This is a genomic window from Stenotrophomonas sp. CS3K5, assembly GCF_059515225.1.
Genome location: NZ_JCAKRX010000019.1, coordinates 1 through 51891 on the forward strand (window position 1 = coordinate 1; position 51891 = coordinate 51891).

Below are 51891 nucleotides of genomic sequence, written 5' to 3' on the forward strand. Positions count from 1 at the left end.
CTCGCGGTATTGGGTGGTGATCGCGCGTACTGGCAGTGCGGCCTGCACGTCGAAGCGGAACACCGCCTGCGGGTAGTCGGCGAAGATCTGCTCGCAGATCGTGCGGGTATCCAGGTCCTGGAAGATCACCGCGTTGCGGCGCAGGCGCAGCAGCGCGGTCCACGGTTCGAGGATCAGCCGGTAGCGGGCCAGGCCGCCATCACTGCCCAGCTGCGCCGCTTCGGTGCACAGCCCGTGCCACTGCCGCAGCGCGCCGTCGGCCTGGCGCAGCTGCAGGGTCAGTGGCTGTTCCAGCCACGGGTCCAGTGCAAGAAAAGCGTCGGTGGCCAGGCAGTCGATCTGCAGGCGGTTGTCGCCGCAGACCGTTTCGGTGCCTTCAAAGCGTTCGACCACCCACGCCTCATGCAGCCCCAGCAGGCGCAGCTGGCGTGGCTGTCGGGCGTCGAGCGTGATCGCCCGCAGCAGTGCGGCAACAGCGGCTTCCGTGCCCATGCAGAATCTCCCTCGGGTAGTGGGAGAACTGTTGGGCAGGGCGCCACCGGTGACGACGTGTCAGGGCAATCCTGTGGAGCAGATCACGCTTGCCGACATCAGATCAGGCCGTTCGCGACAAGCTCCTAGGAAACGGGCGGTGCATTCACGACGCGGCAATCAACCGCGCTTCCCTGCAAACCTCGCTTCGATCTCCTCCAGCGACTTGCCCTTGGTTTCCGGCAGCCACAACGCGGCCACCAGGAAGAACACGAAGGTACACGCTGCCCAGAACACGAACATGCTGGCGTAGCCGTAGTGGCCCACCGTGGGCAGGAAGATCGCGGCGATGGTGGTGGACACGAACTGGTTGATCAGCAGCGCGATGCTCATGCCGTTGGAACGGATGCGGTTGGGCATCAGCTCGGACAGCGCCAGCCACACGCAGACGCCGGGACCGACGGCGAAGAACGCGACGAACACCAGGATGCAGGTGGCCACCGCCCAGCCGTGTGCGGGCGGCGGCACCGGCCCGATGCGGGCCTGTTCGATGCGCAGCGGTGCCTGCACGGCGCTGGCCGGGTCGGCGAACGGGTTGAGGTGCAGCTTGCGGAAGAACGCACCGATCACGCTGTCCGGCTGCACGGTGCCGGCGCGTTCGATGCGCAGCTCGCGATCGGTCAGGCTGTCGCTGCGCAGGGCGCGCACATTGGTGAAGTCACCATAGGCGTACGACACGGTCAGCTGCATCGGCCGACCTTCGCTGTCGATGCCGCTCCCCAGGCGCTGCCACTGTGCGTCATCCAGCACCAGCTGCAGGCCATCGCCACTGACAGCGGCCTGCAGTTGCGGCTGCACGTCAGCGCGGCCACGCTCGGCCTGGAAGAACAACGTGGCCGCGGCCAGCAGGGCCACGCAGATGCCGCCGCTGCCCAGCATCAGCAGGAACTTGCGGCCCTTGCGGTCGACCAGCAGCAGGGCGACCACGGTCATCACCGCATTGAGCAGCTTGATCGCCACGTCGGCGCTGTTGGCCACCGAACCGGACAGCCCGGCCTGGTTGAGAATGTTGACCGCGTAGGCCAGCACCGAGTTGATGCCGGTGGCCTGGGTGCAGGCCAGCACCACGCAGGCCAGCAGGAACGGCACCACGTAGCGGCGGCTGAGCAGCGGGTCGCGCTTGCCGTCGCTGCTGCTCGATTCCGGTGCCTGGATCTGCGCCAGCGTGGTCTCCACCTGCGCCGCCGGCAACACGCGTTGCAGGCTGCGACGGGCATCGTCGACGCGGCCGCGACGCACCAGCCAGCGCGGCGACTCGGACAGCCAGAAGATGCCGGCGCAGAACAGCAGGCCGGGTGCCAGGCAGCTCCAGAAGATGGTGCGCCAGGCGTGATCCTTCACCGTGAACAGCTCCTGCGCCTGCTGCGCGACCGGCAGCGAACGCACCGCTTCGGCGGCGGCATCCACCGCATGCGCGTGGTACAGGCCGATCAACGCGGCCAGCACCAGGCCGATGGTCAGCAGCAGCTGGAACATCGCTGCGCCACGACCGCGCCGCTCGGGGCTGAGTACCTCGGCCAGGTACAGCGGCACCACCACGCCGATCAGGCCGCCACTGACGCCCTGCAGCAGGCGGCCCAGCAGCAGTGGCGTGTAGCCGGAGGCCAGCGCCATGATCGGAATCGACGCGGTGAACAGCACGCCGGCCAGCAGCATCGCGCCGCGGCGGCCGATCAGGTCGGCGACCATGCCGGCGAACAGTGAGGACAACACGCTGCCCAGCAGCACCGCCGCAACGACGAAACCGAGCTGCTGGCTGCTGAGCTGCCAAGCGTGGCTGGCGGTGGCCTCCAGGTAGGGCAGGGCGCCGGCGATGATGCCGATGTCGATGCCGTACAGCAGGCCACCGAGGCCGCCGATGAAGAGCAGGTAGCGTACGGGCCAGCGCGGGGCGGTGCTTGCAGTCATCGGCAGGTTCCTGTGGTAGCGCCGGGCCACGCCCGGCGGCGGTTCGTCGCAGAGTGCTTTCAGTAGAGCCGAGCCATGCTCGGCTGCTTTCCGTTCCGATATCGAGGTTCCCCGTGCCGCGCCTCGCGCGGTGAGCCGAGCATGGCTCGGCTCTACAGGGAGCCCGCGCGGCGTCCGGGCCGCATCGCGTGTGTCAGTTCAAATCAACTACACGCCCGCCCACCACCACCTGCTGCAGGCGCAGTTCGGCGTCCAGCACCACCAGGTCGGCGCGGGCGTCGGGCGCGATGCGGCCGCGATCGCCCAGGCCCAGGTAATCGGCCGGAAAGGTGGAAACGCGCTGCGAGGCATCGGCCAGCTCCAGGCCGACGCGCACCAGGTTGCGCAGCGCCTGGTCCATGGTCAGCGCGCTGCCGGCCAGCGAGCCGGTGGCCAGGCGCACGCAGCCTCCGCACTTGTGTACGCGCTGCTCGCCCAGTGCGTACTCGCCATCGGGCATGCCGGTGGCCGCCGTGGCGTCGGTCACCGCGTACAGGCGCGGTATCGCGCGCGCGGCCAGACGGATCACGCCGGGGTGGATGTGCTGCAGGTCGGGGATGATCTCGGCGTACTGCGCGTGCGCCAGCGCGGCCGCAGCGATGCCCGGGCGATAGTGATCAACGCCGGTCATGCCATTGAACAGATGGGTGAAACCGGAGGCACCGGCCTGCAGCGCGGCCACGCCGTCCTCGTAGGTGCCGGCGCTGTGGCCGAGCTGCACGCGGATACCCATCGCGGAAAGCGCGGGAATCAGCGCGGTGTGCTCGCCGATCTCCGGCGCCAGCGTCATCACCCGGATCGGCGCCAGCGCATGCAGCTGCTGGACCAGTGCCAGCGTCGCCTCGATCGTGCGGTTGGGCTGCGCGCCCAGCCGCTGCGGGCTGATGAAGGGGCCTTCCAGATGCACGCCGGCGATGCAGGCGGCTTCCGCATCGGGTACCGCCATGGTTGCAGCCACGCCCTGCAGCGCGTGCTCGATCTCGTCCAGGCCGGCGGTCATGGTGGTCGCCAGCAGCGTGGTGGTGCCGAAGCGCAGGTGGGTGCGGGCAATGGTGCGCGCCACGTCGCCACCCTGCATCAGGTCCACGCCCGCCGCGCCATGCACGTGCAGATCGATGAAGCCGGGCAGGATCACCGGCAGCTGCGGATCATCTCCGCCGCTGTGGTCATCCACCTGCAGCTGGCGCACCTGCGAATCGAAGTGGACCTGGCCACGCCGCCAGCCCAGCGGGGTGAGGATGCGGCCGTGCAGGGAGCGGGTGTCGGTCATGCGGGTGGCTCGGCGATGATCACTTCAATGCCGAGACGCTGCAGGCCCTCACGGGTCGCATCGTCGATGCCGGCGTCGGTGATGATGGTGTGGATCTGGTCCAGCCGGGCGATGCGGTGCAGGCTCACGCGGCCGAACTTGGAGGCATCGGTGAGCACCACGACGCGGCGCGCGCGCTCGACCATGCGATGGTTGAGGCGGGCTTCGGCCTCGTCGTGGGTGGTCAGGCCGAACTGCAGGTCCAGGCCGTCCACACCCAGGAACAGGGTGTCGAAGCTGTACGAGTTGAGGCTGGCCTCGGCCTGGCTGCCCTGCAGCGACAGCGACTGCTGGCGCAGCAGGCCGCCGGTCAGCAGCACGTTGATGCCGGGTGCATTGGCCAGTTCCCAGGCGATGTTCAGCCCGTTGGTCATCACCGTCACATCGCGATGGGCACGCAGGTGGCGGGCCAGCGTCATCGTGGTCGAGCCGGAATCGATGATGATGTTGTCGCCGGGCCGCACCAGGCGCGCGGCGCTCGCACCGATCGATTCCTTCAGCGGCAGGTTCAGCGCGTCCTTCTCGTGGATGTCCTGTTCCTGCGGCGGCGTGCGCACCAGGGTGGCGCCGCCGTGGGTGCGGTTGGCCAGACCCTGCGCTTCGAAGTGGGTCAGGTCGGCGCGGATGGTCACCGCCGACACGCCGAAGCGCCCGACCAGATCGGCCACCTGCACCGAGCCATGCTCGATCAGCAGTTGCAGGATCTGTTGCCGGCGGGAGCGGGTGTTGCGCATGGCCATTCTCGGTTTCGCGGGGAAAGGTAGAGATTAGCCGTTCGCCGCAGCGGCGGCAGCCGAGCGTGCAGCATGCGCGCGGGTTCCGGCCTGGTTGGCGCTGCACGCACGGGCGTACTCGCCCAGGCACAGGCCGATACGGTGCTGCACCAGCGCGGTGGGCGTGTTGGCCAAGGTGCCCTCGCGCACGGCGCGGTACTGTTCCGGCAGGTACTGGCTGAGCAGTACCAGTGGCGGTACATGCTGTTCCAGGTTGGCGAACAGGGTCTGCACCGCCTGTACCAGCGCCGGCTCGCCCCAGTAGTAGCGGCAGCGGTCGCTGAAGGAGAACGCGCGCAGCAGGCGCAGCGCGGCCTCATCGCCCTGGTAGTAGGACTGCCAGTACTTCGGCTGCGCCACCATCACCTCGTCCAGCACCTGCGGCAGGCGCGAGCACTGCGCGGCCGGCAACAGTTCGGCTTCGACCGCGGCCAGCGCGAACAGTGCTTCGCGGTAGGCGAAGGTGGCGGCCGGGCCGACCTTGAGGATGGCGAAGTGGTCGCGTACCAGGGTGTGCAGGCCACTCTCGCGCTGGTAGTCGGTGGAGTGCGCTTCGAACACGATGCGCGGCTGCTGCTCGAGGAAATCGGCCAGCGTGCTGGCGGCCGCGGCGTCGTACTCATGCACGCTGCTGTGGTCGAAGTCCACGCCCGGCTGCACCACCATCGCGATCACGCGCTGCCAGGCATCGCGCAGCTGCGGCGTATCGAAGGCCTGCTGGTGGATGGCCAGGGTCTGCGCGGCGGCGGCCGGCGTGGTCACCTGCAGGCCTTCGGCCAGCGAGGCTTCGCCACCGGGAATCGGTACTTCGGTACCGATCACATAGACCGGCGCCGGCAGGCCGTGTTCGGTTGCGGTGCGCTCGGCGATCTCGGCCAGCTCGGCCGAACGCGCAGCGACGATGGCATCGGGCAACGGCACCGGGTCATCGGCGCAGGACATGCTGCAGTCCAGGTGGATCTTGTGGAAACCGGCGGCGACGTAGGCTTCGATCAGCACGCGCGCATGGGTCATCGCTTCGGCGGCCGGGCGCTTCTGCCAGGCATTCGGGCCGAGGTGGTCACCGCCCAGGATCAGCCGTTCGCGCGGGAAGCCTTCCTCATCGGCCAGTACACCCACATAGTCGCGGTACTGCGGCGGGGTCATGCCGGTGTAGCCGCCGAACTGGTCGACCTGGTTGGAGGTGGCCTCGACCAGCAGCACAGTGCCGTGCGCCAGCGCCACGTGCATGGCCGCGCGCAGCACCTGCTCGTTGCTGCAGCAGACACTGTACAGGCCGACATTGGCGCCGGCGCGGTGGGAGGCAAGCAGGGTCTGCAACGGGGACATGGTCAGGCTCCGGTCGATCAGGAAAACGAAGGTTGGCAGGCGAGCAGGGCGGCACCGCGTGCGCCGCCGGCATCACCGAAGCGCGGCGGCACGATCGGCGGGACCTGCACGCCGTTGAACAGATGGGCCGAAATGGCCGCCGGCAGCTGCTGGTACAGCGGCACGTACTGCGACAGGCCGCCGCCCAGCACGATCACGTGCGGGTCCAGCGCCAGCACCAGTGCGGCCAGGCTGTGGCCGAGCAGGTCGCGGTGGATGTCCAGCGCCTGGCGTGCACGTGCATCGCCGGCCTCGGCCAGGGCGATCACCGCGCTGGCGTCGGCGGCGTTGCCACCGAGGTGGCGTTCGATCATCGCCAGCCCGCTGCCGGACACGTAGCGCTCCACGCAGCCCTGCAGGCCGCAGGCGCAGTCGATCAGCGGCAGCCCGTGGCGCTGCAGCAGGTGGCCGGGCACGCTCCAGTGGCCCCATTCGCCGGCCAACCCGTTGAAGCCGGACAGCAGGCGGCCCTGCAGGCAGAAGCCGCCGCCGGCACCGGTGCCGAGGATGGCGCCGAACATGCTGGGGTAACCCTCGGCGGCACCGCCGTGTGCCTCGGACAAGGCGAAGCACTGCAGGTCGTTGCCGAAGTGCAGCCGGCGTTGCAGCCGCGCCTGCAGATCCGCCGCCACACTGTGCCCGGTCAGCGCCGGCACGTTCGCGCTGAGCTGGCGGCCCGTGCGGCGGTCACGCACGCCCGGCAGTGCGATGCCGATGGCCGCGTCGCTGCGGCCCAGCGCGGTATCCGCCTCGGCCACCAGCCCCAGCATGGCCTGCAGGAAGCCCTCGTAGTCGCCCTGCGGTGTGCTGACGCGGCGGCGCCAGGTCACCTGCATCGCTGCATCGCACGCCACCAGTTCGATCTTGGTGCCGCCGATGTCGATGCCGTAGCAGGCGTGGGCGATCAGCTCAGCCATGATGGATGGTGACGCCCTTGACGACGCGGTTGACGGTGCCGTCCGGGAACGGGTTGTCCGGGGTCAGGCCCAGCGCGGCCGAGCGCTGCAGTGCGAACAGCTGCGCAAAGCCCAGCCACACCGGCGCCAGCCATGGATCGTCGAACGTGGTGTGAAGCGGCGGCACCACGAGTGTGTACTCGTCATCGGCACCGATATCCGAATGCGGGCCGATCGCCAGCACCTGGCCGGCCACGCCGTCGCGGCGCAGTTCTTCCAGCAGATCCTGTTCGTAGCGGCATGCCAGCGGCTGCACACTGCGCAGCACCACCACCAGGGTGTTGCCGTCCAGCGTGGACTTCGGGCCGTGGCGGAAGCCGAGCGGGGTGTTGGCCAGCGCCAGCACGCGGCCGGCGGTCAGCTCCAGCACCTTGAGTGCGCACTCGCGTGCCAACGCTTCCAGCGGACCGCTTCCGAGGTAGATCACGCGATTGAACGGACGCTGTGCCAGCGTTGCCACCGGCGCGTCCCACTGCGCCAGGCCTTCGCGGGCCAGGGCGGCAATCTGCTTCAGGCGTGCCACGCGCGCATCCCACGGCGAGCGGTCGAACACGGTCAGTGCAGCCAGCAGCATGCAGGTCAGGCTGCTGGTCATGGCGAAGGCGCGGTCGCAGCTGGCCGAAGGCATCAGCAGGGTGCAGGTGTCGGCACGGCCGGCACCGCGACGGGCCAGTTCGCCATCGGCGTTGCAGGTAATGTCGAGGAAGCGCGCGTCATCCACATCGCTGCGCACACGCTCCACGGCTGCCACGCTTTCCGGGCTGGAACCGCTGCGGCCGAACGACACCAGCAGGGTCGGGCGGTCGCGCTGCAGGTACAGCGCCGGATGGGTCAGCAGGCTGGTGGTGTGCACCACGCGCACGTCGGCGGCCCACTGTGCGTTGATCGCATCGGCCACCATCTCGGCGATGAAGCCGGAACTGCCGGCGCCGGTGAACAGCACGCGCTGGTTGGGATCGTTGAGGCTGTCGCCGAGGAAGGCCTGCAGGCGGTCGCGGGCACGCGGCAGGTCCTGGGCGAGGGTTTCCCACAGCGCAGGCTGCTGGGCGATTTCGGTAGCGGTATCGGCTCCGCCCCGGCGCTGCCAGGCGGACACATCGGAAAGCAGGGTGACGTCCATTCGGAGGTTCCAGTTGGGCCAGCGCACCATCTGTGTTTTCTTTCGAAATGTCAAATAGCGAAAGCAAAAAGAAAGAAAAGCTGACATCGGCTTCGCCCTGTGCCGCCCCTGCGGGGAAACGCAAGAAACGGCCACATGCCGTATCGCACAATGCTTAACAGGCGCCTGCAATCGCTTACACAAAGTGTTGCGACGCAACAACTTTCGTTTCAAAGAAATATATCTTCCTTTTTCCTTTCAATTTGTTGACATCTTTCGAATCGCTGCCCTAGAGTCGGCCCAATCGCTTTCGAAACGCCCGGTGAACGGGTTGGGAGTCCGCGTGGAAAACTGCGTTCGTCGCTCGCCGCTGTTGCTGGCCCTGTTGCCGGCATTGATGCTGGCGTCCACGTCGGGCCATGCCGAGCCGGTCGGCAACCTGCGTTCGGTCAGCGCCAGCGACAACCGCGACGGTGTGCGCGGCTGGGACCTGCAGACCGACAGCGGCGCACGCATCCGCATCGAACTGCCGGCTGCCGACATCATCCGCGTGCAGGCCGGCCGCAACGGCAAACTGACCGGCGCCGGCGACAAGGCCGCGCCGATCGTGCTGCCGCAGCCCAGGGCGAACGTGCAGGTGCAGCTGGAAGAAGACGCGCAGGAAATGCGCGTGCGTACCGATGCGCTGGTGCTGCATGTGCAGCGGCAGCCGCTGCGCCTGCGCCTGGAACGCCTGGACAACGGCCAGCCGACCGCCCTGTGGCAGGAACTGCAACCGCTGGACCTGGATGCCACGCAGAGCGTGCAGGTGCTGTCTTCGCAGGCCGATGAAGGCTATTACGGTGGTGGCCAGCAGAACGGCCGCTACCAGTTCAAGGGCCGCGAGCTGGAGGTGTCCTATTCCGGCGGCTGGGAAGAGGGCGACCGCCCGAGCCCGGCGCCGATGCTGCTGAGCAGCCGTGGCTGGGGCATGCTGCGCAACACCTGGAGCGATGGCAGCTACGACCTGCGCCAGAGCGACCAGGCCACGCTGCTGCATCGCGAAGACCGTTTCGATGCCTACTACTTCGTCGGCGCGGACCTGCCGAAACTGATCGAGCGCTACACCCAGCTGACCGGCCGCCCGAACATGGTGGCGCGCTGGGCGCTGTCCTACGGCGATGCCGATTGCTACAACGACGGTGACAACAGCAAGAAGCCCGGCACCGTGCCCGAAGGCTGGAGCGATGGCCCAACCGGCACCACGCCGGATGTGATCGACAGCGTGGCCAAGCAGTACCGCGCCCACGACATGCCCGGCGGCTGGATCCTGCCCAACGATGGCTACGGCTGTGGCTACAAACAGCTGCCGGAAACGGTGAAGGGGCTGGCCGGCTACGGTTTCCGCACCGGCCTGTGGACCGAGAACGGCGTGGACAAGATCGCCTGGGAAGTAGGCAAGGCCGGCAGCCGCGTGCAGAAGCTGGACGTGGCCTGGACCGGCAAGGGCTACCAGTTCGCGATGGATGCCAACCGCCAGGCGTTCAACGGCATCCTCGACAATTCCGATTCGCGCCCGTTCCTGTGGACGGTGATGGGCTGGGCCGGCATCCAGCGCTATGCGGTGGCCTGGACCGGCGACCAGAGCAGCAGCTGGGACTACATCCGCTGGCACGTGCCGACCCTGGTCGGCTCCGGCCTGTCCGGCATGGCCTACGCCAGCGGCGATGTGGATGCGATCTTCGGCGGCAGCGCCGAGACCTTCACCCGCGATCTGCAGTGGAAGGCGTTCACGCCGGTACTGATGGGTATGAGCGGCTGGTCGTCGAACGCACGCAAGCATCCGTGGTGGTACGACGAACCTTACCGCAGCATCAACCGCGATTACCTGAAGTTGAAGATGCGCCTGACCCCGTACATGTACGGGCTGGTGCACGAGGCTGCGCAGACCGGCGCGCCGCCGGTGCGTGGGCTGATGTGGGACAACCCGCGCGACCCGCATGCGCAGGATGAAACCTACAAGTACCAGTTCCTGCTCGGCCGCGACCTGCTGGTGGCGCCGGTGTACCGCAGCCAGGCCGCCAGCCGTGGCTGGCGCCGTGACATCCACCTGCCGGCCGGCGGTTGGATCGACTACTGGGATGGCCGCCGCGTGCAGGCCGGCGCCGACGGCCGCCAGCTCGACCGCCAGGTGGACCTGGCCACGCTGCCGGTATTCGTGCGCGCCGGCGCGATCCTGCCGATGTACCCGTCGATGCTGTTCGACGGCGAAAAACCGCTCGATGAAGTGACCTTCGACCTGTACCCGCAGGGCGATTCGCAGTACACGCTGTACGAAGACGATGGCAACACCCGCCGCTACCAGCAGGGCGAGTCGAGCACGCAGCGGATCCGCGTGCAGGCGCCGGCGCAGGGCAGTGGCCCGGTGCAGGTGCAGATCGATGCGGTGCAGGGTCAGTACAACGGCCAGCTGGCGCAGCGTCGCTATGGCCTGCGCGTGCTCAGCCGGCAGGCGCCGCGTGCGGTGCAGGCCGCTGGCCGCGCGCTGCCGGCGCTGGCTGATGCCGCTGCGTTCAACGGTGCGGCTGAAGGCTGGTACTTCGATGCTGCCGAGCGTCGCGGCACGCTGCATGTGCGCACCGCCAGCCAGGACATCCGCCAGCCGCTGCAGTTGCAGCTGGACTTCGCGGTCGCTGCCGCCACTGCCGACGATGCCTATCCGGCCGCACCGGTGCTGGGCCGCGAACTGCCCGCCGACAGCCTGCTGGTGGTCAACCGCCCGGCCGAAGAGCCCGGCCATGCCCTGGAAAACGCCTTCGATGATGACCCGGGTACCTGGTTCCGCAGTGTGCGCAACCAGGCCGTGCGTACCGGTGCGCATGAATGGGTGATCGGCTTCGGCGAGCGGAAAATGATCGATGGCATCGACATCGCACCGCGCAACGACAAGAACTGGAAGCATGGCCAGGTACGCGATTACGAGGTCTACCTGGGTGACAGCAACGGCGAGTGGGGCGAACCGATCGCACGTGGCCGCCTGCAGCTGAAGGAGGGCGTGCAGCGCATCGACTTCCCGGCCCACGCCGGCCGCCTGCTGCGCTTCCGCGTGCTGAGCGTGCAGAACCCCGAGGGCGACGGCGCCAGCAGCACCGACCCGATGGTCACGGCGGCACAGGGCAGCGCCCGCGCGTTTGACGCATTGCAACCGCGCGACGTCGGCCCGATCGCGCTGTCCACCTTCCACATCCTCGAACACCAGGAACCGGAGCGACCGGCCCGGCAGCGCTATCTCTCCGAGCTGCCGGTGCCGGCCGCGCTGGCCAGCCAGGTGCGCGCCGACCAGTCGTTCCGTGGCGATGCCGGCATGCGCATGAACGGCCTGCAGTTCCGCCGTGGCCTGGGCGTAGGTGCCAACAGCCGCATCGACCTGCGCCTGCAGGGCGGCTGGCACCTGCTGCGTGCCGACCTCGGCATCGACGACGCCTGCCGCAACGCCGGTGGCCTGCAGTTCCAGGTCTGGGGTGACAACCGCCTGCTGTACGACAGCGGCCTGGTGAAGGCGCCCGGCGTGGTCAAGCCGGAGCTGGACATCCGTGGCCTTTCCCGCCTGAGCCTGCGCACGCTGGGTGCGCAGGGCAGTCAACCCGCCCAGGTCTGTGCCAACTGGGCCAACGCCGTGCTGATCGGCCAGGAGGGCGACTCCGCCAGCATCGTCGCCCCATGACCCCTACGTAACACCGCTCCTCCCCCCGCCCATTCCGACTGCGGCCCTCATGGCCGTGGCCCGGGAGCGTTTTGCCCGCCGAACGCCTACGCGCTCACTTTTTGCGCTGCACCCCTGCCAGGAGAGAACCCCGATGTTGCCTGCACGCCACCACCGCCCCCCCTGTCGTTCGATCGCTCCGCTGTCGCTGGCCATCGCCGGCGTGCTGCTGTCGGTCGCCGTTCCCGCCTTCGCCCAGGAGAGCAAGGACAAGGCCACCGACCTGGCCCGTATCGAGGTCACCGGTTCCAACATCCGCCGCACCGACGTTGAAACCGCTTCGCCGGTGCAGGTGATCAGCAAGCAGGACATCCAGAACATGGGCGCGCGCACGCTGCTGCAGGTGCTCGACAACCTGCCGGCTGCACGCCCGGCACAGCAGGATGCGCGTTCGCTGTTCACCGGTTCCGACGGTGCCTCGCAGGCCAACCTGCGCGGCCTGGGCGCGCAGGGCACGCTGGTGCTGCTGAACGGCCGCCGCTTGTCGTACTACGGCGCACCGGCCGGCTTCCAGACCCAGTTCGTCAACATCGATGCGATCCCGGCCGCCGCCATCGAGCGCATGGAAGTGCTGACCGACGGCGCCTCGGCGGTGTACGGCACCGACGCGGTGGCCGGCGTGATCAACGTGATCACCAAGCGCAACTTCCAGGGCGCCGAGATCAACTTCACCAACGACACCTCATCGCGCATCGACTCCTACGGTGAGCGCCAGGCCAGCATCACTGCAGGGTTCGGTGACCTGACCGAGAACCGCTTCAACATCTACGGCGCGGTGAACATGTACCGCCGCGACGCGATCCCGCTGAGCGACTTCTACGACAAGCGTCCCGACCAGTACTACGTCAACAACCCGAACTATCTCAACAACCTGCGCCTGGGCGTGGGCAGCAAGCCGGGCGAGTTCAACCCCGGCAGCTATTTCGCCTTCGATCCGGTCACCGGCCGCCGCGTGCAGGAAGCCGCACCGGGCTGCAAGAATGTGCTGACCAGTGAAGCGGCCGGTCCGCGTTGCGTCTGGGAAACCTGGATGAACAACGAGATCGACGCCGGCGCCAAGTCCGAGCGCAACACCGCCTACCTCAACGGCACCTTCCTGGTCGGTGACAGCACCGAGATCTTCGCCGAGGCGACCTACACCGACATCGACCTGCGCGCCAACGGCGGCACCCCGCGGACCTACGGCACCACCACCGGCAACCCGACCAGCTGGTTCTCGCGCAACACCGGCAACACCGTCAATCAGTTCCTGTACCCGTTCCTGGGCCCGAACAACGAGTACAACCATGCCAGCCCGCAGATGAAGGCGATGATGGGCGGCGTGGTCGGCCTGAACTACCTGCTGCAGGACGCCGGCCCGAGCTACTTCGGCCAGCGCAACACCGACAAGAGCTACCGCGTGCTGGCCGGTGCGCGTGGCAGCCGCGGTGACTGGAACTGGGAGACCGCGTTCGCCAGCGCCGGTACCCACTCCACCACCTACCAGACGATCAACGTCAACACCAAGGGCTTCGAGAAGGCCTTCGGTCCGTACACGATCGATCCGGGCACCGGCCGGGTGATCATCTCCGACCATCCGGCGTACAAGTTCGGTGAGATCAGTGAAGCCAACGCCGCGCTGATCCGTGAAGCGTTCCCGACTTTCGACATCCAGTCGTGGACCCGCCTGCACACCCTCGACGGCAAGATCGAAGGCCCGCTGTTCCAGCTGCCGGCCGGTGAGATGCGCGCGGCCTTCGGCTTCAACGCCAGCCGCGAAACCTTCTACACCCCGGGCAACGCCGACGCCGCCAACGGCCTGATCACCCAGCAGGGTGGCTCCTGGTTCGACGGCAAGCGCAACACCTACGCGCTGTTTGCCGAGACCGTGGCGCCGATCACCGACAAGCTGGAACTGGATGCGGCGGTGCGCGTGGACAAGTACCCGAACTTCAGCGCCAACGTGGCACCGAAGATCGGCTTCAAGTACCAGGCCTTCGACCAGCTGATGCTGCGCGGTACCTATTCCACTGGCTTCCGTGCACCCAGCCTGGCCGAGTCCGGCAATGGTGGCGTGTTCGCGCAGCTGGGCGGCTTCCGCGACGAGCTGCGCTGCAACGAGACCAACGCCATCGCCAATCTGCTGCTGCGCTCGCAGCGTCCGGGTGACGTCGACCTGGGCAAGAACCTGCTGAACGTGGACTGCAGCCGCACCGTGGCGCGCATGACCCAGCCGAACAAGGATCTGAAGCCGGAGAAGGCCAAGATCGCCACCCTCGGCTTCGTCTACGAGCCGGCGACCTGGCTGTCGGTGTCGGCCGACTACTGGTTCATCTACCGCGACAATGAAATCGTCGCGCCGGACTACCGCCGTATGGAAGACATCATCTCGATGTCGCGCTCGCCGATCACCGACAGCGATCGCGCCAACCTGGCGCAGCTGGCCTCGATGTGCTCGGACCCGGCCAGCGGCGTGAACTGCCCGTCGGTGCTGCCGGGCTACTCGGCCGGCAACGTGGCCAGCGTGGTGGGCCAGTACAAGAACCGCGGCAAGACCCTGATCGATGGCTTCGACATCGATGCGCGCAGCCGCTTCTCGCTGGGTGACTGGGGCAACCTGAACCTCGGCCTGGCCGCCACCATCGCCAACCGCAACCGCTTCTACATGGATGAAGCCAGCGGCTGGTACTACGGCGATGTGGTGGGCTATTACAACAACCCGCGCCTGCGTGCCACGCTCAACGCTGACTGGACCTACAAGCAGGTCACCACCAGCATGTTCGTCAACTATGTGGGTGGCACCAAGTGGGCCACCGACCAGATCGACGAAGAGAGCAACAACAAGGAAACCTGCACCGGCGGCTACCTGGCCTTGCAGAAGAGCAAGTGCGACGGCGCACCGTCGTGGTGGACGGCCAACATGAGCGTCACCTGGCGCCCGGATGACGCCTGGAACCTGAGCTTCACCGTCAAGAACCTGTTCAATCGCCTGCCGTTCTACGATCCGAACAGCTTCCTGGGTGACTCCAGTGACTACGCAACCATCTTCGGCCGTGGTTACAGTGTGACCATCGGCTACCGTTTCAAGTAATTCCGTTTGCGTGACCTGGCGTGCCGGCTGCGGCCGGCACGCTGCCAAGAGGAGAGATGTTTGCCATGAAGCGTAGGGAATTCATCGCGGCCAGCGCCGCTGTCGCCGCCAGCAGCCTGCTGCCGCAGACCCCGGCATGGGCACGCGGACGCAAGGTGCGCCTGGCCATGATCGGTACCGGTATGCGCGGCCTGGTGCTGCTGAAGGAACTGGTGCGCCGCGACGACGTGGACGTTGTGGCGCTGTGCGATATCGAGCCGATCATGCTCGGCCGCGCCATGGAGATGGTGGCCAAGGCCGGCAAGCCGGCGCCGAAGACCTACGGCCAGGACCGTGACACCAACGCCTGGAAGCGCCTGCTGGAACAGAAGGGCATCGATGGCGTGATCATCGCCACGCCGTGGGAGTATCACGCGCCGATGGCGATTGCCGCGATGCAGGCCGGCGTGGCCGTAGGCTGCGAAGTGGTGGCCGGCATCACCCTGCAGGACCACTGGGACGTGCTGAAGACCCAGCTGAGCACCGGCACGCCGTACATGCTGCTGGAAAACGTCTGCTATCGCCGCGACGTGATGGCGGCGCTGCAGATGGTGCGGCAGGGCCTGTTCGGCGAACTGGTACACCTGCAGGCCGGCTACCAGCACGACCTGCGCGGCGTGAAGTTCAATTCCGGCGACCCGAACCAGCCTTACGACAGCGGTGTGGAATTCGGCCCCAAGGGCTGGAGCGAAGCGCGCTGGCGCACCGAGCATTCGGTGCAGCGCAACGGCGAGCTGTACCCCAGCCACGGCATCGGCCCATGCGCGATGTACACCGGCATCAACCGTGGCAACCGCTTCACCCACATCAATGCCTTCGCGACCAAGGCGCGCGGCCTGCACGACTACACCGTGGCCAAGAGTGGCGGCACCACCCACCCCAGCACCCAGGTCAAGTTCAAGTTGGGTGACATCGTCACCACCACGCTGGCCTGCGAGAACGGCGAGACCATCCTGCTGCAGCACGACACCTCGCTGCCACGCCCGTACTCGATGGGCTTCCGCGTGCAGGGCACCAAGGGTCTGTGGATGGACGTGAACCACTCGATCCACATCGAAGGCCGCAGCCCGCCGCACCAATGGGAAGAGTTCAAGAAGTACCAGGACGAATACGAGCACCCGCTGTGGAAGCAGAATGCCGATACCGCCGCCAGTGCCGGCCACGGTGGCATGGACTGGTTCGTCATCCACGCCTTTGTGGAAGCGCTGAAGGCCAAGGCGCCGATGCCGATCGACATCTACGACGCGGTAACCTGGAGCGCGATCACCCCGTTGAGCGAGCAGTCGATCGCCAACAGCTTCCAGACGCTGGAGTTCCCGGACTTCACCGCCGGTGCATGGAAGCAGCGCAAGCCGATCTTCGCGTTCGACGGTAAATACTGATCTGCGTACCAACGGCAGCGCCGGGCCATGCCCGGCGTTGCTGCATCCGCCGTATGCTGGGGCATCCATCAGGATGTGCAAGGGCAGACAGCGCATGCGATTGATGACCTTCACCTGCCCGCTCTGCGACGCGGCAGGTCAGCGGTTTCCACTGCACTCCGCAGTGAAACGCCAAGCGAGGACAGCCTGCCGCGGGTGTGGCGTGGTGCTGCGCTCGGACCCACGTCTGGGCATGCACACGCTCTATCTGCTGTACACACAGTTCATCGCCACGCTGGCTGTATTTCCCGTGATCTGGGCCTACACCCTGGGGCGGTGGTTCTGGCTGGCAGGGATCTGGGCCCTGGTGTCAGTGCTGTGCTGGCTGCCCGGCGTGATCAGGCACGCACGCAGCCGGATCTGCCGCGCTACACCGGATCCGAATCGAAGCTACGCTCGACGCATGCCCTAGGTGCAGGAACGGGGTGGAGCGGGGGGAGATGGCGCGCCCGGAGGGATTCGAACCCCCGACCAATGGCTTCGGAAGCCACTACTCTATCCGGCTGAGCTACGGGCGCGTTGTAGAACTGCCGCGCCGTCGGCCAGTGCCGGGGCGGGCATCGCATCGCCATGAGGCGGTGCGGGAGGGGCATTCTATCCAGTTTCGCCGAACAAATCTCCCCCCGCCGGGCAAAGCCCCGCCGAAGGGGCAGGAGTATCCTATCGGCATGGCTGATACCCCCCTCACTTCGCCGCAGTCGTCGGCGACGCCGCGTTGGCGGCATTACTGGAGTCTGATGCGCGCTGATCGCCCGATCGGCACGCTGCTGCTGCTGTGGCCCACCTGGTGGGCGCTGTGGCTGGCCGCTGGCGGGCTGCCGCCGCTGTGGACCCTGTTCGTGTTCACCGCCGGTGTGTGGCTGACCCGCTCGGCCGGATGCGTCATCAACGATTACGCCGATCGCTGGCTCGACCCGCATGTGGAACGCACCAAGGCGCGCCCCCTGGCCACCGGTGCGATCAGTGGCCGCGCCGCGCTGGCCCTGTTCGCGGTGTTGATGCTGGTGGCGTTCGGGCTGGTGCTGACCATGAACGGGCTGACCATTGGCCTGAGCTTCATCGGCGTGTTCCTGGCCGCCAGCTACCCGTACCTGAAGCGCTACACCCATCTGCCGCAGGTCTACCTCGGCATGTCGTTCGGGTGGGGCATCCCGATGGCGTTCGCCGCCGTGCAGGGTGAAGTGCCGATGCTGGGCTGGCTGCTGTATGCCGGCAACATCCTTTGGTCCACCGCCTACGACACCTGGTATGCCATGGTCGATCGCGAGGACGACCTGAAGATGGGCTCGCACTCCACCGCGATCCTGTTTGGCGACCTGGACCTGGTGATCCAGGGCGTGCTGTACGCGCTGTTCCTGGCCACCATGGCCCTGGTCGGCGTGCGCGGTGGGCTGGGCGGCTACTACCTGGCGGGCGTGGCGGTGGCCACCGCGCTGGTGGTGTACGAGTTCTGGATCTGCCGCAAGCGCGAGCGCGGCCCGTGCTTCAAGGCATTCCTGCACAACAACTGGGTCGGCGCCGCGCTGTTTGCCGGCATCGCCGTGGACCTGGCGCTGCGCTGATTCCGGGGTTTGGTAGCGCCGGCCGCTGGCCGGCTGCACGTTGCCGGCCAGCGGCCGGCACTACCGCCTTGCGCCACCTACGACCAATAGGCGACTGACAGTCCGCAGGCCACCGCCCAGAATCCGGTCATCGAACCTGGGAGGGTAGGTGATGGCCTCGACGGCAGCAGTGCAGGACGGCTGGATGGCGCGCGCAGCGTTGCGCTCGGCCGCCTGGGCGGAAAAGTGGTTCCCCGACGCCTACGTGTTCGCGGTGTTGGGCGTGGTCATCGTCGCGCTGGCTGCGCTGGGCTTCGGCTCGACCCCGCAGGCCACCGCCAGCGCCTTCGGCGATGGCTTCTGGAGCCTGATTCCGTTCACCATGCAGATGGCCTTCGTGGTCATCGGCGGCTACGCGGTGGCCACCGCGCCGGTGGTCGCGCGCTTCATCGACTTCCTGGCACGGGTGCCGCGTACCGGTCGTGGTGCGGTGGTCTACGTCGGCCTGATCAGCATGCTGGCCTCGCTGCTCAGCTGGGGCTTCTCGCTGGTGTTCGGCGGCCTGCTGGTGCGCGCGCTGGCCCGCCGCAGCGAACTGCACATGGATTATCGCGCCGCCGGTGCTTCGGCGTACCTGGGGCTGGGCGCAGTGTGGGCGATGGGCTTGAGTTCGTCGGCCGCGCAGCTGCAGGCCAATCCGGCCAGCATGCCGCCGGGGCTGGTCGAGATCACCGGCGTGTTGCCGTTCACCGAAACCATCTTCCTGTGGCAGTCGATCGCACTGACCGCGGCATTGATCCTGGTCTCGCTGCTGATTGCCTGGCTCACCGCGCCGGCTGCCGGTAGTGCGCGTACCGCCGAGGATTTCCCCGGCGCCGCACAGGCCGAGCCGGAACCGTTGCAGCAGCGCACGCGCCCGGGCGAGTGGCTCGAATACAGCCCGCTGCTGACCGTGCTGCTCTCGTTTCTCGCCTTCGGTTGGCTGTTCAACGAGTTCGCCAACAAGCCGCTGGTCACCGCCATCGCCAACCTCAACACCTACAACTTCCTGTTCATTTCGCTGGGCCTGCTGCTGCACTGGCGTCCGCGCAGCTTCCTCAACGCGGTGGCCAAGGCAGTGCCGAGCACCACCGGCGTGCTGATCCAGTTCCCGCTGTACGGCGGCATCGCGATGATCCTCACCCACGCCGCTGGCGGTGACGGGCAGACGCTGGCGCACCGGCTGTCGAGCCTGTTCGTGCACGTGGCCAGCACCGATACCTTCGCGCTGGTGATGGGCGTCTACTCGGCGGTGCTGGGCTTCTTCGTGCCGTCCGGTGGCGGCAAGTGGATCATCGAGGCGCCGTACGTGATGCAGGCCGCCAACGAACTGAAGGCGCACCTGGGCTGGGCGGTGCAGGTCTACAACGCCGCCGAAGCACTGCCGAACCTGATCAATCCGTTCTGGATGCTGCCGCTGCTGGGTGTGCTGGGCCTGAAGGCGCGCGACATCGTGGGCTTCACCTTCATCCAGCTGCTGGTGCATATCCCGCTGGTGCTGGGCCTGCTGTGGTTGCTGGGCATGACCCTGACCTATGTGCCGCCGGTGATGCCCTGACGCCAACCCGTTCAGCGCGCGTTTCCGCCCGTTTGGGCCATGAATGGGTGCCCGGCTGACCCGGGCATGAGCACATGCCGAACCCGCATGAATCCTTCAGTGGCTTGTGCCGCAAGGGTCCGCGCGTGTTCATTCACGCCCGTACACATGTATGTAGCCGCGCACCCACGCGTGATTAACCAACCGCTGCAGACGATGGCCACGTCCACCGCATTCCGCGCGTGGCTTTGGAGATCGGACATGGCACAGCAGAACCAGAACCCGAACCAGAAGCAGCAGGGCCAGCAGGGCCAGCAGAACCAGCAGGATCAGCAGCAGGGCCGTGGCCGCGACCAGCAGCAGCAACAGCAGCAGGAACAGCAGAAGCGCAACCAGAACCAGCAGCAGGGCGGCCACGACGAAGAAGAATGACCGCGCCACACGCGCAGTGTGACCGTTGAAGCCCCGCCCTGTGCGGGGCTTCGCTTGTTCCAGTTCGCTTATTCCAGCACGCCGACGCGCTGCAGTACCGGCGCGGCCGACATGTCGTTGGGGTTGGTGCCGGGCTGGTCCTGCGGCACGTCCATGCCCATGCCTCGGTACAGGTCGATCCAGTGCTGGGCGATCTGACCGGTCTGCGCATTGCGGAAGTTCATCGGCTGCAATGTGAACACGTGATGCGCACGGAACGCGCGCTCGATGAAGTCCGAGCAGTAGTAGCTGTCCTCGTTCAACACATACGAGGTGTTGTACGGCTTGCCCAGCATCGTGCGCGCAGTGGCCACCGCGTTCTTGATCGCGGCCTGCTGCGGTGCACGCAGGCGATAGACCACAATCTGCCGCTGCTTGGCCTGCGCCTCCTGGCGGAACGCGGACAGCGGTTGCCGGCGCGATCCCTTCTCGTCGGCATGCAGCACTTCCCAGCCCTTCGCCGTGGCAGCCAGCAGGGCCACGTGGTCGAAGCCGGTGCTGCCCCGCGTGCCGGTGGCATCGTCGATGGCCGCGCTCAGGCCGCTGTGGCCGGCAGTGACGAACAGCAGGTCGCCTTCGTGGAGGTCGACGGCCATCGCCACGGCCGGCCACAGCGCGGGCAGCAGCAGGCCGATCAGGAGCAGGATGCGATGCATGGGAGTCTCGGACAGGCGGAAGGCTGCAAGTGTAGGGCGCGCGGTAGCATGGGGTGACCGAACCGGATTCAGGATGATCCCATGCGTCGCTATCGCGCATCCGCTGTACTGGTGCTTGTCGCAGGGCTGGGTGCGGCGGCCTGCACACCTGCACCACAGGCGTTTCCCGCCAAAGCCGCGCCCGCCGCACCGGCGCGCGCGAGTGCGGACTGCCCGTACCCGGAATTCGATGCCTTCCTGGCGCACTTCGGCAGCGAGATTGCGCTGCAGGAAGAAGCCACCGCCGATCCACTGCTGGACAGTTACATCGACCCCGAGGCCGAACCCGAACCGCGCAAGGTGGAAAGCCGTCTGGCGCTGGCCGACGTTGAATGGCCGGTGATGCCCGATCCGGCCGCATTGGCCGGGCAGGGGCGCGAACTGCAGGTCAGCACGCTGGCCGATGGACAGCGCCAGGTACAGATCCGCACGCCGGACAGCAGCGACCAGCAGAGCTATACCTTTGCGCAGGCGCCGTGCTGGACGCTGGTCAAGCGTGAGGATGAGGCGATCTGACGCCAGACCGGGCACAGGCGGGGAAGGCGGATGGCTGCTAGGCTCGATGCCTGGTCCAGGCAGGGAGACGCCGATGCACGCTCGCAGGATGCGCACCACCACCGCCATTGCCGTGCTGCTGGCGATGGCGCCTTTCACCAGCCTGGGCGCGCCGTCGTTGCGCGCCGACGACCGCGCCTACTTCGCCAGCGCCACGGCTGAACAGACCGCCCGTGATGCACTGGGCAGGCAGCTGGAGACCCTGCAGCACGCGACCGGCATCGCGCCCGCGGAGCGCTTCCGGCAGGCCGAGGTCATGGAAGCGCAGTGCCTGCGCCATCACAGCTACCTGCACCTGCAGGCCGCCCGCAATGCGCGCGATCATCGCCCGGCACAGGCGCTGGACGAGGTGATGGGGCTGTGCAGCCGCATCGCCCGTGCTGGCCGCGCCACGCTGCGCGAGGTGCCTGCGGACGCTGCCTGGGCGCGGCCCTATGGCTTGCTTCGCGCGCGCGCGCTGAGGGAAGCCGCGGCCCCGGCCAACCCCGCGATGGAGCAGGCCGTGGATGCCCTGGCCGATCCTGCGCTGGACAGCTTCGCGCGCCTGCGTGGGCAGATCCTGCGCACGGCTGAGTACCCGCAGATCGAACGCGACGGGCAGCACTGGGATACCGGGCGCGACAGGCAGGCGCTGGCCCAGCATCGTGACCGCGCGCTGCGCGAGGCCGGTTGGAAGGGCTACTGGCAGGGCCTGCAATCGCGCCGCGAGCCGATGGCCTCGGTGCTGCTGGGCCTGGTGCAGGTGAACGATGCGACCGCGCGTCTGCAGGGGCAGGGCTCCGCGCCGGCGCGGGGCTATCAGCACATGGGCCTGGATGCAGCGACCGTGGATGCCACGTTGCGGGCGATCGAACAGCATGCAGGGGATCGCCGCGCCTACCAGGACATGCTGCTGCGCCACGCGGCGCAGTCCGGCATCGATGCACCGCAGATCTGGGATACCACGGTGCCCGACGCCGGGTATACGCCGCCGGTGCTGACACTGGCGCAGCTGCGCGACAACGCCGCCGAAGCGATGCAGGGTCTCGGGCCCGCGTACGTCGCCGAACTGCGTGCGCTGCTTGATCCGGCCAACCACCGTATGGACCTGGCCACCGAGCTTGGCGACCGCAGTGCGGATGCGTTCCCGATCAATGCCCCCGGCGCGCCGTCGATGCTGTTCGTCGGCGTGCGCAGTGGCGACCTGGAAAGCGACGTCGAGATCGCCCACGAAGCCGGCCATGCCCTGCACGGTGAATGGATGCAGCGTGGCCATGCATCGCCGCTGCAGCGCAACGGCAGCCCGTGGCTGACCGAGGCGTTCGCCATCTACAACGAGCTGCGCTTCCGCGACCGGTTGTACCAGCAGACGCAGGACCCGAGGGCCAGGGCCTACTACCTGAAGTCACTGCTGGACGATATGGTGCTGCAGCTGTTCACCTCGTCGGAGGAAGCGCAGCTGGAGCGGTCGATCTACCAGGGCGTGGCCGCCCAGTCGCTGGGCACCGCCGATGATCTCGATGCCCTCACCGGGCAGGTGCTGGCGCGCTTCGGCCAGGAGCCCGAGCGCTACCCGCCGCTGCGCAGCAGCTGGATCAGCAAGCGCCTGATGTACGACGATCCGAACTATCTGGTCAATTACCTGTATGCGGGTCTGCTGGCGGTGCAGTTCTATGTGCAGGATCAGCGCGACCCGGAGGGCTTCGGCCAGCGCTACCTGGCCGTGCTGGGCGAAGGCTTTGATCGCGCGCCGAACGAACAGGTGGCCCAACTGCTGGGGCAGACACCGGATTGGCCGGCCCTGGTGGAGGCCGATCTGGAGGTGTTCAACCAGTTGGCCGCACAGCTGCGGGCATTGCATGCGCGGATCGAGCAAGGACAGGGAGCATGAGCGGGCCGCGCGGGGTGAAGTGGACCTGGGCCACGGCATGGCTGTTGCTGCTGCTGTGCCTGTTGCCGCTGGGGGTGATGGCCGCCGTTGCAGTGCCTGCGCTGGATGATCCGGTGGTAGACAGCGCCCACGCGTTGTCGGCCGACACCCGCAACACGCTGCGTACGCAGGCGCTACAGCTGCAGGCGCGCACCGGCGCGCAGCTGCAGGTGCTGGTGGTCGACCACGTTGGCGAGGAGGGCATCGAAGCGTATGCACAGCGGGTGTTCGAGCAGTGGCAGCTGGGCCGCGACGGTGTCGATGATGGCGTGTTGCTGCTGGTGGCCGTGCAGGACCGCCGCGTGCGCATCCAGACCGGCTACGGCCTGGAAGGCGCGATTCCCGACGCCTACGCTGCGCGCATCATCGACAAGGCGATCGTGCCGCGCTTCCGCGAAGGCGACCTCGACCAGGGCCTCCTGGAAGGAACGAACGTGCTGGTCGCGCTGATCGACGGCGAGTCGCTGCCGGAATGGGAAGAACCGTCGGCACGCAACGTGCTCCCGCCGGACTGGCGCAGCGCCGATTCGGTGGTTGCACTGACGCTGCTGGCCGGCTTTCTCGCCGGTCTGTGGCGTTCGCCGTCCACACGACCGGCGGCAAAAACAGCGGACGACTTCGCACGCAGGCATCACCAGCGCCGGCGCGGAACATCGCGTGCGGCCACCCCGGCGCAGGCGCGAGCGAAGCGGTTGCCGGCCTGGGGCCGCCCGATGCTGGTGACCGCTGTCGTGGCCACGGGGATGCTGGCGGCGGCGCTGTGGGCGCCCCGGGCTGCGCTGGCGGCGCTGTGCTTCGTGCTGGCGCTGTGCGTACCGGTGGCGAGCCTGCTCGGCTGGTGCTGGCGCCGCAGCCGCGCGCTGCGCGTGGTGTTGCTGGGCCTGCTTGCGGTCAATGCAGGTTTCTTCGTGGTGATGCTGTTGCGGGGCCAGTTGCCGCCCAGCCTGGCCCTTCACACAGTGCTGGACCTGGCCGTGGGCATTGCCGCGATGCTGGTGTTTTTCCTCGTACAGGCCGGCCGCGCGCGCTGGCACAAGGATCGCCGCAGCTTCGCACTGCGGTTCGCGGTGTTGTTGCTGCTGAGCGCTGGCTACGCGCTCTGCGCACTGCTGGCCATCGAACGGGCCGAGCCGGCTGCACGTCTTGCGGCAACAATCGGCTGGAGTGCGGGCACGCTGCTGCTGTACTTCGCGTGGATCTTCACCCTGCTGCCGGCTGACAGGGCGCGCGGTGGCCGCGGCTCATCCGCTGGCCAACGCAGCGCCTCCAGCAGCACATCGTCCAGCGCATCCTCAAGCAGTTCCAGCAGTTGGTCCGGGGGCGGCGGCCGCAGCGGTGGCGGAGGCGCGTCGGGCAGCTGGTAGTTCAGGCCGCCTCTACCCGCCAGCCCAGCGCAAGGTCTTCCACAACACCGGGGCCCGCCACATCACCGACCTGAAGCTGCAGGCCCTGTGCGTTGGGCAGGTCTTTCTGTTCCGGGAACCAGCGGCGATCGGCCGCCACCACGATCAGCAGCCCCTCGTCGTCGCCCATGGGGGCGAACTGCGCCGAAGGTGGGCTGATCGGCTGCAGGCCGAAGTGCAGGTGGGATTGCTCGCGCACCGCATCGACAGCATGGCTGGGCAGACCGACTTCGCTCAGGCAGGTCAGCTCGCTGCCGTGGAAAGCGCCTGCGCGCATACTGGCCGGCAGGCGGCGGCGACCGATCAGCTCCAGGATCAGGCCGTCGGGGCCGGTGAAGTACACCGACTGCGACTGCCAGCTGCTTTCCAGCGCGAAGTAGTCCAGCCCGGCAGGATTGCGCTGCAATGGCGTGCGCTCGCGCAACCAGGTCATCGCCTCGCCGAAGCGGTTGTCGGGCACATTGAAGGCCAGGTGCACGCCGCCGACCGGACGCCCCTCGGCCGGTTGCAGCTCGATCGTGCTCCAGCCGATGTGCACATGGTGGCCGACCACGCGCTGTTGCAGCACATCGTGGAAATACGCAGCGACCGCGCCAACATCGGACACCGGCAGCGTGAGGTGCAGCAGACGCATGGCCCATCCTCCCTGTATGCCTCCACTGTAGCGCCGCGCCCTGCCCGGCGGCCACTAGCGCAGGGCATCGCCGAAGAAACGTTCCGTCGCATCAATTGTCCGTGCGTGGGTCTGCGCCTTCGGCACGGCGGTGCTGCACAGCGCCGCCAGCCGTTGCCGGCCGGGTGCAGTGCACTCGGACAGGAAATCGTAGTGGCCAACATCCGGCAGGCGCGTCAGCGTCGCACCCGGAATCATTGCCTGCGCAGCGTTGCCATTGCTCGCCGGTGGGGCAACCTTGTCAGCGTCGCCCAGCAGGATCGACACCGGCTGCCGCAAGGAGGACAGCTGTTCAGGCGCGAATGCCTGCACGATGGCCGGTGCCAGCAGGAACACGGCCCGCACGCCGGGAATCGCGCGTGACCTGTCGGCCTCGGCGATCCAGGGAGCGAGCGCGGGCGAAGCCGCAGCGGCCAGGCGTGCTTCCATTGTGTGCGTGGCAGCTTCCTGCTGCGGTTGGCACACGCCGTCGTCGGGATGCGCGCGACAGAATGCCAGCAGACGTTGCAGATCCGGGCGCGCGCCGGCGGCCAGCAGCGCCGTGTAGCCGCCGGCGGAGAAGCCGACCACGCCCAGCCGTTGGGTGTCGATGTGGGGTCCCAGAATTGGATCGGCCTTCACCGCCGCCAACGCGGCGTGCAGATCGTCCGCGCGCAGCCAGGTGAGCAGGCTGCCGGGCAGGGTCATCTCATCGGCACCGTTGTTGCCGGGATGATCGACCGCAATCACCAGATAGCCGGCACGCGCCAGCGCCGTACCCAACCAGCCCATCATGCGCGCGCTGCCGCCATTGCCATGCGACAGCAGCAGCGTCGGCAGGCGCTCGCCGGCGACGGGAGCCGCCATCGCCGCGCGGCCGACATCGAACAGCGGCGCATCGGGTGGGCCGATGGTCAGGGCGGTTTCCCGGCTACGGGCCGGCGCTGGATACCAGACCGTGTAGCGCAGGCTGTCGCGGTGCTGCGCATCGCGCACCGCGGCGCTGGCCACGGTTGTGCTGCCGTGGCGTTCGCCCGCCACCCGTGCGCCGTCGGCATGGGCGCAAAGGGAGGCTGTCATCAGCAGCACGCCGAAAGCTGTGGTTCTCATGCGCATATCCAGTTCCATGTCAGCAGGGGCGTTCGTCCACGGGCAACCAGATCTCCACGCCGCCGTGGCCGGTGTGCTCATCGAAGCGGGTGTCGTAGCGTTCCAGGTCCGGCGCGTCGGCCAGGCTCAGGCCGGAGCCTGGCAGGTAGTGGTCCAGCAGCCAGAACCAGGTCGAGCGGATGGCCGAGATATGCCCAGCATGCCAGGCCACCAGGTAGCGTCGTGCGGGCACGTCCACGCGCTGCCAGTGCGCAGGCACAGGGCGAAGCGAGCCCACCGGCAGCGCGGCGATGTAGTCGAAGCCGCCGTCGTCGTCGCTGTTGCAGCACACACCGAAACTGATCGGTGCAGGCGTCGGCCATTCGCGGTTGAGCTGGGCCCATTGTCCGGGAATCGCACCGCCACTGTCGCGGGTATGACGCATGCCGATCCCGGCCAGCTGGAAGGCGGGCGTGTCGAGCAGCCATGGTGCCTCAGCGCAGGCAGCCGGGGCATCGTCCACGCGGATCGCCTGCACCAGTGCCAGCCCATCGGTGCCCTGTTCGCGCACCCGTTCAGGGGTCTGCCCGAACTGTTCGCAGAAGGCGCGGGTGAACGCGGCGTGGGTGGTGTAGCCGGCGCCCAGCGCCACCTGCAGGATGTCGCCCGCACCGTTGGCCAGGCGCTGCGCGGCAGCGGTCAGTCGCCGTCCACGCAGGTAGCGCACCACCGACGTGCCGGTGCGGGCCTGGAACAGGCGCGACAGGTGGAACGGCGACAGTCCGGCCGCCGCGGCGATATCGGCCAGTGCCAGCGGCAGATCCGCATGGGTTTCGATGTACCACAACGCCTTGCCTGCCGCGCTCATCCTGCCGTTCCCCGATTCCAATGCCTGGCACAGTAGCGGATCGACGGGCGCGGCGTTTAGCAGTTCTTGCGCATCGCTGGCACCGGGCTGTCGCACTGACGTCATGCCTGCTTCACAGATCGCGCCGAGACTGCGCGCCTTGTCCAGCCCTGCACCGTCCGCATCGGCGCTGGCCCTGTCGCGTTCTCCCGGAGCCCTGCCGTGCATCGTTCGAAGCTTTCGCGTTCCATCCTCCTTGCCCTTTCCATGGCCAGCGCAGGAGGCGCGATGGCAGCGGAGGCCGATGCCAGCAGTGGCGACCGCGCCGCGCCGACCCAGCTCGATGCGATGCTGGTTACCGGCACCCGTGCCTCCAACCGCACCCAGTTTGAAACGCTGGCACCGGTGGATGTGTTCAGCAAGGAAGACATCCGTTCGGTGCAATCCACCGACCTGAAGGACGTGCTGGCCCAGCTGGTGCCGTCGTTCGTGGTGCAGCGCCTGCCGATGGCCGATGGCCAGGTGTTCGTGCGCCCGGCCACCCTGCGCGGGCTGTCGCCGGACCAGACCCTGGTGCTGGTCAACGGCCGCCGCTTCCACCGCAGCGCGCTGCTCGGCAACCGCGGTGCACAGGCGGCCGACCTGGCGCAGATTCCGACCAGTGCGATCAAGCGCATCGAAGTGCTTCGTGATGGCGCATCGGCGCAGTACGGCTCGGATGCCATCGCCGGTGTCATCAACATCATTCTCGAAGACGGCCCCGGCACCGAGATCACGGCCGGCTATTCGCAGTATGCGCAGGGCGATGGCGCGTCGCGCGACTTCAGTGCGCGCACCGGCTGGTCGCTGGGTGACTACGGCAGCCTGGTACTGTTCGCCGAATCGTCCAACTCCGATGCCACCTCGCGTACCCGCCAGCGCCCGGATGCGATCGCGTTCCAGGCCGCGCATCCCGAGCTGGCCGTGCCCAACCCGGTGCAGCGCTGGGGCCAGCCGGAACTGGAAAGCCGCCGCGTCGGCTTCAACGTGAAGGCCAACGCCAGCGACGCACTGGAGTTGTATGCGTTCGGCCTGTACAGCCACAGTGATGGCGTCAGCGATTTCAACTGGCGCAACCCGGACACCACCACCGGTGCCTACCGCACCACGCCGATCTTCCCGGGCTGGAACCTGCGCTCGATCTATCCGGTGGGCTTCAGCCCGCAGTACGGCAACGTGCAGAACGATCTGCAGCTGGTGGCCGGCGTGCGTGGCGAGATCACGCCGAAGCTGCGCTGGGATGTCAGCGCCTCGTATGGTCGCAACGCCATCGACTACAGCCTGAAGAATTCGATCAATGCCTCGCTTGGCCCGGCCAGCCCGACCGCGTTCGATCTCGGCCGCCTGACCCAGACCGAGAAGAACGCCAACGCCGATTTCAACTACGAATGGGATGTGGGCGCGCTGTCCAAGCCGATCAACGTCGCCTTCGGTGGCGAGTTCCGCCAGGAGACCTACCAGGTACGCGCTGGCGATCCGGCCTCTTACGCGGTGGGTCCGGGCGCCGTGGCCGGCCTGGAGGCCAATTCCAATGGCGCACCGGGCTTCTCGGCCAGCCAGGCCGGGCAGTGGAGCCAGCGCAGCAAGGCCGCTTACGTGGATATGGAAGTGCCACTGGGCGAGCGTTGGAGCATCGGCGCGGCCAGCCGCTACGAGGACTTCTCCAGCTTCGGCAGCACACTGGATGGCAAGCTGTCGGCGCGCTTTGCGATCACCCCGGACGTGGCCCTGCGCGGCACCGTGTCCACCGGCTTCCGCGCGCCCACCCCGGCCCAGCTCAACACCACCAGCACCAGCCAGGGCCTGGATACGCGCACGCTGCAGATCTTCACCAGTGGCCGCCTGTCGCCGAATGACCCGCTGGCGCAGCTGCTCGGGGCCAGGCCGTTGAAGCCGGAAGAATCGCGCACCGCCTCGCTGGGCCTGACCTGGCGCACCGACCTGGGCCTGTCCGGTTCGGTGGATGTCTACCAGATCAAGCTCACCGACCGCTTCAGCCAGTCGGCCAGCTTTGCCATCCCGGCCGGCACACCGAATCCATTGGGCTACACCTCGGTGAACTTCTTCACCAACGATTTCGATACCACCACCACCGGTGTGGACGTGGTGGGCAACTACCTGCGTGATCTTGGCGCCGGCCGCATGACGCTGACCCTGGCCTACAACTACAACCGCACCCGCGTGGACAACGGCAGCACCTCGGTGGCCACCAACGAGACCCAGCGCGTGCTGTTCGAAGACCGCCTGCCCGAGCACAAGGGCAGCCTCACCGGCAGCTGGGACATCGGCGCCTGGTCGCTGATGGCGCGCATGCGTTACTACGGTGCCTGGACTGATTCCAGTGGCAACGCGGTGGGCGACATCTATCAGCGCTTCGGTGCGATGAGCTTCCTCGATCTGGCGGTGGGCTATCGCATCAACGAACACCACAGCCTGCGCGTCGGCGCCGACAACGTGTTCGACCGCTATCCGGACGAGGCCACCTTCCAGGCCAGCCGTGGCCTGGTGTATTCGCGCAATGCGCCGTACGACACCGATGGTGCCAACCTGTACGCGCAGTATCGGCTGACCTTCTGATGGACCGCCGTCGCCGCAACCTGCTGCGTGCCGGTGCCTTGCTGCCGGCTGCGGCCGCTCTGTCTTCACTGCCTGCCACGGCTGCTGCGCGTTACGCTGCACCCATGCAGATTCCCGCGACGACCGTGGCGCCGGACGTGCTGGCCCGCGATGAAGGCTACTGGTCCGCCGTGGCCAGCCACTTCGACATCACCGATGAAGTGAACCACCTGGAGAACGGCTACTGGGGTGCGATGGGGCGCGAGACGCTGGCCAGCTACCAGCGCCACACGGCCGAGGTAAACCGTGGCAACGCCTGGTATGGGCGCCGGGAATTCCCGGCGCAGTACGTGGCAGTGCAGCGGCTGGCGGCCGAACTGTTGGGTGTGGGCAGCGACGAGATCGCGCTGACCCGGGGTGCCACCGAGGCGATGCTGGCGCTGATCGGCGGCTACAACCGCCTGCAGCCCGGCGATCAGGTGCTGTATGCCGACATCGACTACGACAGCATGATCGGCGCGATGCGCTGGCTGCAGCAGCGCCGTGGCGTGCAGGTCGAGCGCATCGCGCTGCCGGCGGTGCCGGACCACACGCAGATCGTGCAGGCCTATGAGGCCGCGTTCGCACGGCTGCCACGCCTGAAGCTGGTGCTGCTGACCCAGGTCAGCCATCGCCACGGGCTGGTGCTGCCGGTGGCGGAGATCGCCGAGCGTGCCCGCGCACGCGGTATCGATGCGATCATCGATGCCGCGCACGGGTTCGGCCAGATCGATTACGCAGTGCCGCAGCTGAAGGCCGATTTCGTTGGCATCAACCTGCACAAGTGGATCGGTGCGCCGGTTGGTGTCGGTGCGATGTACGTGCGCAAGGGACGCGTGACGGATCTGGACCCGTACATGGGCGAGAACGACGATGGCCGCGTCGGCAGCCGGGTGCATACCGGCACGGTCAACTTCGCTGCTTACCTGGCGCTGCCGGAGGCGATCGCCCTGCACCAGCACATCGGCGCCGCGAACAAGCAGGCGCGCCTGCGCTACCTGCGTGAACGCTGGACGGTACCGGCGCGGCAGATGGCGCATATCGAAGTGTTGTCGTCGCCCGACCCGGCCTTGGCCAGTGCGTTGGCCAGCTTCCGTCTGCGCGGGCGCACCAGCGTGGCCGACAACATTGCATTGCAGAAGCGGCTGCTGGATGAACATCGGGTGTTCACCACCCATCGTGATGGACTGGAATCGGGCGCCTGCGTGCGGGTGACGCCGTCGGTGTTCACCCGGCCGGCGCAGATGGACGCACTGGTGCAGGCGCTTGCCGCGTTGGCCTGACAATGAACGGTGGTGCCGGCCGCTGGCCGGCAAGCTCATGATCGTCGCCTACCCGTGGGCTGCCGGCCAGTGGCCGGCACTACCGATCAATTGCCGGCAACCCGTCCGACAACAACAGCCGATCAATCCGCCGCAACGCACTCTCCAGCTGCCGGCGGTCCGCCGCCAGCCCCAGTGACAGTCGAACGCCATTGTGATGCTCCACCCCGGGCAGGCAGAACGCCGATGACGGTGCGATCGCCAGCCCCTGCAGCTGTGCGGTACGCACCAGCGTGGCATCGGTCCAGGGCGCTGGCACCCGGCACCAGGCATGCAGGCCTTCTGCACGTACCAGCAGCGAGGGCGCCAGCAGATAGCGCGCCATGCCGATGCGCTCGCGCGCCTCGCTGCGTACCTGCGCCAGCAGCGATTGCGCCGAGCCGTCCAGCAGCAGCTGGCTGGCCAGTGCCGAGACCAGTGGATGACCCATCAGGCGGGTGGCCCTCAGCGCCGAGGCCATCGCATCGGCCTGCGTGCTGCCCGGGCAGCGCACGAAGGCGGTACGCAACCCCGGGCTGATCACCTTGGACAGGGTTGCCACATGAAACACATGGCGCGGGGCCAGCATCGCCAGCGGTGTCGGTGCATCTTCAGCGAGATGCCAGTACGGATCATCCTCGATCGCCAGCAGACCCTCGCGTTCCAGCACGCGTGCCAGCGCTTGGCGTCGATGCAGTGGCAACGTCAGCGCGGTCGGGTTCTGGCAGGTGGGGTTGAGATAGACCAGCCGCGCGCCGCTTTCGCGTGCCTGCCGGGCCAGCGCGTCGGGGCACATGCCGTGTTCGTCGTTGGCCACCGGCAGCAGTCGCCGTCCGAGTGCGGCGGCCGCCTGCAGCAGGCCCGGGTAGACCAGCGCATCGCACAGGATGGCATCGCCATCGCGGCCCTGGCTGACCAGGATCGCGGCCAACGCCACCTGCGCGCCCTCGGTCAGCAGCAGGCAGCTGTCGTCCACCGCGCCGAGCATCGGCTGCAGCCAGCGTGCCGCCGCGTGGCGATCGGTCGGGTTGCCGCCGCCCAGGTGATACGTCATCAGGTTCGGTGCGTTGCTGCGCGCAAGCACGGCGGCGGCACCACGGCGCAGGGTCTCGGCCAACGCGTCGGCATCGGGCACCGGGGGCACGTTCATGCTCAGGTCCACCCGCTGCTCGAAGCCGGCCTTGGGCGGCGCGATGAAACTGCCCTGCGGGCCGCGCGCCTCGATCAGGCCGCGTTTGCGTGCTTCATCGAAGGCGCGGGTGACCGTGGTCAGGTCGATGCCCAGCTGCTGCGCCAACGCGCGCTGCGACGGCAGGCGCTGGCCCGGCGCAAGGCCGCCGCGACGTACCGTGCGTTCCAGCGAATTGACGATACGCAGGTAGATCGGCCCGCTGTGCGCGAACACGTCCTGCACCCATTCGCGCGCTGCGACATCCGGTCGCGGCATGTACGGAGCATGTCGGGGCGTATCGTGGCTTCCAACGGCGGGAGCCTGTCCATAACCATCGGTCGGTTCGGACAGGTGACCGCCGTTGTTGTTTGCGGCGGCCACGCCACCCGGAGCCAGTGATGTCATTGCGCGTCCTCAGCGCTTGGCCTGCCATGGGCAGTAGCAGCCCACGGCCAGCAGTCCTTTCGGGCGCACGGTTTCGCCGCGCACCAGTTTGTCCAGCAGCGGTTCGACGAAACTGTTGGCCGAGTTGCAGACCATGCCGATGCTGTACGGGCCCGCATAGGCCAGGTGGCCGCGGCGGTCCCAGATCACCACGGCCGGGCTGGCCGGAATGTTCTCGATGCCATCGAGCGTCGGCAGGGTGATCACCTTGCTGCGCAGCGGCTCGGGCAGCTCGCCCTGCGTGCCGGGGCGGCGGATCGCATAGAAGTCGATGCCGGCGCGGCGGTACATGCTGATCAGGTAACTCAGGTGCGCGCCGGTTTCGCGGTTGCAGACCGCACACGCCGGGTCCCAGAAATGCACCACGCGGATACGGCCGGTGTCGCCGGCCAACTCGGGCGGCAGGCGCAGCTGCGCGTCGTCGAAGACGATGGCCTGCTCGGTGAAGGTCGATTGCGCGCTGTAGCCGAAGTACTGCCACAGGGCTGCCGCCACGCCGGCCATGAACAGGCAGGCGAGGGCGATCATCGCCGGCAGCAGCCAGCGGCGGCGCGGCGCGGCTGCGCCCATCAGGAGTCTTCCCGGCCGAACTTGTGCACGTACTGCTTGCGCATCTCGCGGCAGGAATCGGCCTGCGCGCGACGCTGGATCTCGCTACGCGAGGGATCCTCGCTGCGCTGCACGCACTGCTCGATGGCGTGGCGCTCGGCGGCCTGCACGCTGGCGGTCTGCGGTTGCAGGCACACCCAGGCCAGCGCGGCCAGCATCAACACCACGAAGCCCCCGCAGGCGGCCATGACCAGGTGGAACCTCAGTTTTTCGGCGCGCATCGATGCACGTCCCTTCATCCATACATTGCATACAAAATATCACTTTGTATGGATATTGCGCCATGCGGGCCGATCAGACGATGGCGCTGTGCCGGGCCTCGGGCGCTTCGGACAGGATCTCGTTCAGCTTGGCCAGCGCCCCGGCGAGGGTGCCCTGGTCGACGGCGCCACCCAGCGACAGCCGGATCGCGTTGCCCGGCGGCGGTTCTTCCACGCTGAAGGCATCCGAGCTGGCGATGCCCAGCCCTTGTTCCTGCGCAGTCTGGATCAGCCGGTACTGGTCCAGCCGTGGCGGCAGCGGCAGCCACACGTGCAGGCCGGCCGGATGCGCGCGCGCGCGGGAGGGCAGGTACTGCGCGGCAATGGCCTGGCGTTCGCGCAGCTCCTGCTGGAAGCGCTGCACCATGTCCTGGGCCTGGCCGCTGTGGATCCACTGCGAGGCCACGGCCACCATCGACTGGGTCGGCATCAGTGCGATCGCGCGCAGCGCGTCCAGCACCGGCTCCATCGGCTCGCCGCCCGGCACTACCAGGTAGGCGGTGCGCAGGCCCGGGGCCAGGCATTTGGACAGGGTGGAGATGTAGTAGACCGGGCAGCCGGCATCGCGCTGCGCGGCCAGCGGCGGTGCGGCGTCACCGGCCAGCAACCAGTAGGGATCGTCTTCGATCACGGTCAGATCGTGGCGCCTGGCGACCGCCAGCAGGGCCTGCCGGCGCCGCGCCGACATCGTTGCCGTGGTCGGGTTCTGGATGGTCGGCACCAGGTACAGCATGCGCGGCCGGCGCAGCTGGCAGGCCTCCTCCAGCGCGTCGGGCAGCATGCCCTCGGCGTCCATCGCCACCGGCACCACGCCCCGTTGCAGCACGCGCGCGGCGGCCAGCAGGCCGGGGTAGGTCAGCGGTTCGGCGGCAATCAGCTCGCCCGGCTGGGTACGGGCCAGGATCAGCGCGCACAGCGCGGTCTGCGCGCCGGGGCAGATCACCACCTGGTCGGCACCCACCGTGCCCAGCATCGGCGCCAGCCACTGCACGGCGGCGGCGCGGTCCTCGCGGCTGCCGGCACCGACGTGGTAGCTCATCAGCTCGCCCTGGCCCAGCTGCTGGCCCAGGTGCTGGAAGCCGGCCTCCATGCCCTGCGCGAACGGCGCACTGCCCAGCAGCGGCGGGATGTTCATGCTCAGGTCGACCGAGGTGCTGCGGTTGCCGGCCGACAGCGCGATGAAGGTGCCGCCGGCGCCCTGCGCGTCCAGCAGCCCGGCCTGGCGCAGCTCGGCGAAGGCGCGGGTGACGGTGGTCAGGTCGACCCCGACCTGCTGGGCCAGATCACGCTGCGGGGGCAGGCGGTCGCCCGGGCGCAGCACGCCGTCATCCACCGCCTCGCGTACCTGCTGGGCAATCTGCAGGTACAGCGGTCCGCCGCCCTCGCGGAAGGGGCGAACCCAGGTCCGGTTGGGGTGTTTCAGGCGGCGGCCGGCGGCAGGAGGCGTCATCGGTCAGATTTTTCCATACGTGCGAGTGCACAAGTCCATACAATGTTGTATTTTGTATGGGCTTGATTGGAGTGGATCGCCTGCTTGTAGGCGACCTCGTACCCACAGTGTAGCCGCTCCACGCCCGGGCGCTGCGCGCAGGCGAGCCGGTCAAGCGCGCTTTTTCAACAGGGTTGACCTCCAATGAATATCTGCTGGAACCGCATCCGCCTGGCGCTGGTCGCCCTGGCCTGCGTCGGCCTGTCGGGCTGTGACTGGGTGCTGCTGGATTCGAAGGGCATGGTCGGGCTCGCCCAGCGCGACCTGATCCTGATCTGCATCGGCCTGATGCTGATCGTGGTGATACCGGCCATCGTGCTGACCTTCGTCTTCGCCTGGCGCTTCCGTGCCGGCAACACCAAGGCGAAATACACGCCGGACTGGTCGCACTCCACCAAGGTGGAGATCGTGGTCTGGGGCGTGCCGCTGATCATCATCGCGGTGCTGGCGGTGATCGTGTGGAAGTCCACCCATGAACTGGACCCATACAAGCCGCTGGACGTGGCCGGTGAGCCGCTGCACGTGGAGGTGATCGCCACCGACTGGAAGTGGGTGTTCGTCTATCCGGACCTGGGCATCGCGACGGTGAACCAGCTCAACTTCCCGGCCAATCGACCGCTGGCGTTCAACATCACCTCCAACTCGACGATGAATACCTTCTTCATTCCGCAGCTGGGTGGGCAGATCTACGCGATGGCCGGCATGCGCACGCAGCTGCACCTGATCGCCAACGAGCCGGGCCAGTTCCGCGGCATGTCCGGCAACTACAGCGGGCATGGCTTCTCGAACATGAAGTTCATCGCCACCGCCAGCAGCAACGAAGCGTTCGAGCGTTGGGTGGCCGAGGTGCGCAGCGCGCCGGACGCGCTCAGCTTCACGCAGTTCAAGGCGCTGGCCGCACCGTCGAAGAACGCACCGGTGCAGCACTTCTCCAGCGTTGAACCGTTGCTGTTCAAGAAAGTCATCGACCAGTTCATCGGTGTCGGTGAGAACACCACTGCCGCGGCCCCGGCTGGCGCTGCCGCTGGCGTCCAGGTTTCCCAGGAGTAACGAACATGTTGGGCAAATTGACGTGGGAGGCCGTGCCACTGCACGAGCCGATCGTCGTGGTCACCTTGGCGGCGATGGTGCTGGGCGGCCTCGCGCTGCTGGGCGCGGTGACGTACTTCAAGCTGTGGGGCCCGCTGTGGCGCGACTGGTTCACCACCGTGGACCACAAGAAGATCGGCATCATGTACGTGGTGGTGGCGCTGGTCATGCTGGTGCGCGGCTTTGCCGACGCGCTGATGATGCGCGCGCAGCTGGCGGCGGCCGGGCCGGGTAGTGAGGGCTTCCTGCCGCCCGAACACTACGACCAGATCTTCACCGCGCACGGCGTGATCATGATCTTCTTCGTGGCCACTCCGTTCGTGGTCGGCCTGATGAACATCATCGTGCCGCTGCAGATCGGCGCGCGCGACATGGCGTTCCCGTTCCTCAACGCCTTCAGCTTCTGGATCTTCGTGGTCGGCGCAGCGCTGATGATGATCTCGCTGGGCGTTGGCGAATTCGCCATGACCGGCTGGGTCGCCTATCCGCCGCTATCGGGCATCGAGTTCAGTCCAGGCGTGGGTGTCGATTACTACATCTGGGCATTGCAGGCCTCGGGCATCGGCACCTTGCTGACCGGCGTCAACCTGTTCATCACCATCCTGCGCATGCGTGCGCCGGGCATGACCCTGATGAAGATGCCGGTGTTCACCTGGACTGTGCTGGTCACCAGCGTGATCATCATCGCCGCGTTCCCGATCCTGACCGTGGCGCTGGGCGCGCTCACCCTGGACCGCTACCTGGACTTCAACTTCTACACCAACACGTTGGGTGGCAACCCGATGATGTACGTGAACCTGGTGTGGGCCTGGGGCCATCCGGAGGTGTACATCCTGGTGCTGCCGGCGTTCGGCATCTTCTCTGAAGTCACCGCCACGTTCGCGCGCAAGAAGCTGTTCGGCTACAAGTCGATGGTCGGCGCCACGCTGGCCATCGGCATCCTGTCGTTCGTGGTCTGGCTGCACCACTTCTTCACCATGGGCTCCGGTGCCAGCGTCAATGCCTTCTTCGGCATCATGACGATGATCATCGCCATTCCTACCGGCGTGAAGATCTTCACCTGGCTGTTCACCATGTACGGCGGCCGCGTCGAGTTCAGCGTGCCGATGCTGTGGACCATCGCCTTCCTGGTCACCTTCACCATCGGCGGCATGACCGGCGTGCTGCTGGCCATTCCGGGCGCGGACTTCCTGCTGCACAACAGCCTGTTCCTGGTTGCGCACTTCCACAACACCATCATCGGTGGTGCGCTGTTTGGCTACCTGGCCGGCTTCGTCTACTGGTTCCCGAAGGTGTTCGGCTTCACCCTCAACGAGCGTCTGGGCAAGTGGTCGTTCGCGTGCTGGGTGATCGGCTTCTACCTGGCCTTCATGCCGCTGTACATGCTCGGCTTCATGGGCATGACCCGACGCATGAACCAGTACGACAACCCGGCGTGGACGCCGTACCTGATCGCCGCCTTCATCGGTGCACTGTTCGTGTTCGCCGGCATCATCCTGATGCTGGTGCAGATCTACGTCAGCGTGCGCGACCGCAAGCGCAACCTGGACCTGACCGGCGACCCATGGAATGCACGCACGCTGGAATGGGCCACGCCGTCGCCGCCCCCGTTCTACAACTTCGCCGTGGTGCCCAAGGCCGACGAGCTGGATGCCTTCCACGAAGCGAAGAAGCGTGGGTTGCCGCCGCCGCCGAAGAAGTACGCACCGATCCACATGCCGAAGAACACCGGCGTGCCGCTGATCCTCAATGTCTGGATCCTGGTGCTGTGCTTTGCCCTGGTCTGGCACATCTGGTGGATGGCCGCGGCCAGCTTCATCGCGATGATCGTGACCCTGATCGTGCGCTCCTACGATGAGGACGTGGATTACTACGTCAGCTCCGAAGAGGTGGCGCGCACCGAAGCGGCCAATCTGGCCAAGCTGAAGGAGGTACGCGCATGAACCTGTTGACCCGCCCGGAGCTGGCCAGCAACACGCAGGTGCACGAGGAACTGCACGCGCACGACCACGCCCACGAGCAGGGCGGCATGAAGGTGTTCGGCATGTGGGTCTACCTCATGTCCGACCTGGTGCTGTTTGGCTCGCTGTTCGCCTCGTATGCGGTGCTCAGCACCGCCTACGCTGGCGGCCCGACCGGCAAGGAGCTGTTCTCGCTGCCGTTCGTGATGACCGAAACCTTCCTGCTGCTGGTGTCCAGCATCACCTACGGCCAGGCCGTGCTGGCCATGCACCGCCACGATGCCTCGGCGGTGCTGCGCTGGCTGGGCGTGACCTTCGTGCTCGGCGCTTCGTTCATCGGCATGGAGATCTACGAGTTCTCGCACCTGATCCACGAAGGCGCGGGCCCCAGCACCAGTGCCTACCTGTCGGCGTTCTTCGCGCTGGTCGCCACCCACGGCCTGCACGTGGCCAGCGGCCTGATCTGGATGGCGATAGTGATGCACCAGGTGTACCGCCGTGGCCTGACTCCGACCAACATCACCCGCGTGTCGTGCCTGAGCCTGTTCTGGCACTTCCTGGACCTGGTGTGGATCTGCGTCTTCACCTTCGTCTACCTGATCGGAGCCTTCTGACATGGCCCACGTCGAAACCTCGCGCGCCGGCAATGCACACGGCTCCACCAAGTCCTACCTGATCGGCTTCGTGCTGTGCGCGCTGCTGACCGTGGTGCCGTTCGCGCTGGTGATGAACCCGGTGCTGTCGCGGCCGCTCACGCTGTTGCTGCTGGTGGGCTTCGCGGTGGCGCAGATCCTGGTGCAGCTGGTGTTCTTCCTGCACATGGACCGCAAGTCCGAAGGTGGCTGGAACCTGGCCAGCTTTGTGTTCACCCTGGTGATCCTGTTCATCGTCGTCGCATTGTCGGTCTGGATCATCTGGAGCATGCACTACCACATGATGATCAACTGAGCCTGCGAACCGTGAAAGGCATTGCGTTCCCCCATCGTGGCCTGCGGCTGGCCGCAGGCCTGCTGCTCGGCCTGCTGGCCGGGTGCAGCGCGCAGTCGCGCATGGACTTCTATTCCAAGGACATCGCCTGCGAGGAACTCGGCCAGCAGTGGTCGATGCCCGACAGCCACGGCACCGTACGTGGCCCGAAGGATCTGCAGGGCCAGGTGACCTATCTGTTCTTCGGCTTCACCAGCTGCCCGGATGTGTGCCCGACCACGATGGTCGAGCTGGGCCAGGTCAAGCACCTGATGGGCAAGGATGCCGACCAGCTGCAGGTGGTGTTCGTCAGTGTCGACCCGGCCCGCGATACGCCCGAGGTCGCGCGCATCTATGTGGAAGCGTTCGATCCCAAGGCGATGGCGTTGGTCGGCAACGAAGCGCAGCTGGCCGCGATGGCCAGCGACTTCAAGGCGTTCTACGAGAAGGAACCGGGCCAGCTGCCCGACACCTACACGATGAGCCACATCGCCGGTGGCTACGTGTTCGATCGCCAGGGCCGCCTGCGCCTGTTCGCGCCCTACGGCATGCCGGTGGAGAAGCTGTTCTCCGATGTGCAGCGCCTGCTGCTGGAACCGGCTCATCCGGCCGCCGGCAACGACGCACTGGCCAGCTGCAGCCTCAAGCACACCGGAACACTCGCCGCGCGCTGACGCCGGTGGATGCCAACCGTTGGTCGGCAGGTCGGGAAAATGGTGGGTGCCAACCGTTGGTCGGCACGCCCTGGCGGAACCAATCCCCCAGCCGGCCAGGAGAGCCAACCGGCCGGGGGCACCACTCAACGCCTTACTTGGTTTCTTCCCACTGCACCACGTCCGGCTCGGCCGCCTTGATGCCGGCGGTCGACAGCAAGGTGGTGGTTGCATCCAGCGCCGCGTTCACCGACGGATATTCGACAATCGCCCGGCCGGAAGCCTTGGACACCTTCACCACGGTGCCACCGGTGGCGGTCGCCGCACGCTGCGCCGAGGCCGCATCGGTGAAGAACACCTTGACCCGCGAAGTCGCCACCACCGGCGCGCCATCATTGGACACGGCCGCGGCGAACTTGCCGGCACCGGCATCCAGCCGCGCCGCCGCACCGGTGCTGCCGGCATCGAGGGAGCGCTTGCTACGGGCACCAGTGCTTGCCGCGGCGGCTTCCGCAGCCGGCGTGATCCTGAACTGGCCACCACTGGCCTGCTGCACGGTGGCCGACGGTGCCAGGCGGAAGCGGTTGCCGCCCACATCGAAACTGCGCCCGGTGGCTTCGGCCTTCAGTGCCTGTGCGTCCACGGTCGACAGGGTCCTTGCAGCGGGGGCCTGGCCCGAGCTCTGTGCCCAGGCGGTGGAGGTGATCGCCGCGAAGGCGAGGGTGCTCAACAGAATGGTCGTCTTCATCATCAGTGCCCCAGAACGCGGATCTTGAAGAATTCGAGGTTGCCACGCGATGCAGCGTTCGCGGCCTGCCCCATGTCGGTGACTTCCAGCGTCCAGGTGCCGGTGGCGTTCTCATCCAGGAAGGCATTGCTGGACAGCAGGTCCCAGCTGGTGAAGTTGCGCTGCACACCATTGGTGCCCGAGCCGATGGCGGTGAACGCCGGCTGCACCACGCTGCGCGTGCCACTGGGCGAGACCAGCACGAACTGCAGCTGGCGGGTGTTGCTGTGGTTGACGCGGAAGCCCAGCTGTACGCTCTCGATGTTGCGCGCGCCATTGGCCAGCTGGAAGGTCAGGCGCGCGGCGGCGGCCGAGGTGTTGCCGATGGCCACCGTACGTGTGGTGTTGCGCCAGCCGCTGTCCACCAGCGCACCGAGCGACTGGAAGTTCTCCGCCACCTGCACCGCACGCGCGGCGTTGACCACACCGAAGCCGTACCAGTTGCTGTAGGCGCGTCCGGCAGCGTTCACCGTCCAGCCCGGCACCAGCACGCGGCCATCGGCCAGCGTCACCGCCGCCCGGTTCGGGTCGGTGCGGGTGGCGGTGGTGGCCAGGATGTACTTCACATCGCGGTAGGAAAGATTCGGATTGGTTTCCAGCACCAGCGCCGCCACACCGGACACCATCGGTGCCGAGGCGGACGTGCCGTTCATCTTGGCCGTGTAGTTGCAGGTGCTGTCGATGGCCGACTGGTTGCTGTCCAGCGTGTTCTGGCGGTTGGTGTTCTTGTTGCTGCCCTGCGCGCACCCGGTCACGTCGGTGGTGACGATGGCCGGGTCGTAGGCACGTGCCACCAGCCCGGGCGCGTACTGCGCCTGCAGGCCGTACTCGCCGCCGAAGGCCGACACCCACAGCGCCGAACCGGTGGAGGAATACGACGAACGCACGCCGTCGGCGCGCACCGCACCCACGGTGATCACGTTGAACAGGTTGTTGCGCGGGTCACGCCCGGCGGGCACGCAGCCGGTGTTGCGGTTCTTGGTGTCGGCGGTGCAGATGTCCTGGCCGGTGGAGAGCGTGCCGTTGTTGTGGTTGTTGCCGGCCGACTTCACGTAGATGCCACCCCGGCCACCGCGGGTACCCGACAGGGCCTGCTCGTAGGCGCTGATGTCGTTCTGGCTGTAGGCGAAGGGCAGGTTCGGATTGCCCGGGCCAGCACCCCAGCTGTTGTTGAACACCTGCACATCGGCCGATTCGGCGCCATCCCACCAGGCGTACTCGATATTGCTCTGCTGGTTGCCCTGGGCCGAACTCGAAATCGGGTTGAAGCCTTTCAGCGTCGCCGCCGGGGCCACGCCGCGCACGCCGCGGTTGTTGGCGCCCACCGCGCCGGCGATGCCGCCGACCATGGTGCCGTGGTTGTCGGCGTCCGGGTTGGAGGGCGTGGGGTTGTTGGAGCCATTGGCGAAGTTCTTGCCGGCTACCGCCGCCACGTTGGCCGCCAGGTCCGGATGCGCGATCTGCAGGCCGTCATCGACGATGGCGATGGTGACGCCCTGGCCGCGGATGCCATTGCGGAACAGGCCATCCACGTTCAGATCGTTGCCAGCCACCGGCAGCGTATCGGCCGGCACCGTCTGCCCGGTATTGAGCAGATGCCACTGGATTCCGGCCAGCGGATCGGCCTGTTGGGCCTGGGCTGTGACGGCCAGGCTGCCCACTACCAGGGCAGTGGCAAGGGCCAGGCGCGCGGAGCGCGGTGGCGCGGAGCGTTGCGTGTGTCGCTTCATACACGAATCCTTCTGTTGTGAATCGGCATGGCAGGACGGCGGGGCGGAACTGCCCCATCGCAACGAGCCAAACGCGACACCACGAGTCCCTCCCTACGTCGAATGGGCACGAATGTTTCGATATGCGAAGTGCGTCACAAACACTCATGACGCACGGTAATAACGACTACACATTTCTGTTGGCGGCCCGCATCCGTGCATGGCGTGGCTCTACCGGGTCTCATCGCGCGGCTTCACATCCGGCTGTGCTACTACAGCCCGAGCCCCTTCCGCGCGGAGCACGATGATGGTCAATCCCTTGGCCCAGGCCCATCGCGGCCTTGGCACCACCCTGTTCAGCCTGTTGAACCCGATTCCGTTCGGGTTCTTTGTCGGCGCCTTGATCTTCGATGCGATCTACCTCAACAGCGCCGAGGTGATGTGGGGCAAGGCCGCCGCCTGGCTGATCACCTTCGGTCTGCTGATCGCCATCGTGCCGCGCCTGATCAACCTGTTCGCGGTCTGGCGCCGCAACGGCAGTGCCACCCGCATCGACCGCATCGACTTCTTCCTCAACCTGGTGGCGGTGCTGCTGGCCATCTGGAACGCCTTCGTGCACAGCCGCGACGCCTACGCCGTTGCCGTGCCGGGCACGATCCTGTCGGCGCTGACCGTGGCGCTGATCGCGCTGGGGCTCATCCTGCTGTCGCTGCAGCCGCCGGTGCGGCACGGAGGTCGTCATGGCTAAGCCCTTCCTGCCCAACCTTGCGGTGCTTTCGTTGGCGGTGATGCTGTCGGCCTGCGCGGGCAAGGCCGAATACCACCCCACCGACCAGTCCGGCGCGAAGCCGCCGCTGCCGGCACCGCAGAACTTCCTGATGCCGCCCATGCAGGTGCCCAAGGGCGTCGGCTGGGCCGAAGGCCAATCGCCTACGGTGGCCGAGGGCCTGAAGATCGAGCGCATCGCCGCCAACCTGCAGCATCCGCGCCGCCTGTTGACCCTGCCCAACGGCGATGTGCTGGTGGTGGAGGGCAACGGCCCGGGTGAAGAGCCGGTCACCACGCCCAAGCAGTGGATCGCCGGCAAGGTGAAGGCGCGCTCGGGCAAGGCCGGCAAGGGCGGCAACCGGGTCACCCTGCTGCGGCGCACGCCCGGCACCACCACCTGGGCCCAGCACGTCTACATCGAGGGGCTGCATTCGCCGTTCGGCATCCAGCTCATCGGTGACACCCTGTACGTGGCCAACACCGGCAACATCGTGCAGTTCCATTACGTGCCCGGCGAAACGCGCATGACCGACAAGGGCCGCGAGTTCACCGATCTGCCCAGCACCATCAACCACCACTGGACCAAGGAGCTGCTGGCCAGCCGCGACGGCCGCAAGCTGTACGTGGGCGTGGGCTCCAACAGCAACATCACCGAGAACGGCCTGGCGGTGGAGTACCGCCGCGCGGTGGTGCTGGAAGTGGACGTGGCCACCCGTGGCAGCCGCATCTTCGCCTCGGGCATCCGCAACCCCACCGGCCTGGACTGGGAGCCGAGCACCGGCACGCTGTGGGCGGTGGCCAACGAGCGCGACGAGATCGGTGCCGACCTGGTGCCCGATTACCTCACCTCGGTGAAGGAAGACGGCTTCTACGGCTGGCCCTACAGCTACTACGGCCAGCACGTGGACGAGCGCGTGCAGCCGCAGCGGCCGGACCTGGTGGCCAAGGCGATCGTGCCGGATTACGCCATCGGCTCGCACGTGGCGCCGCTGGGGTTGCTGTTCTATACCGGCCAGGCGCTGCCGGCGCAGTACCACGGCGGTGCCTTCATCGGCGAACACGGCAGCTGGGATCGCTCGCCATTGAGCGGCTACGAAGTGGTGTACGTGCCGTTCAAGGATGGCAAGCCGACCGGGCGGCCGCAGACCGTGGTGAGTGGCTTCGCCTCCAAGGACGAGAAGACCCTGATGGGCGCACCGGTAGGCATGGCGATGGACGCCGAGGGCGCGTTGCTGGTGGCCGACGACGTGGGCGACGTGGTGTGGCGGGTGTCAGCCAAGTAGCCCTGTAGCGTCGAGCTTGCTCGATTGCTTTCTGTAGAGCCGAGCCATGCTCGGCTTGCGCGCGCAGCGCGGGGCTTGCGCGTACAGGTCGAAGAGCAGCCGAGCGTGGGCTCGGCTCTACAGTTCTGAGGTACCGCTGCGGAACCCGTTGAACACCGATTCGGCGGCAAAGCCCACGCCGCCCAGCAGCACGCCGAAGTACACCAGCGTGGCCACCACGAAGGCATAACCGGCTGCCACCGCCGCGCCGTCGCGCTGGATGAAACCAATGGCGAAGGACATCAGTGCCAGCGCCGGCAGCGTATTGCTGAAGGGAATCGGGCCGGCCGGCGCCATCAGCAGCACCGTGGCCATCACCAGCGCCAGGTTGTTCAGGCGCATCATCTTCTTCGAACGCACCATCACCGCCAGCCGCATCGGCCGCGACAGCCGTTCCATGCGATGCACCCACTTCAACGCACGGCCGAGGTTGGTCTTCAGCGTTTCGGTGGCGATCTCGCGGCGTGCCAGCTTCTGCGGCACCCACAGCGGGCGGTTGCGCAGCCGGCTCAGGCCGATCAGCAGGATCGAAGCGCCAAACACCGTGCTCAGCCCGGGAATCGACACCGGGATGATGAAGATGGCCGAAAGCAGGATCACCACCAGCAGCAGGCCCTCATCGCCCAGGGCGCTGAGCAGGGTACCGACGCTGACCCGTTCGCCGGGCAGTTCGTCGATCATCTGCTCGATCTGCTGGGCCAGTGGCGCGGTGTCGTTGGGGTCGGGGGCACGGTAGGTCATGCGTCGAAAGGGTTTCCAGGGAAGGGCGGTCAGGGGGCCGTCCTGCGGTGGGGGACGCACAGGCCCCTGAAGTATCCCGGCCAATGTGGGCAAAGAGGTGAACCGGGCATGAGGCGCTAAACTGGCACGCCCCGCACGAGTGCAACGCAATGGACATGGGCCGCCGGCAATCGACCATCGAACTGGTCGCCATCGACATGGATGGCACCCTGCTGGACCCGGCCCACGCGCTCACTGCACGGGCCAAGCAGGCCATCGCACAGGCGCGCGCGCTGGGCGTGCATATCGTGCTGACCAGCGGCCGCCCGGTTCCCGGCCTGGCCCCGTTCCTGCACGAACTGGGCATCGACGGCGACGACGACTACTGCATCGCCTGCAACGGTGGCCTGGTGCAGCGCATCGGCACACGCGAAACCGTGGTCGAGTACCCGCTCAGCTTCGACGACTTCCTGTTCTGCGAGCAGGTGGCGCGCGAACTGGGCATTCATTTCCAGGCGCTGGACAGCCAGCGCATCTACACGCCCAACCAGGACATCAGCTACTACACCGTGGCCGACTCGCATCTCTCGCAGATGCCGCTGTCGTACCGCCGCGTGGCCGACATGGATCAGTCGATGTCCTTCATCAAGCTGATGATGATCGATGCGCCCGAAGTGCTGGACGCGGCCATCGCGCGCCTGCCCAGCGAGCTGACCAAGCGGTTTGCCGTGCTGAAAAGCGCACCGTTCTTCCTGGAAGTGTTCGACCACCGTGCTGGCAAGGGCCCGAGCCTGCAGAAGCTGGCCGAGCACCTGGGGATCGACCGCCACAACGTGATGGCCATTGGTGACCAGGAGAACGACCTCACCATGCTGCAGTATGCTGGCACCAGCGTGGCGATGGGCAATGCCATCGACGCGGTGAAGGCCGTGGCGCGGTTTGAAACCACCAGCAATGCCGATGACGGCGTGGCACGCGCGATCGAGCGCTTCGTGCTGCGGTAAATCGCGCGGCCACCCTCTGGTAGGTGCCAACCTTGGTTGGCACACGCATGGCTATACCCACGTATACCCCACCCATCCCCATCGCCATCGGCGCTGTACCACCGCGCAATGGCGGATGCGGCCGAGCGATGCAAGACTTTCGCACGTCGAAATCACGCCATCGCATTGAGCGGCTGAGGATCGTCTTCCCCCGCCGCTGACCGGCGCGCACTGCGCCGTCACCCCCCAACGCAATCGCATCACCAGCCAGCGCACCGACACCGGTGCCGCCCCGCGCTGGGCGTGCGCCTGCGCCCTCTTTCCCCACTGCACGCTGGATCTTTCCATGAACACCCCACCCACGACGCGCCTGGCGCTGGCGATCCTCACCGCCATCGCCGCACCGGCCCATGCCGCCGAATCGGCTGACACCGCGCACGACACGCCCACCACCTTGAACGCCCTGCAGGTGATCGCCACACCGCGCGGCGCCGCCGTCGCGCCCACCCAGGTGGTCGGCCCGAACCGTTACATCATCCAGGCCGAAGACCTCGATGCGGTGGTCACCGGCAACAACGGCCTGGCCATGCTCAAGCAGGTGCCCGGCGCCAGCTACACCGCCACCGACGGCCTGGGCCTGGATATCTCGGCCACCAGCCTGTTCGTGCGCGGCTTCCGCATGAATGAAATGGGCATCACCTTCGAAGGTGTGCCGCTGAACGATAACGGCTTCCTCTCGCTCACCGGCACCAGCGTGGTGAATGTGGGCGTGCCCGATGGCATCGGCGCGATCACGGTCAGCCCGGGCGGCGCACCGGTCAGCGTGTTCTCCAGCAGCGTCAACGGCGGCAGCCTGGAATACCGCCTGCGCGAACTGCAGGACACCCCCAGCCTGCGCGTGAAGCAGGGCGTGGGCAGCAACAGCACCCTGGTCACCACCGTGTCCGGGCAGAGCGGCCAGCTGGGCGAACACGGCCCGAAAGTGCTGGTCGACCTGCAACGCGTGTCGGCCGACAAGTACCAGGGCGAAGGCACCCAGAACTTCCTGCGCGGCGACCTGAAGCTGCAGCAGGACGTGGCCTGGGGCGATGTCACCGTGTTCCTGTCCGACAGCAAGGCCAAGGTCTGGGGCTACAACAACATCTCCTTCGACATGATCCGCAAGCTTGGCTGGAAGGCCGACATCTTCTACCCGGATTACGCATGGGCCTGGTACGTGGCCTCGCCGGAGAACGCAGACAAATCCTGCGGCGCCTACACCTGCGGTGAGCTGTCCGAACTGATTCCGTACGACACCGGCCAGATCACCCGCGACCGCGTGTCCTCGATCAACCACCGCTTCCAGATCACCCCGGCACTGCGTGGCAACGTGCAGCTGTACAACGCCAACAGCCACACCCAGGCCACGCTGACCGACCCCACCGTGCCATCGCCCAATGGCGCACCGTTCTCCGAGCAGGTGCAGACGCCGCGCCTGAACCGGCTGGGTGGCATGGTCAACCTGCAGTTTGAAGCCGGTGCGCATACCCTCACCGCCGGTTTCTGGCAGGAAAAGAGCAAGGCTGCAGCCAAGACCGAGTGGTACCAGCAGCCGCTGCTGGGTGAGGGCCCGCCGCTGAAGGCCACCGGGCCGTTCGATGTGTACGGGCCGGCGTTCAAGACCGACAACGCCTCAAGCTGGGTGACCCGCTCGCGCCAGTTCTACCTGCAGGACGACATCGTGCTGAATGACACGCTGAAGCTCGGCGTGGGCTTCAAGGCCGTGGACTTCCGCACCCATGGCGGCGGCCTCGGCGATGCCGAGGACCGGCCGGTGAACGGCACGCTGCGTGCGAAGAGCAACTTCCTGCCACACGTCTCGCTGTTCTGGAGCCCGACCGAATCCACCGACGCCTTCATCGACCTGGCCAATACCATGAACGGCTACCGCGTCGCCCAGCGCGGCAACATCGGCTACACCGCCTCGGCATGGACCATCACCGACCAGGAGGAATTCGACCGCGTGGCCGGCACCCTGCGCCCGGAGAAGAACTGGAACCTGACCGTGGGCGCATCGCACCGCTTCGACCGGCTGACCATCACCGGCGATGTGTTCTACAACGATATCCGCAACCGCCTGCTGTCGGCCGCCATCGGCACCCAGTTCGCGCAGATCAACACCGTGCGGCTGATGCCGAAGATGCACGTGATCGGCGCCGACCTGGGCATCACCGCCGACCTGACCGACCATCTGCAGTTCTACCAGGGCGTGGCAGTGGCCCGTTCGTACTACGACAGCGATTTCGTGGTGGGCGACACCGTGTACCCGATCAAGGGCAACGCCCAGCCGGGTTACCCGCAGATCTCGCTGGTGAGTGATCTATCCGCGCACTTCGGCGACTGGCGCTTCGGTGCCACCAGCACCTCGTACCTGCGCCAGCCGTTCACCTACGAGAACGACATCCGCGTGCCCGCGTTCTGGCAGGTCAACACCTACGCCGCCTACCGGTTCGGCGCGGACAGTGCAGTGCCCGGGCTGGAGCTGCGGCTGGACGTGAGCAACCTGTTCAACCGCCACAACATCGGCACCGCCACCATCGCCGGCTCGTCGTTCTCGGGCGATTACCAGACCCTGCAGCGCAGCGCACCCCGGCAGCTGATGTTCAGTACCTCGATGGCGTTCTGATGCCACCAGGGATGGGGTCAGAGCCCCTTGCTGCGCAAAGGGCTCTGACCCCAAACCCCTGCCTTGCGCAATCAACAGGGATTTTCTGGCGGCGGCGCAAGGTTCCCACAATGTTGCTGCGTCATCCTGTCGGCATGGCACAGCACCACACGCAATCACCGCTGTTCGGCATCCGGGGCCCAGGACGGCCCCGGCAGGCGCTGTCCGTGGCGCCTGCGATCGACCTGCGGGCCGAATACCAGTTCTGGCAGGTGTACGAGCGTGTGGTGCAGCCGCTGCCCGGCGGCGGGCTGCGGCTGGCCTGGCTGGTCTGCCAGAAGGTCTACCGCGACCGCTGGCAGTACCCGCACGACAGTGACGAGGTGGCACTGTCGCGTGTGGTGTTCGGCGGCAACATGACGGCTGACCGCGCATCGGAGCTGGCGGCGCTCCACGCGCTGGTCAGCCGTCGGGTGGCGGTACTGGCCAGACGTGGGCGGATGGGTACGGCGGCGTGATGGCGGGATAGACACCTACGTCGCTACGGTGAGTCGGGTTGACACGTCCTGATCCAAGCCGTACTCGAATATCTGACCCTTCCCATTTGGCACCATCAATTTGAAGGGCTGGAGGTGCGTTTCACTTCAGAGCTGATGACTGAATTCCACTGGCAATCATCTGTCACATCACTATCAGTGTTCATTATTTAAGTAGTGAAACACGTGGCGGATATGGTGAGCGGGCCAGAACAGGTTGATGAGTCTCTGGAGAAATTCGCTTCAGTCAGCCCGAAAGCCGTAAGGGTGGCGCACGTTCTGTATCTAAAAATCGAGTGTGTGACGATTCCGGGCGGGGACAATCGTGTCATACAACTGCAGAGGCCTCCGCACCTTTTGTCTCATTCCATGTCATCCAAACTCAAGTGTCACATCTTAGCTATCGCCAAAATCTAAATTGATTTTATGAGATCACTGGTAGTAGGTCTCGCGAACAACTTTGCTGCAAGTCGGATCAACATCAACATGGAATGATCTCAGTCCACCCTCAGGCAGGAGCACCTTTAGATCTTCCAGGTACTGAACGGTGAACCCCAGGTTCTCATTTCCGGAGCCTTCTTCCTTGATTCTGTACAGCCTCTTGTGCCATCCCCTCGAACTCTCCACGTGCCGTTCGATCAGTTGTTGGCAGCGGTCGCGCTCGTGGCCGGATGGCTCGTTTCCATGGCACCCCGCACTGAGCAACAACAAAGCTGTAGGTGTGATTGATATGATTCGAAGTGTTCTCACTATTTTTCCTCCGGTATTGGAATGAACTCATAGCCTTCATGGCTTCGTACCATGCCAGGTACACCCATCTCCTCAAGAAACTGGTAGTCATATCCGTTCGAGTAAGCTTGGTATCCTTCGGCAAGCGTATTGGGATGAGTGTGGAAGAAGCCAACTATCCTGCATCCGCAGGCGAACTCTGAGGGCTTCTGTAGTACGTCCTGGCCCATCTGACTGCGGCTACCAGGCCGTGATCGAACGAGATCCACTTCCCCGTAACCGTCTCGGCGGATGATCCACCCTCCTTGTTCGCGTTTCAAGGAGCCAGGTTGACCGTGTTTGACTGTAGGTGCATTGGGGTTGGAATCCTCCCAAGCTGTTTCCATTTGACGTCTAAGGCGTGCATTTCTTGTCCATTCTGGATCTGATGCCGTTGGGGAGTGCCCGTACCTGGGAACTGGTGCCGTCTGCCGAACAGTTGCCGAGTCTGGAGTACCTCTGCTGAAGGCAACACCTCCGGGCGAGCCTTGCTCGAGTTGGCACGTAGTATCCTTTCCACACGCGCGGCGCCCATCAGGGTCGACAAGCGAGTATGGATTTGCACTGGCATATCGATACCGATTGAACTGCGTGGTTGCCTGGCCGTACGCGGTCACTGGGTCTACCGAAAGAAAGACTCCCAACTGTGGATCCATATACCGCTGCTGCATATAACTCAACCCGGTCGACGCATCGCTCACATGCCCGGCATACCCGGGACCATCCGATACGCCACCGCCCACCACTGCCCCGTAGGGCTCATATACGTACCGCTTGATCACGTTGCCGGCCTCGTCGGTCTCTGCAACCGGTGAGCCCAGCGCGTCCGTGTGGATGTAGGTCACCGTCTCCGCTGCGCTGGCCATGGTGGGGACCATGGTCACGAAGAGAAGTCCGGTCAGCGTGCCCGCCAATCCTTCTGGGAGCCCAACCCGGCTCCGCTGAGCGTCTTGCGCTTGATGGCGTACAGGTCGAATGAGGCTGAGACGCGCTGGTAATAGCGCCCCCCAACTGCTGCGCATGCGTTTGCACCCACGCCAGTGCGGGTACGCCTGCTGTACTCGAAATCGAACTGACCTCGCGTGCCTGCCGGATGTGTTGCGATCAGCGTGAACGAGGACGGGTCGAAGCCGGGTTTGCGGCACCTGCTGGGATCGCCATCCCAAGCTTCATAGCCCGGGTTCAGGCCACCGTATCCGGGGTCCTGCCAGCTGTACTCGTAGCCGAGCCGGATTCCGTCAGGCTGCAACACCGTCTTGAGCGTGGGCCATCGCGAGAAGCCAAGCGTTCCTGAGCTGGCGTTGTACTCATAATTCCAGGTGCGGCCGCTGGTGGTGGCAGAGGCAATCCTGTCTCCATCATAGGCAATGGCGATGCTTCTGCCGTCGCTGGCGCGGATGCCTACCAGTCTGTCGCCGGAGTAGTCATAGGCCACCCAGTTGCCGTGACGGTCTTCCACCCGGCTGGCCATTAGAAGCACACGGACCATGCCGACGCGCGTTACGCCCACGTCGAGAAGCCCGGCGTTCCGCTCGATACCCACATTGAAGAAATAGCGGTTCCCGGCGCCATCCAGTCCGAGGAAACCCTCGCCGGGGTAGCCGTTGGCCGTGCCGGGCAGGCACGAGAAGCGCATGCTGCTGCGCGTTCCCCAATTGTAGGTGGTCCCGTCAGTAGGCCGCGGATTGGGTGTGTCGGCATTGCCGATGAACAGCATCTCCTGGTCGCCTTCGCCAGGAAGATGCAGCATGTTCCCCGACCAGACTTCGTAGGGCGAAATGTTCGCGGGTACCTTGGCAAAGAATGCCGCGCTACAGCGTTGCGTGCCCCCATTGGAACTGGTGTTCCACTTCGAGCTTGCGTCGAAGGTGCCATGCAGATAGGGCACCTCCACATCCCAGCTGCCGAAGCCTCCTAACGGCGTCCTGTCCTTGAAGGACTGGATCGCGAATCGTCGTTGCAGGCGCACGGGCAGAGGTGCATTTCCCGGCAGATCGATATCGGTAACGACGAACTCTGTTGCCCCTGAGCTCAGCGTGATTCTCTCACCGAAGAGATCGGACGACAGTGGCGAGACCATCTCA

General features: G+C 66.7%; 41 protein-coding genes, 1 tRNA gene and 1 pseudogene. 22 read left to right on the forward strand and 21 right to left on the reverse strand.

The genetic code is table 11. The features are described 5' to 3' along the window. The 7 genes from AC5YGJ_RS19960 to AC5YGJ_RS19990 all read right to left on the reverse strand — a co-directional run. A partial coding sequence (locus AC5YGJ_RS19960) for a contractile injection system protein, VgrG/Pvc8 family (protein WP_496187525.1) occupies positions 1-492 on the reverse strand: 492 nt, incomplete at its 3' end. 159 nt (positions 493-651) lie between these two features. Continuing rightward, positions 652-2439 (reverse strand): MFS transporter, encoded by a 1788-nt coding sequence (locus AC5YGJ_RS19965; RefSeq protein WP_496187526.1) that lies wholly within the window; start codon positions 2437-2439, stop codon positions 652-654. Between the two features lie 193 nt (positions 2440-2632). Further along, on the reverse strand, positions 2633-3748 hold the full coding sequence (locus AC5YGJ_RS19970; protein WP_249842566.1) for an N-acetylglucosamine-6-phosphate deacetylase: 1116 nt from the start codon (positions 3746-3748) through the stop codon (positions 2633-2635). Next, on the reverse strand, positions 3745-4521 hold the full coding sequence (locus AC5YGJ_RS19975) for a DeoR family transcriptional regulator (RefSeq protein ID WP_496187527.1): 777 nt from the start codon (positions 4519-4521) through the stop codon (positions 3745-3747). The genes AC5YGJ_RS19970 and AC5YGJ_RS19975 overlap by 4 nt, the downstream gene beginning before the upstream one ends. Positions 4522-4554: 33 nt before the next feature. Continuing rightward, positions 4555-5889 (reverse strand): D-tagatose-bisphosphate aldolase, class II, non-catalytic subunit, encoded by a 1335-nt coding sequence (locus tag AC5YGJ_RS19980; protein WP_496187528.1) that lies wholly within the window; start codon positions 5887-5889, stop codon positions 4555-4557. 17 nt (positions 5890-5906) lie between these two features. Further along, entirely contained in the window at positions 5907-6845 is a 939-nt protein-coding gene (locus AC5YGJ_RS19985; RefSeq protein WP_496187529.1) for an ROK family protein, read from the reverse strand. Then, positions 6838-8004, reverse strand: coding sequence for an SIS domain-containing protein (locus tag AC5YGJ_RS19990; RefSeq protein WP_496187530.1), 1167 nt, complete (start codon positions 8002-8004; stop codon positions 6838-6840). Before AC5YGJ_RS19990 ends, AC5YGJ_RS19985 begins: the two co-directional genes overlap by 8 nt. Before the next feature lie 322 nt (positions 8005-8326). Between AC5YGJ_RS19990 and AC5YGJ_RS19995 the strand changes: the two genes are divergently transcribed. The 4 genes from AC5YGJ_RS19995 to AC5YGJ_RS20010 all read left to right on the forward strand — a co-directional run bounded on the left by AC5YGJ_RS19995 (position 8327) and on the right by AC5YGJ_RS20010 (position 16667). Further along, entirely contained in the window at positions 8327-11686 is a 3360-nt protein-coding gene (locus tag AC5YGJ_RS19995) for a TIM-barrel domain-containing protein (protein WP_496187531.1), read from the forward strand. A 133-nt stretch (positions 11687-11819) separates the two neighbouring features. Continuing rightward, positions 11820-14795: a TonB-dependent receptor domain-containing protein gene (locus AC5YGJ_RS20000; protein WP_496187532.1), complete on the forward strand. Its 2976-nt coding sequence runs from the start codon at positions 11820-11822 to the stop codon at positions 14793-14795. Between the two features lie 65 nt (positions 14796-14860). Continuing rightward, positions 14861-16216 (forward strand): Gfo/Idh/MocA family protein, encoded by a 1356-nt coding sequence (locus tag AC5YGJ_RS20005; RefSeq protein ID WP_496187533.1) that lies wholly within the window; start codon positions 14861-14863, stop codon positions 16214-16216. Positions 16217-16448: 232 nt separating this feature from the next. Further along, complete coding sequence (locus tag AC5YGJ_RS20010; protein WP_279919423.1) at positions 16449-16667, forward strand: hypothetical protein; 219 nt, start codon at positions 16449-16451, stop codon at positions 16665-16667. A gap of 29 nt (positions 16668-16696) precedes the next feature. Here the strand turns inward: AC5YGJ_RS20010 and AC5YGJ_RS20015 are convergent. Then, a tRNA-Arg gene (locus AC5YGJ_RS20015) sits at positions 16697-16773 on the reverse strand. Positions 16774-16923: 150 nt separating this feature from the next. Between AC5YGJ_RS20015 and ubiA the strand changes: the two genes are divergently transcribed. The 3 genes from ubiA (at position 16924) to AC5YGJ_RS20030 (ending at position 19804) form a co-directional block, all read left to right on the forward strand. Then, positions 16924-17817: a 4-hydroxybenzoate octaprenyltransferase gene (gene ubiA / locus AC5YGJ_RS20020; RefSeq protein WP_496187534.1), complete on the forward strand. Its 894-nt coding sequence runs from the start codon at positions 16924-16926 to the stop codon at positions 17815-17817. Between the two features lie 151 nt (positions 17818-17968). After that, on the forward strand, positions 17969-19393 hold the full coding sequence (locus tag AC5YGJ_RS20025) for a short-chain fatty acid transporter (protein WP_249842575.1): 1425 nt from the start codon (positions 17969-17971) through the stop codon (positions 19391-19393). A 240-nt stretch (positions 19394-19633) separates the two neighbouring features. Continuing rightward, positions 19634-19804 carry a hypothetical protein gene (locus tag AC5YGJ_RS20030; RefSeq protein WP_249842576.1) on the forward strand — a complete coding sequence of 57 codons (171 nt, stop codon included), beginning with the start codon at positions 19634-19636 and terminating at the stop codon, positions 19802-19804. 68 nt (positions 19805-19872) lie between these two features. Here AC5YGJ_RS20030 and AC5YGJ_RS20035 read toward each other — a convergent pair whose 3' ends face one another. Further along, positions 19873-20499, reverse strand: a complete 627-nt coding sequence (locus tag AC5YGJ_RS20035) for a YiiX/YebB-like N1pC/P60 family cysteine hydrolase (RefSeq protein WP_496187535.1) — start codon at positions 20497-20499, stop codon at positions 19873-19875. 81 nt (positions 20500-20580) lie between these two features. Here AC5YGJ_RS20035 and AC5YGJ_RS20040 point away from each other — a divergent pair, with 81 nt between their 5' ends. The 3 genes from AC5YGJ_RS20040 (at position 20581) to AC5YGJ_RS20050 (ending at position 24366) form a co-directional block, all read left to right on the forward strand. Next, positions 20581-21054 (forward strand): hypothetical protein, encoded by a 474-nt coding sequence (locus AC5YGJ_RS20040; protein WP_496187536.1) that lies wholly within the window; start codon positions 20581-20583, stop codon positions 21052-21054. A gap of 73 nt (positions 21055-21127) precedes the next feature. Next, entirely contained in the window at positions 21128-22963 is a 1836-nt protein-coding gene (locus AC5YGJ_RS20045) for a M3 family metallopeptidase (RefSeq protein ID WP_496187537.1), read from the forward strand. Next, the gene (locus AC5YGJ_RS20050) at positions 22960-24366 is read left to right on the forward strand and encodes a TPM domain-containing protein (RefSeq protein ID WP_496187538.1); all 1407 of its coding nucleotides are present in this window, start codon (positions 22960-22962) and stop codon (positions 24364-24366) included. Before AC5YGJ_RS20045 ends, AC5YGJ_RS20050 begins: the two co-directional genes overlap by 4 nt. Before the next feature lies 1 nt (position 24367). Here the strand turns inward: AC5YGJ_RS20050 and AC5YGJ_RS20055 are convergent, their stop codons facing one another. The 3 genes from AC5YGJ_RS20055 to AC5YGJ_RS20065 are packed head-to-tail and all read right to left on the reverse strand — an operon-like array spanning position 24368 to position 27014. After that, positions 24368-25039 (reverse strand): VOC family protein, encoded by a 672-nt coding sequence (locus AC5YGJ_RS20055; RefSeq protein WP_496187539.1) that lies wholly within the window; start codon positions 25037-25039, stop codon positions 24368-24370. Between the two features lie 54 nt (positions 25040-25093). After that, positions 25094-26173 (reverse strand): alpha/beta hydrolase family protein, encoded by a 1080-nt coding sequence (locus AC5YGJ_RS20060; RefSeq protein ID WP_496187540.1) that lies wholly within the window; start codon positions 26171-26173, stop codon positions 25094-25096. Positions 26174-26186: 13 nt separating this feature from the next. After that, complete coding sequence (locus AC5YGJ_RS20065) at positions 26187-27014, reverse strand: AraC family transcriptional regulator (protein WP_309340297.1); 828 nt, start codon at positions 27012-27014, stop codon at positions 26187-26189. Between the two features lie 201 nt (positions 27015-27215). Between AC5YGJ_RS20065 and AC5YGJ_RS20070 the strand changes: the two genes are divergently transcribed. Together AC5YGJ_RS20070 and AC5YGJ_RS20075 are read left to right on the forward strand one after the other, a co-directional pair. After that, a complete protein-coding gene (locus AC5YGJ_RS20070) occupies positions 27216-29609 on the forward strand; it encodes a TonB-dependent receptor plug domain-containing protein (protein WP_496187541.1) in 2394 nt (797 codons plus the stop codon). Beyond that, entirely contained in the window at positions 29609-30910 is a 1302-nt protein-coding gene (locus tag AC5YGJ_RS20075; RefSeq protein WP_496187542.1) for an aminotransferase class V-fold PLP-dependent enzyme, read from the forward strand. Before AC5YGJ_RS20070 ends, AC5YGJ_RS20075 begins: the two co-directional genes overlap by 1 nt. Positions 30911-30989: 79 nt before the next feature. Here the strand turns inward: AC5YGJ_RS20075 and AC5YGJ_RS20080 are convergent, their stop codons facing one another. From AC5YGJ_RS20080 to AC5YGJ_RS20095, 4 genes are read right to left on the reverse strand one after another with little or no spacing between them, the layout of a single operon-like run. Beyond that, positions 30990-32504 (reverse strand): aminotransferase-like domain-containing protein, encoded by a 1515-nt coding sequence (locus AC5YGJ_RS20080; RefSeq protein ID WP_496187543.1) that lies wholly within the window; start codon positions 32502-32504, stop codon positions 30990-30992. Between the two features lie 9 nt (positions 32505-32513). Continuing rightward, the gene (locus tag AC5YGJ_RS20085; protein WP_496187544.1) at positions 32514-33113 is read right to left on the reverse strand and encodes a DUF6436 domain-containing protein; all 600 of its coding nucleotides are present in this window, start codon (positions 33111-33113) and stop codon (positions 32514-32516) included. After that, complete coding sequence (locus tag AC5YGJ_RS20090; RefSeq protein ID WP_249842587.1) at positions 33113-33391, reverse strand: hypothetical protein; 279 nt, start codon at positions 33389-33391, stop codon at positions 33113-33115. Before AC5YGJ_RS20090 ends, AC5YGJ_RS20085 begins: the two co-directional genes overlap by 1 nt. Before the next feature lie 55 nt (positions 33392-33446). Continuing rightward, entirely contained in the window at positions 33447-34862 is a 1416-nt protein-coding gene (locus tag AC5YGJ_RS20095) for an aminotransferase-like domain-containing protein (RefSeq protein ID WP_496187545.1), read from the reverse strand. A gap of 183 nt (positions 34863-35045) precedes the next feature. On the opposite strand from AC5YGJ_RS20095, the gene cyoA reads away from it, so the two are divergent. Genes cyoA through AC5YGJ_RS20120 form a run of 5 tightly spaced genes read left to right on the forward strand, consistent with a single transcriptional unit; the run spans position 35046 to position 39591 of the window. Beyond that, the gene (cyoA, locus tag AC5YGJ_RS20100; protein WP_496187546.1) at positions 35046-35951 is read left to right on the forward strand and encodes a ubiquinol oxidase subunit II; all 906 of its coding nucleotides are present in this window, start codon (positions 35046-35048) and stop codon (positions 35949-35951) included. 5 nt (positions 35952-35956) lie between these two features. Next, on the forward strand, positions 35957-37933 hold the full coding sequence (gene cyoB, locus AC5YGJ_RS20105) for a cytochrome o ubiquinol oxidase subunit I (RefSeq protein WP_409460605.1): 1977 nt from the start codon (positions 35957-35959) through the stop codon (positions 37931-37933). After that, entirely contained in the window at positions 37930-38565 is a 636-nt protein-coding gene (gene cyoC / locus AC5YGJ_RS20110; protein ID WP_496187547.1) for a cytochrome o ubiquinol oxidase subunit III, read from the forward strand. Before cyoB ends, cyoC begins: the two co-directional genes overlap by 4 nt. A 1-nt stretch (position 38566) precedes the next feature. Further along, positions 38567-38899 (forward strand): cytochrome o ubiquinol oxidase subunit IV, encoded by a 333-nt coding sequence (gene cyoD / locus AC5YGJ_RS20115; RefSeq protein ID WP_496187548.1) that lies wholly within the window; start codon positions 38567-38569, stop codon positions 38897-38899. Between the two features lie 11 nt (positions 38900-38910). Continuing rightward, positions 38911-39591, forward strand: a complete 681-nt coding sequence (locus AC5YGJ_RS20120; protein WP_496187549.1) for an SCO family protein — start codon at positions 38911-38913, stop codon at positions 39589-39591. Between the two features lie 133 nt (positions 39592-39724). On the opposite strand, the gene AC5YGJ_RS20125 is transcribed toward AC5YGJ_RS20120, so the two are convergent. Both AC5YGJ_RS20125 and AC5YGJ_RS20130 read right to left on the reverse strand, forming a co-directional pair. After that, positions 39725-40321, reverse strand: a complete 597-nt coding sequence (locus AC5YGJ_RS20125; RefSeq protein WP_496187550.1) for a DNA breaking-rejoining protein — start codon at positions 40319-40321, stop codon at positions 39725-39727. After that, on the reverse strand, positions 40321-42087 hold the full coding sequence (locus AC5YGJ_RS20130) for a S8 family serine peptidase (RefSeq protein WP_496187551.1): 1767 nt from the start codon (positions 42085-42087) through the stop codon (positions 40321-40323). The genes AC5YGJ_RS20125 and AC5YGJ_RS20130 overlap by 1 nt, the downstream gene beginning before the upstream one ends. Before the next feature lie 286 nt (positions 42088-42373). On the opposite strand from AC5YGJ_RS20130, the gene AC5YGJ_RS20135 reads away from it, so the two are divergent. Continuing rightward, entirely contained in the window at positions 42374-42814 is a 441-nt protein-coding gene (locus AC5YGJ_RS20135) for a DUF2231 domain-containing protein (RefSeq protein WP_496187552.1), read from the forward strand. Then, complete coding sequence (locus tag AC5YGJ_RS20140) at positions 42807-44117, forward strand: PQQ-dependent sugar dehydrogenase (RefSeq protein ID WP_496187553.1); 1311 nt, start codon at positions 42807-42809, stop codon at positions 44115-44117. The genes AC5YGJ_RS20135 and AC5YGJ_RS20140 overlap by 8 nt, the downstream gene beginning before the upstream one ends. 117 nt (positions 44118-44234) lie before the next feature. Here AC5YGJ_RS20140 and AC5YGJ_RS20145 read toward each other — a convergent pair whose 3' ends face one another. Continuing rightward, positions 44235-44897: an exopolysaccharide biosynthesis protein gene (locus tag AC5YGJ_RS20145; protein WP_496187554.1), complete on the reverse strand. Its 663-nt coding sequence runs from the start codon at positions 44895-44897 to the stop codon at positions 44235-44237. Positions 44898-45046: 149 nt separating this feature from the next. Here AC5YGJ_RS20145 and yidA point away from each other — a divergent pair, with 149 nt between their 5' ends. The 3 genes from yidA to AC5YGJ_RS20160 all read left to right on the forward strand — a co-directional run bounded on the left by yidA (position 45047) and on the right by AC5YGJ_RS20160 (position 49021). Continuing rightward, positions 45047-45880: a sugar-phosphatase gene (gene yidA / locus AC5YGJ_RS20150; protein ID WP_496187555.1), complete on the forward strand. Its 834-nt coding sequence runs from the start codon at positions 45047-45049 to the stop codon at positions 45878-45880. 325 nt (positions 45881-46205) lie between these two features. Next, the gene (locus tag AC5YGJ_RS20155; protein WP_496187556.1) at positions 46206-48524 is read left to right on the forward strand and encodes a TonB-dependent receptor; all 2319 of its coding nucleotides are present in this window, start codon (positions 46206-46208) and stop codon (positions 48522-48524) included. A gap of 110 nt (positions 48525-48634) precedes the next feature. After that, positions 48635-49021, forward strand: a complete 387-nt coding sequence (locus AC5YGJ_RS20160; RefSeq protein ID WP_496187557.1) for a hypothetical protein — start codon at positions 48635-48637, stop codon at positions 49019-49021. 767 nt (positions 49022-49788) lie between these two features. Here AC5YGJ_RS20160 and AC5YGJ_RS20165 read toward each other — a convergent pair. Next, complete coding sequence (locus AC5YGJ_RS20165; protein WP_496187558.1) at positions 49789-50685, reverse strand: RHS repeat-associated core domain-containing protein; 897 nt, start codon at positions 50683-50685, stop codon at positions 49789-49791. 20 nt (positions 50686-50705) lie between these two features. Next, a pseudogene (locus AC5YGJ_RS20170) lies at positions 50706-51891 on the reverse strand (hypothetical protein); the annotation flags it as partial.

Bases quoted from the DNA above. Each gene is read 5' to 3' on its own strand.
- AC5YGJ_RS19965 (WP_496187526.1), bottom strand. From the start codon at position 2,439: ATGACTGCAAGCACCGCCCCGCGCTGGCCCGTACGCTACCTGCTCTTC.
- AC5YGJ_RS19970 (WP_249842566.1), bottom strand. From the start codon at position 3,748: ATGACCGACACCCGCTCCCTGCACGGCCGCATCCTCACCCCGCTGGGC.
- AC5YGJ_RS19975 (WP_496187527.1), bottom strand. From the start codon at position 4,521: ATGCGCAACACCCGCTCCCGCCGGCAACAGATCCTGCAACTGCTGATC.
- AC5YGJ_RS19980 (WP_496187528.1), bottom strand. From the start codon at position 5,889: ATGTCCCCGTTGCAGACCCTGCTTGCCTCCCACCGCGCCGGCGCCAAT.
- AC5YGJ_RS19985 (WP_496187529.1), bottom strand. From the start codon at position 6,845: ATGGCTGAGCTGATCGCCCACGCCTGCTACGGCATCGACATCGGCGGC.
- AC5YGJ_RS19990 (WP_496187530.1), bottom strand. From the start codon at position 8,004: ATGGACGTCACCCTGCTTTCCGATGTGTCCGCCTGGCAGCGCCGGGGC.
- AC5YGJ_RS20000 (WP_496187532.1), top strand. From the start codon at position 11,820: ATGTTGCCTGCACGCCACCACCGCCCCCCCTGTCGTTCGATCGCTCCG.
- AC5YGJ_RS20005 (WP_496187533.1), top strand. From the start codon at position 14,861: ATGAAGCGTAGGGAATTCATCGCGGCCAGCGCCGCTGTCGCCGCCAGC.
- AC5YGJ_RS20010 (WP_279919423.1), top strand. From the start codon at position 16,449: ATGCACACGCTCTATCTGCTGTACACACAGTTCATCGCCACGCTGGCT.
- ubiA (WP_496187534.1), top strand. From the start codon at position 16,924: ATGGCTGATACCCCCCTCACTTCGCCGCAGTCGTCGGCGACGCCGCGT.
- AC5YGJ_RS20025 (WP_249842575.1), top strand. From the start codon at position 17,969: ATGGCCTCGACGGCAGCAGTGCAGGACGGCTGGATGGCGCGCGCAGCG.
- AC5YGJ_RS20030 (WP_249842576.1), top strand. From the start codon at position 19,634: ATGGCACAGCAGAACCAGAACCCGAACCAGAAGCAGCAGGGCCAGCAG.
- AC5YGJ_RS20035 (WP_496187535.1), bottom strand. From the start codon at position 20,499: ATGCATCGCATCCTGCTCCTGATCGGCCTGCTGCTGCCCGCGCTGTGG.
- AC5YGJ_RS20040 (WP_496187536.1), top strand. From the start codon at position 20,581: ATGCGTCGCTATCGCGCATCCGCTGTACTGGTGCTTGTCGCAGGGCTG.
- AC5YGJ_RS20045 (WP_496187537.1), top strand. From the start codon at position 21,128: ATGCACGCTCGCAGGATGCGCACCACCACCGCCATTGCCGTGCTGCTG.
- AC5YGJ_RS20050 (WP_496187538.1), top strand. From the start codon at position 22,960: ATGAGCGGGCCGCGCGGGGTGAAGTGGACCTGGGCCACGGCATGGCTG.
- AC5YGJ_RS20055 (WP_496187539.1), bottom strand. From the start codon at position 25,039: ATGCGTCTGCTGCACCTCACGCTGCCGGTGTCCGATGTTGGCGCGGTC.
- AC5YGJ_RS20060 (WP_496187540.1), bottom strand. From the start codon at position 26,173: ATGCGCATGAGAACCACAGCTTTCGGCGTGCTGCTGATGACAGCCTCC.
- AC5YGJ_RS20065 (WP_309340297.1), bottom strand. From the start codon at position 27,014: ATGAGCGCGGCAGGCAAGGCGTTGTGGTACATCGAAACCCATGCGGAT.
- AC5YGJ_RS20075 (WP_496187542.1), top strand. From the start codon at position 29,609: ATGGACCGCCGTCGCCGCAACCTGCTGCGTGCCGGTGCCTTGCTGCCG.
- AC5YGJ_RS20080 (WP_496187543.1), bottom strand. From the start codon at position 32,504: ATGACATCACTGGCTCCGGGTGGCGTGGCCGCCGCAAACAACAACGGC.
- AC5YGJ_RS20085 (WP_496187544.1), bottom strand. From the start codon at position 33,113: ATGGGCGCAGCCGCGCCGCGCCGCCGCTGGCTGCTGCCGGCGATGATC.
- AC5YGJ_RS20090 (WP_249842587.1), bottom strand. From the start codon at position 33,391: ATGAAGGGACGTGCATCGATGCGCGCCGAAAAACTGAGGTTCCACCTG.
- AC5YGJ_RS20095 (WP_496187545.1), bottom strand. From the start codon at position 34,862: ATGACGCCTCCTGCCGCCGGCCGCCGCCTGAAACACCCCAACCGGACC.
- cyoA (WP_496187546.1), top strand. From the start codon at position 35,046: ATGAATATCTGCTGGAACCGCATCCGCCTGGCGCTGGTCGCCCTGGCC.
- cyoB (WP_409460605.1), top strand. From the start codon at position 35,957: ATGTTGGGCAAATTGACGTGGGAGGCCGTGCCACTGCACGAGCCGATC.
- cyoC (WP_496187547.1), top strand. From the start codon at position 37,930: ATGAACCTGTTGACCCGCCCGGAGCTGGCCAGCAACACGCAGGTGCAC.
- cyoD (WP_496187548.1), top strand. From the start codon at position 38,567: ATGGCCCACGTCGAAACCTCGCGCGCCGGCAATGCACACGGCTCCACC.
- AC5YGJ_RS20125 (WP_496187550.1), bottom strand. From the start codon at position 40,321: ATGATGAAGACGACCATTCTGTTGAGCACCCTCGCCTTCGCGGCGATC.
- AC5YGJ_RS20130 (WP_496187551.1), bottom strand. From the start codon at position 42,087: ATGAAGCGACACACGCAACGCTCCGCGCCACCGCGCTCCGCGCGCCTG.
- AC5YGJ_RS20135 (WP_496187552.1), top strand. From the start codon at position 42,374: ATGGTCAATCCCTTGGCCCAGGCCCATCGCGGCCTTGGCACCACCCTG.
- AC5YGJ_RS20140 (WP_496187553.1), top strand. From the start codon at position 42,807: ATGGCTAAGCCCTTCCTGCCCAACCTTGCGGTGCTTTCGTTGGCGGTG.
- AC5YGJ_RS20145 (WP_496187554.1), bottom strand. From the start codon at position 44,897: ATGACCTACCGTGCCCCCGACCCCAACGACACCGCGCCACTGGCCCAG.
- yidA (WP_496187555.1), top strand. From the start codon at position 45,047: ATGGACATGGGCCGCCGGCAATCGACCATCGAACTGGTCGCCATCGAC.
- AC5YGJ_RS20155 (WP_496187556.1), top strand. From the start codon at position 46,206: ATGAACACCCCACCCACGACGCGCCTGGCGCTGGCGATCCTCACCGCC.
- AC5YGJ_RS20160 (WP_496187557.1), top strand. From the start codon at position 48,635: ATGTTGCTGCGTCATCCTGTCGGCATGGCACAGCACCACACGCAATCA.
- AC5YGJ_RS20165 (WP_496187558.1), bottom strand. From the start codon at position 50,685: ATGGTCCCCACCATGGCCAGCGCAGCGGAGACGGTGACCTACATCCAC.